Origin of the sequence: Amycolatopsis sp. lyj-84, from assembly GCF_046549075.1 — a bacterium.
Classification (GTDB): domain Bacteria; phylum Actinomycetota; class Actinomycetes; order Mycobacteriales; family Pseudonocardiaceae; genus Amycolatopsis.
In genome coordinates, this window is the sequence record NZ_JAJPWO010000026.1 from 1 (window position 1) to 57,390 (window position 57,390).

The following is a 57,390-nucleotide window of genomic DNA, read 5'->3' on the forward strand; positions in this document are numbered from 1 at the left end:
GTGTCGCGAAAGCCACTTTCGGGACGTCTGATGTCGCGAAAGTGGCTTTCGCGACGTCCCGGGAGGCTGGTGTGGCCTTCACGGTGGCGTTGTGGCTGGACCCAAGGTGAGCGAAGGCGTGACTCGCGTGATCGGAGCCGGATCTCGCGTGATCAGACCCCGAACTCCGTGATCGTCTCCCGATCACGTGAGATCCGGCCCCAATCACACGTGATCCGTCTCTGATCACACGGCCGGCACTTCCAGTCCTGGCCCCACCCCACGACCGACGCCAAAACGGCAAGAGCACGCCATGTTTGCCCTCGTCCTCGAAAGAACCGTCCTTACCACTCACGAGGCGTGTCCCGGGGCCGCGCGTAACGGCGGGCACCGGGCGGCCGACATCCGGTGGCGGCACCACGGAACCGCCCGCCCGACCGGAGGTAGGAGATTGCCCGAGATCCTCAAGGTCCGGGTTCCCGTGTCGGCCGGGTTGGACGTGGTGTTCCTGCACGGGCTGGACGGGGACGCGCGGAAGACGTGGGCGGGCGGGTCGCCGTCGTCGTTCTGGCCGGAGTGGCTCGCCGAGGATTTCGACCGCGTGGCGGTGTGGTCGGTGGGCTACGAGGCCTGGTCGTCGGGCTGGCGGGGCAAGGCGATGCCCATGCAGGACCGGGCGATCAACCTGATGGCGTCGCTGCAGAACCTCGGCATCGGCGAGCGGCCGTTGTGTTTCGTCACCCACAGCATGGGCGGCCTGCTGGCCAAGGAGATCCTGCTGCACGCGGCCGAGGGCCGGACCGGCTTCGCGGCGTTCGCGACGGCCGCGCGCGGGGTGGTCTTCCTGGGGACCCCGCACACCGGCTCGGGGCTGGCGGCGGTCGTCAAGGCGCTCGGACTGGTCTATCGGTCCACCGCGGCGGTGAAGGACCTCAAACGCAACGCCGCCCACCTGCGGCACCTCAACGACCGTTACCGCGATTGGGCCGACGAGTCCGGGATCCGGAACCTGGTGTTCTTCGAGGCGTATCCGACCAGAGGGGTCCGGGTGGTCGACGAGGGCTCGGCCAACCCCGGCCTGCCCCGGGTCCGCCCGATCCCCGTCGACGCCGACCACGTCGGCATCTGCAAACCGGCCGGCCGCGATTCCCTTGTGTACGGCCAGATTTCGAGATTCATCGACGGCATTCTCTCGGAGACCGATGTTCCGCCGCCCCGGCACGCGGCGTGGAAACTGCCCCTGAGCGGCAGGGTCTTCGTCGGGCGCGCGGCCGAGCTGGACAGGCTGGAGAAGACAGCGAAAGCCGCCGCCCGGGTCGCGGTGGTCGCGGTGCACGGGCTCGGCGGCGTCGGCAAGAGCAGCCTGGCCGCCAGGTTCGCCGAGCTGCGCTCGGCCGACTATTCGGCCGTCTGGTGGGTGACGGCGGACTCGGCTTCGGCGATCGACGACGGGTTGGCGGAGCTGGCCGTGGCGCTGTCCCCGGAGGCCGCGGGGCTGCCGTGGGAACAGCGGGCCGAACAGGCCGTCGGCTGGCTGGCCGGGCATACCGGCTGGCTGCTGATCCTCGACAACCTGACCGAGCTCGCGCACGCCGCCGGGCTGCTGGACCGGGTGCGGACCGGCACGATCCTCATCACCAGCAGACGGGGCACCGGCTGGCGGGACGTCGGCACCGTGTCACTGGACGTGCTGGAACCGGACGAGGCGGCCGAGTTGCTCGCCCGGACGGTCCGGGCGGAGTGGCCGGAGGCGGAGCTGGCGGGCGCCGGCGAACTCTGCGCCGAACTCGGCTGGCTGCCCTTGGCGGTGGAACAGGCCGGGGCGTACCTCGCCCAGAACCGGATGACGCCCGCCCGCTACCTCGGCCTGCTCGCCAGGTCCCCGGCCAAGATGTTCGCCTGGACCGCGGAGGCCGAGGACGCGGAGCGCGCCGTGGCCCGGGTCTGGCACGTCACCCTCGACCGGCTCGCGGACACCCCGCTCGCCGCGAAGTTGTTGCGACGGCTGGCCTGGCACGCTCCCGAACGCATCCCGCGATCGCTGCTGGAGGGCGACGGCGAGGAACCGGAGCTGTCGGAGGCTTTGGGGCGGCTGGCCGCCTACAGCATGATCACCCTCGACGCCGAGACGATCGGCGTCCACCGCCTCGTGCAGGCCGTGACCCGGACTCCCGACCCGGCCGACCCCTACCGCGGTCCCGAGGACATCGACCACGCCCGTGAGGCCACCGCCGTCGCGCTCGCCCATGCGCTCGACGTGGTGGATCCCCGGCTGCCCGAGGACTGGCCCGTCTTCCAAGCCGTGTTGCCGCACGGGCGGGCGCTGCTCGACCACACCGAGAGTGACACCGGCCCGCTTTGCCACCTCGCCAACAGCCTCAGCCTCTACGTCCTCGGTCAGGGCGACGCCGCGGCGGGCATCGCGTTCGCGGAACGGGCCGTCGGCGCCGGTGAACGCCTTTTCGGCTTCGACCATCCGATCACCCTGCGCGCCCGGAACACTTCGGCGTCCGCGTACCAGGCGGCCGGTGATCTGCGGCGCGCGACCTCGCTGCTCGAGACCGCGCTGGCGGACTGCGAGCGGGTGCTGGGGCCTGCACATCCGGACACGTTGAGCTGCCGGAACAACCTGGCGGCCGCCTGTCACGCCGCCGGTGACGTGAGGCGGGCGATCTCGCTGTTCGACGAAACGCTGGAAGGACGCGAGCGCGTGCTGGGAAAGGAGCACCCGGACACGCTGGTCTCCCGGAACAACCTGGCCATGGCGTACGAAATGGCGGGCGACGCCGAACGGGCGATCCCGCTCCACGAAGCCACGCTCGCGGATCGCGAGCGGGTGCTGGGCGCAGACCACCCGGAGACCTTGCTCTACCGGAACAATCTGGCCTATCTCCACTGGTCGATGGGTGACTCTAAGCGCGCGGTCACGTTGTTCGAGGCGACATTGGAAGATCGTGAACGGGTGCTGGGGCCGGACCATCCCAACACGCTGGTTTCGCGGGGCAATCTCGCGGGAGCGTGCGAGTCGGCGGGCGACCTCGCCCGCGCGGTCGAACTCCAGGAACGGACCCTGGCGGATCGCGAACGCGTGCTGGGTCCCGATCACCCCGACACCCTGAAATCTTGGAACAACCTGGCGGGCGCGTACGAATCCTCGGGTGACCTGACCAGGGCGATCGAACTGTACGAGCGCACGCTCGCCGCCAGGGAGCGGGTGTTCGGGCATGACCACCAGGACACGCTGAATTCACGGAACGATCTGGCCTACGCCCGCGGAGCCGCAGGGGATCTGCCACTCGCCATCCGGATGTTCGAAGAAGCGCGGTCGGACGCCGAGCGGGCGCTCGGTCCGGACCATCGCCTGACCAGAAGGATCCGGGAGAACCTCGAGACGGCGATCCGGCTGCGCGACCGGTCTTGACCGGCCGCCCTTCGGTTCCACTGTGAACACCGGCCCCACGATGCCCTTCCGGAATGCTGACATCGATGGCAATCCAAGAAAAGGGCGATACGAAGCCATTTGGCTCAAGCGTTTGTCTGGTCCAGTCCAGTTACGTCTACTAACGTAGAGGGATGGAGCTGGAACTGCGCCACTTGCGCATCATGTGCGCGATCGCCGAACTCGGGAGTATCACCAAGGCGGCGAACACGCTCGGAATGGCGCAGCCCGCTTTGACCGCCCAGTTGAAACGCATCGAACGGACCCTCGGCGGGAAGCTCTTCCTGCGCGATCACACGGGGACCCGGCCGACGGCACTCGGTCTCCTCGTCCTCGACCGGGCGAAGATGGTGCTCCCCGCCGTATCGTCCCTGCACGACGAGGCGGCGCGCCTCGCCCAGCACGCCGGTACCGGCGAGCCGGTGACCCTGCGGCTCGGTTCGGCGACGGGGCCGATGCTCGGCGCGCTCCTGCAGCGTCTCGGCACCACCCATCCCGACATCCACGTCGCCACCCATACGTCGTGGTCGTCCAACAAACTCGCGGACATGACCGCCGAGGGCGCGCTGGACTTCTCCTTCGTCGGCGTCTGCGGCGACGCCGCGCCGCCGCCGGAGCCCGGCGTCCGGTGGCGGACCCTCGCGCATCATCCGGTGTTCGTGCTGATGTCGGCGCGCGACGAGCGCGCGCAGCACGACGAGGTCGAACTCGGCGCGCTGGCGGACGAACGATGGTGCGCGACACCGGGGGACGGCTGTTTCGGCGACTGTTTCGCCTCCGCGTGCGCCCGGTCGGGGTTCACGCCGCGTTCGCTGTACGAGACCGATGTCCTGACCTGCATCGAAATGGTCGAATCGGGACACGCGGTGGTGTTGTGTCAGCCGCTTTTCCACGAGATCCCGGGCATCGTCGCCGTCCCGATCGCGGGGAATCCGCTGAGCTGGCGGAATCTCGTCGGCTGGTCGGAGCGAGGGGAGATGGGACCCTTCGCCGCGGAGATGATCGCCCTGTCCCGCGCGGTGTACGGCGAACTGATCGACCGGCGGCCGACCTACTCGAAGTACCTCGAGTTGAACCCGGGTTACGGTGTCGACTACACGGACGCAGGCGTGCGCTGACCTGCGTCGAGGTCGGCAATAGGTCCAGTCCACTGGGGTGGATATGACCTAAATGGTATGTACCTTTTGCATCAGGCGCCTCGTACGGTCGGGGACACGAGATCCCCCTTCCGGTACGTCTTGAGGAAGCGCCTGAAATGAACCGAAAGATCGTAGCGGCCGCCGCGGCGGCCATCACCGGCGCCGGCCTGGTCACGGCCGTCGCGCTGACACCGAGCGCGAGCGCCGGCCAGACCGTCCCGGCGGCCGACCAGGTCCAGTCGGAGATCGTCGCGGCCCTGTCGCGCGACCTGAAGATCAGCCCCGATCAGGCCAGGACCCGTCTCGCGGGTGAGCAGACGGCGGCACGCACCGAAAGCGCCCTCAAGACCCGGCTCGGCCCGTCCTACGCCGGATCGTGGCTGGACGCGGCGGGGACCACGCTGACCGTCGCCGTCACCGACGCGGCGCTGGAGGGCACCGTCCGTGCGGCGGGCGCGACCCCGAAGACCGTCACGCGGAGCGCCGCCCAGCTCGACGCCGCGAAGCTGTCCTTGGACACCAAGGGAACCAGCGCGCCGAAGAGCGTGCCCGGCTGGTACGTCGACGCCACCACCAACTCGATCGTCGTGCTGGCCAACGCCGGCACCGAGGCCACCGCGAAGTCGTGGGCGACCGCGTCCGGGGTGCGTGCCGACGCGGTGCGGGTCGAGACCAGCACCGAGAGCCCGGTCCCGCTGATCGACGTCATCGGCGGCAACGCCTACACGTTCGGCTCGGGCCGCTGCTCGATCGGTTTCTCGGTCGAGGGTGGCTTCGTGACCGCGGGGCACTGTGGCACCACCGGAACGCGCACCTCGAACCCGAGCGGGACCGTCGGGGGCTCCAGCTTCCCCGGCAACGACTACGCGTGGGTCCGAGTGGACGCGGGCAACACCCCGCGTGGGCTCGTGAACCGCTACCCGGGCACCGTGCCGGTGGCGGGTTCGCAGGAGGCCGCGATCGGCGCCTCGGTCTGCCGTTCCGGCTCCACGACGGGCTGGCACTGCGGCACGATCCAGCAGAAGAACGCCTCGGTGAACTACCCGCAGGGCACCGTTTCCGGCCTCACCCGGACCAACGCCTGCGCCGAACCGGGTGACTCCGGCGGCTCGTGGCTCGCGGGTGACCAGGCACAGGGCGTCACCTCCGGTGGCTCCGGCAACTGCAGCTCGGGCGGCACGTTCTACTTCCAGCCGATCTCGGAGATCCTGAGCGTGTACAGCCTGCGCCTGGTGACCTCGGGCTCGAACCCGCCGTCCAGCACCACCACGACGCCGACCGGCCCGACGACGTCGAACCCGCCCTCCGGCACCTGGGCGGCCGGCACCACCTACGCCGCGGGTGCGACGGTCACCTACAACGGTGCTTCGTACCGGGCGCTGCAGGGTCACACCGCTCAGGCCGGCTGGGAGCCGCCGAACGTCCCCGCCCTTTGGGCGCGCTCCTGACCGCCTAGCCGTCCGGGCCACACGCAGGGGTGCGCCCGGACCCGACCGCCCCCGACGTCGTCCGTGCGTCGGGGGCGGTCCCTGTTTCCGGCTCAATGCAGGACTTTCAGCCCCACCACACAGGCGACGATCCCCACGATCAGCAGAATTTTGGCCAGTGACGCGGTTTCCGCGCCCGACACCATGCCGTAGCCGACGGTGAGCGACGCTCCGATCCCGACCCAGACCGCGTAGGCGGTCCCGACGGGGAGATCCCTCATCGCGTAGGCGAGGCCGGCCATGCTCGCCACCAGTGTCACGCCGAAGATCACCGACGGTGTCAGCCGGGAGAATCCTTCGGACCTGCCGAGGGCGGTGGCCCACACGGCTTCCAGAACACCCGAAACGATCAGAACAAGCCAGGACATGACGCGCTCCCAGAGCGCCGTCTTGTCGCTGGCCGGGTACGGCACCCACTCGTCCGGGGACCTCGATCACGAGGTTCCTGAACCAGGATCGCACACCGCCGGTGTGGGCGCCCGCGGGTTTGACGAGGATCACCACGCGGACGCGCCACTGTGGACGGTCGGTCACTTCTCGGCGCCCGCCAGCACCTTGGGTGCCGACCAGGCGAGCAAACCCAGTTCCAGCAACGAAAATCCGATCAGCGCCCACGCGCTCGGCAGCCAGATCAGGGAGATCCCGACGAGGAGGATGGGCAGGACCAGTCCCGCGTAGGCGGCCAGGAACAAGGCAGCGAGGACTTCGCCGCGCATCGGCGGCTCGGCCAGTGCGGCGACGGTGGCCACGGAGGCGCGGAAGCCCAGCCCGACCCCGGCGCCCGCCGCGATCCCGCCCACGAGGAAGAGCCACAGCTGGGACGTCGTCACCGCGACCGGCAGCGCGACCAGCCCGGCCGTCATCAGGGCGAGGCCGAGCCGCAGCTGGGTCCGCCTCGCCAGACCGGCGAAGACCACCTGCGTCGCGGCGGCGGCGAGGAACACGGAGAACGACGCGAGACCGGCCAGCATCCGCGAACTCTCGTGCAAACCCTGTGCCAGCAACGTCGGCGTGAGCGCCATGAACAGTCCCGTGATCGCGAAGGCCGCGAACGCGCCGATCGCCGCGCCGAAGAAGGCGGGCCGCGCGCTCGACGGGAGTGAGACGCGCTGCGGCCGGTACGCGGGCAACTCCTCGGCGCGTTCCACCGTTTCCGGGACGAGCGCGACGGCGATGGCCGCGGCCAGCAGCAAGACCAGGAAGAACAGGAACGGCGTGGTGAGCGGCTCGGCCGAATAGCTCGCGAACACACCGCCGAACAGCGGTCCGAGAGCCAGCCCGCCCATGTTGACCACGGTCGCGATCAGCCCGGCACGCCCGTGGTCCTCGCTCGGACGGGCCACGGCGCGCAGTTCGGACAGATGCGCGGTGGCGGTCGCGGTCAGCGCGCCGATCCCCGCGCCGCCGACGAGCCTGGCCAGGATCAGCCCGGGGACGTCCGGCCAGGTCAGGAAGAGGGTCGCGGACAGGGCCTGGACCAGGGTCGCGGCGAGGATCACCCGCCGTCGTCCCAGCCAATCGCTGACATGCCCGGCGAGGTACAGGCTGCCCATCACGCCGACCGCGTACGCCGCGAACACGATGGTCACGACGTAGGTCGGGAAGCCGTCACGTTGCTGGTAGAGCACGTAGAGCGGGGTGGGAACGGTGGAGAAGGCCAGTGAGACGGCGTAAGCGGCCGCGATGACCCAGAAGCCGCGACCGTGGCTGATCCGCCGGAGCGCGGGACGGGGAAGGGTGACGGTGTTCAGCATGCCTCCACTGTGGATCCTCGGATCATCCAAGTCCAACGAACAATGCTGGTCACAGTTATTCAGAACTGCGATAATTGGCCCTCGTGGAGACCCGTCAGCTCGAATGCTTCGTCGCCGTCGCCGAGGAACTCAGTTTCACCCGCGCCGCTCGACGGCTGTTCGCGGTGCAGTCCACCGTGTCGGCCACGATCCAGGCACTCGAAGGCGAGCTCGGCGTCAAGCTGTTCGACCGGTCGACGAGGCGGGTCGAGCTGTCCCCGGCGGGCAAGGTCTTCCTGCCCGAGGCCAAGGCCGCGCTGGAAGCCGTCGACAGGGCGCGCGAGGTGGTCGCCGACGCCTCCGCCGGACTGCGCGGCAGCCTCCGCATCGGCACCTTGACCAGCGTCGGGGGCCTCGACCTGCCCGATCTGCTCGGCGCGTTCCACCGCCGGTACCCGCTGGTGGACCTGCACGTCACGGTGTCGATCACCGGATCGACCGGACTGGCCGAGGATCTGCGCCAAGGCAGGCTCGACGTCGCCCTGCTCGGCCTGCCCGAGTCCGATCTCGCCGGGCTCCGCACCAAGCCGCTCGGTTCGGCGCCGTTCGTGGTCGTGCTGCCCGACGGCCATCGGCTGGGGGACCGGCGGTCGCTGACCCTGGCGGACCTCACCGGCGAGTCGTTCGTGGACAACCCGCGCGGCTTCGGCAACCGGGTCGCCCTGGACCGCGCGTTCGAGGCGATCGGGGCCCCGCGGCGGGTCATCGTCGAAGTCGCCGATCTGCGTTTGGTGCCCGCCTACGTCGCGGCGGGGCTCGGCATCGCCGTGGTGCCCGATCTCCAACTGCTGACCGGGGTCCGGACGATCCCGCTCGACGCGCCCGGCCTGGTCTGGCCGCTGACCATCGCCACCAGGGGTGCGCGGTCGCCCGGTCCGGCGGCCCGCCTCCTGCTCGACCTGATCGACGGCGGCGGGTACTCCATCGCGGTGCCGGTCCGGACCTGAGCTCAGCCCGACAGCAGCGTGCGGGTGGTCCTGGCCACCAGGTCCACGGTGCGCGGCGGTGGCGCCTCGCCGCGGTCGAGATGTCTCCTCACCGCGGCGTAGGGGAGGTCCACGAGGGCCAGCATCAGTTCGTCGGTGCTCCGGCCGGTCTGCGCGCGCAGCCGTCGCACGACCTTGGTGATCGCCGTGTCGAGCCGGCTGTTGGCGTCTTCGGCGCGGGCGCTGTCTTCGGCGTCCCAGTCTTCGACGCCGAGCGCGCGGTTGCCCGCGTAGAGCAGTTTCCCCTCGGCGGGATGGGCGCGGCACCATCGTACGACCTGTGCCGCGGCCTCGACGGCGGCCTCCAGTACCGGTTCCTGTTCGAGTGCTTCGAGGTAGTCCCGCTGGAAACGGGTCACGGTGCGGAGCCAGACGGCCGCGAGCAGCGCGGAGCGCCCGGCGAAGCGGTGGTAGATCGACCCGCTCGGCGCCCCGACTTCGCGGGCGACGGCCGACATGGTCACCCCTGCCGCTCCTTCGGCGGCGAAGAGCCGTACGGCGGCGTCGAGGAAGTCGTCGGCGGTGTGCCGCGGTGGCCGTCCCATTTTCAGAGACTATCCTCTACTATGGTTCTAGGGGAAGGTCTCTAAAACAAGGAGGCACGATGCGAGTGTGGAACAGGCATTCCCGGATTGTCCCGGTGTCGTCGGAGCGGGTGGGCGCGCTGATCGACACGCTGTCCGCCGACGACGACCGGCTGTGGCCCGTCGACGCGTGGCCGCCGCTGCGGTTCGACCGGCCACTCGGCGCGGGAGCCGTGGGCGGGCACGGACCGGTGCGGTACTCCGTCGAGTCCTACGAACCGGGGAGGTCGGTGCGATTCCGGTTCACCGCGCCCCGAGGTTTCGACGGCTTCCACGAATTCACCCTGCGCGCGAGGGGGCCGGAAGAGACCGAACTCGAGCACCTCATGGTGCTGCGACTGCGGCATCCCGCCTGGTTCACCTACCCGCTGCTGTGGCGGCCGATGCACGACGCCCTGCTGGAGGACGGCCTGGACCGTGCCGAGCGTGAACTCACCGGCACGGTCCGCGCGCCCGCGCGATGGAGCCGTTACGTGCGGCTCTTGCGGAACCTGATCTCCGGCAACAGGTCCTTGCGCTTCAAGAAGAACAAGGTCCCGCCGATGAGCGCGACGGCGATCAGGTAACCCAGTGCCAGTGACACGGCGCCCCCGTTCGCCGGCGGGAGCAGGACCCCGAACACCGCGCTGATCCCGGCGAGGATCCAGCGGCCCCGGTCGGTCGTGAGGCTGACGGCGAGCAACGCGACCGTCCACAGGAGATACCACGGCTGCACGACCGGCCCGAGGACCAGCATCGCGGCGAAGGTCAGCCCGGCGCCGTAGAGCGGGTGCAGCTTTTCCCGGTAGGTGAGCCACAGCAGCCTGGCACCGACGGCGAGGCCGAGGATCGCACCGATGAGCGAGAACACCTTGATCGCGCCGTCGGTCAGGTCGGCGCCGAAGATCTTGCCCACCCCGCCGACGAGGAAACCGAGTTCGTTGGTGGGCGCCATCCAGCTGTGGACCTGACCGGAAACCCCGGAGAGGACGCGGACCCAGCCGAAACCGAGCCCGCTGCCGAGCGAGATCGCCGCGGTGACCGCGGCGAATCCGGCGGGCAGTCCGAGCGCGACGGCCACGCGTCCCGCGGGGGTCGCGCGGCGGAACAGGTCGACGCCGACGAACAGCAGGCCCGCGACGGCCACGATCTTGATGTTCGCGGCCGCGCTCACCGCGATCACCCCCGCCGCGATCAGCGCGGGCCGCGCCGCGCCGGTCTTCGCCGCGCCCATCAGGACGAGTTCCAGCCCGGCGACCATCAGCCCGACCATGAGCCCGTCGTTGTGCACGCCCGCCACGACGTGCCACAGCACCAGCGGGTTGAGCAGGGCCAGCCACAACGCGATCGACGGCGAAACCCCGGCCCGGCGCGCGAGGCGGGGGAGCGCCCACGCCATGAGCGCGATCCCCGCCAGCCCCAGCAGCCGGTGCAGCAGCAGTGTCGGGACGAAGTCGTCCCCGGCGAGGTGGGCGACCGAGCGCGCCAGCGCGACGAACGCCGGCCCGTACGGGGCGGGCGTGTCCCGCCAGTAGTGGCTGACCGCGAGCGTCACCGGTGAATCGGCGCCGAGCGCCTGGGCCGGTCCCACGAGATAGGTGTCGAACCCCTTGGCCGCGATGAGTCCCTGAGCCAGGTAGCTGTTGATGTCGCCGCTGAACAGCGGGCGCGCGACCAGCAGCGGCGCGCACCACGACACCGCGATCCAGTACAGCCGCCGCTCGGGGAGCCCGGCGGCGAGGCGTCCGATGCCCAGCCAGGACAGCACCAGGGTGGCCATCCCGGTCACTCCCAGCGCCACCACCAGCACCGAAGGCAGGCCGATGCCCGACGTGACCAGCACGAGCACGGCGATCCCGAGGAAACCCGCCCAGTGCAACGCCGAGATGTTCAGCCCGGTCTTCTCCGGCGCGGGCAAGACGTTTTGCATGCGGCCAAACTACTCCAAGTGCGAGATCCGGTTCCGCCGATCGTCGGTGAAACCGGCCGGGACGCTTCAGGACCGCGTCCGCCGGGTACCCCCGCGCTGGAGAGGCGGTGGTGGGCGTGAAGAAACGTTGGGTGCGCCTTGGGGCGTTTGCCCTGGTCGGGCTCCTGATCGTCGGTGCGGCACTGCAGTTCACCGGACTGCTGTCGAAGCTCGACCCGTTCGGAACGTCCACTGTGGACCGTTCGCAGCCCGCGGTGCTCCAGGCGGTCCGTGATCTGAGCCAGTACCACGCCGCCGTCGGCGACTACCAGGTCGTCGTCGACATCGAGAAGGACGTCAAGTGGGTCCCCGAGGCCATCGCCGGGGAACGGACCCTGTTCGTGGCCGCGGGCTCTGTCGACGCGTACGTCGATTTCGGGCCGCTGCTGGAGAATTCGCTCACCGTCTCCGAAGACCGGCAATCGGTCGAGGTCCGGCTGCCCGAAGCCCATCTGGCGAAACCCAACCTGGACAACGAGCGCAGCTACGTCTTCGGCCAGGAGCGCGGCCTGATCGACCGGCTCGGGGCGTTGGTGTCCGTGCCGGACCAGCAGCAGTTCCACGTCGCCGCGGAGAAACGGATCGCCGAGGCGGCGCAGCACTCCGGCCTGCTCGAACGCGCCAGGGCCAACACCAAGGCGATGCTGACCCAGCTGCTGCAGGCGCTGGGCTTCCGCGTGACCTTCCCGGCGGAACCGACCACCTGACCTCGTCCGGGAGATGCGCGAACGTGCTGTGCTGCCTTGGCGGCCTTGACCGCGCCCGCTCGTACTGGTGGGCTGGCGTAGTCGACTGGGAGGCGCGATGGCGACGAAGCCGAAGGACACCCTGACCTACACCGAACCGATCGCGACCGGCGAGGTCACGATCGACGCCGCGCCCGACCGGGTGTACCGGCTGGTCAGCGACCCGGTCGCGATGGCGGAGTGCACCGAGGAGCTGCGCAAGGCCCGCTGGATCCGCGGTGCGACCGGGGCCGCCGTCGGGAACTGGTTCGCCGGCAGCAACCGCAACGGCCGGCGGCGCTGGGTGACCCACGCCGAGATCGTCGAAGCCGAGCCGGGACGCCGGTTCGCCTACCGGGTGCGCACGCCGTTCCTGGTGCCGATTTCCCGCTGGGAGTTCGACATCGAGCCCGAGGGCGACGGCTGCCGGCTCACCGTGCGGAACTGGCTTCGGGTGCCGCCGTGGTTCGTCCCGATCGCCATCTTCATCACCGGCGAGCCCGACCGAGCCGGGACCAACCGCGCCAACATCGCGACCACCTTGGGGCGGGTGAAGGCGCGGGTCGAAGGCCGGGAATGGCAGCGGACGGGCTGACCTCGGCTTCCTCGCTCACCCGGTCTCGAAGTTCTGCATGCCCCGGTTCTCCAGTTTGCGCATCACCGGGCCGGACAGGAGACCGTGCACGAGGACCGACACCGCGATCGTGAGCGCCGTGACGCGCCAGAGCGAGTCGGCCATCGGGAAGTCGCCGTGGCCCAGCGCGTAGGACAGGTAGTAGAGACTGCCGATCCCGCGGATGCCGAAGAACGCGATCGCCGTCGCCGCCGGACGCGTGATGCCGCCGCGGAACAGGGCCAGCCCGCCGAACAGCGGGCGCACGATGACCACCGCGGCCACCGCCACCAGGACCTCGGCGACCTGAAGGTCCGCCAGGAGCCCGTCGCCCAGGATGAAGCCGAGGCCGAGCAGGGCCAGCGCGACGAAGAGCCGTTCGAGCTGATCGCCGAATTCGTGCAGCACGCCGTGGTAGTCATGCGAGCGTTCGCTGGCGCGGATCGTCGCGGCGGTGGCGAACACCGCGACGAAACCGATCCCGCCCAGCCACTCGCACAGCGCGAAGGGGAGGAACGCGATGGCCAGCACGACCAGCCCGTCGGAGTACTCGCCGAGGCGCAGCCGCTCGTGCCGCACCCGGAACATCAGCCAGGACAGCAACCGGCCGCAGACGAGACCGACCACCACGGCGATCGCGAGCGGGACGATCACCTCGGTCAGCAGCCATGGCACGGGAGAGGTGCTCACCGTTCCGGCCAGGACGACGGCCAGCAACACGAACGGCATCGCCAGACCGTCGTTCAGCCCGGCCTCCGAGGTCAGCGTGAACCGGATCTCGTTGTCCGAGCCTCGCCCGTCCTCGGTATGCGGCGCGGGCACCTGGACATCGCTCGCCAGCACCGGATCGGTCGGCGCCAGGACGGCTCCCAGCAGCAGGGCCGCGGCGGGGGACAGGGCGAGCGCCCACCAGCCGAGCAGGGCCACCGCGCCGATCGACAGCGGCAACGTGATCGCCAGCAGCCGCCAGGTCGAGCTCCACGATCGCCAGCCGATCAGCCGGTCCGACTTCAGCCCCGCGCCCACCAGCGACACCAGGACGCCGAGTTCGGTGATCACTTCGACGGCGCCCACGTGGGACCTCGGGTCGAGCACCCCTTCGCCATAGGGGTATCCGAAGGGGAGCAGTCCGAAGATCAGCCCGCCCACCAGCAGGATCAGCGGCATCGACAGCGCGCGTTCGTGCAGCAGGTTCGGCAGCACCGCGGCGCACAACGCCAGAACGCCGGCCCCGGCGAGCAGGATCTCCATGGTCGCGGAGTACCCGGCCCGCACCCCGCGCAACCGGAAGTGGCTCAACCGCCGACTTCGAGTCCTTTATGGACTGTCAGGCCGACGCCCGAGGCGAGCCGGTACGGGCGGGTGTCCACAATGGCTCCGAGCAGCCGCCGCAGCCGGGAGACCTCGGCGCGGACGGTCACGAGGTGTTCGGCGTCACCGTAGAGCGCCCGGCTGAGCGCTTCGGCCGAGAGCCCGGACGGGTCCGCCGCGTGAAGGTGCACCAGGATCTCCGCGTGCCGGGGTGTCACGGTGCGGACCCATCCGACGTCGCCCGACCGCATCCGCAGCATCGGCGCGTGGCCGAGTTCGAGATCCAGCCGGACCCGGCGAGCGGTGTCGGCGGGGCGCACGAGCCAGCCCTCGGCCAGGCGTTCGGGCAGACAGGCGCCGAGACCGGGGACGGCGAGGATCCGGCCCTCCTCGGGGGCGGCGATCCGCTCACCGGGGGCGATCCCGGCGGCGTGGGCCACCCAGCCGTCGTCGTCCACCAGCAGCGCCGGGCCGCCCACGCCCGCCACCACCGGTTCGGCGGTCTTCCTCAGTTTGTCCAAGCCTTGCTGGTGGTGGCGCCAGAGTTCGGATTCGGCGAGTCGCCGTCCGGTCTCCACCAGCGCCGCGATCGCCGGGTGCAGGGTCAGGGCGGGTCCGCTGACGTCGATCACGCCCAGCAGTTCGCCGGTGCGCGGGTCGTGCACCGGCGACGCGGTGCAGTACCAGGGATGCTGGCCCTGCTCGAAATGCTCCCCGGCCAGCAGTTCCACGGGTGCGGCCTCGGCGAGCGCGGTGCCGATCGCGTTGGTGCCGACCCTCGACTCGGTCCACTCGGCACCTTCGGTGAAGCCCAGGGTGTCGGCGCGGCGCTTGACGGCGGGGGAGCCCGCGCGCCAGAGGATGATCCCGTCGGCGTCGGTCACCACCAGGAGCATGTTCGCGGTGTCGGACGTCGCGCCGAGCACCTGTCCGAGGCTCTCGACGACGTGCCGCAACGGGGAGGCGCGGCGACGGCGGGCGACCTCGTCGAGCGGGACGGAGTCCCGGGCGTTCACCCCGTCGGCGGCGAGCCCCAGGCTCAGCGCACGCGACCACGAGCGCGACACCAGCGGCCGAGGCGGGACGCGCGGACGGCCGCCGCCGATCACGGCCTCGTGCATGCGGACCAGGTCGCGGGCGTGCATCGGCAGGTCGGCGCCGGGCGGGACCGAGCTGAACACGCCCACGGGCCACCTCCGCACCATCGCGTCGACCGATCAGCATAGGTCGGCCCGCCCGGATGCGCCAAGGAGTCGCGCTGCAACACGCTGCAACCCTTGTCGCCGTCCCCGCTCGCGGCGTGTGATCGGGGTAACAGCCGAACGCCGAGGGTTGGGAGTGGCCATGACACAGACGGTGGACCGGATCGAGGCGACGGGCTCGCCGCAGGCTCGGGTCGACGCCTGGCTGAGCCGGTTCGAGGCCGCTCTCGCGGCCCGCGACGTCGAAGCCGCCGCGGCGCTCTTCGCCGTCGACAGTTACTGGCGCGACCTGGTCGCCTTCACCTGGACGATAAAGACCGTCGAAGGCCGCGACGGCGTGGCGGGCCTGCTCGGCGCCTGTCTCGAAGGGATCGAACCGTCCGGGTTCCGCACCACCGAGACGCCGACCGAAGCCGACGGAGTGACCGAAGCGTGGTTGGAGTTCGAAACCGCGACCGGCCGCGCGAAGGGGCACTTGCGGCTGAAGGACGAAGGCGCTTGGACGTTGCTGACGAGCCTGCGTGAGCTCAAGGGGTTCGAGGAGCGGCGCAACGATCAGCGGCCGAAGGGGGTCGAGCACGGCGTCGTCCGCGGCCGGAAGTCGTGGGCGGAGAAGCGCGAGGAGGAGCAGACGCGGCTCGGCCACGACGAGCAGCCGTACGTCGTCGTCATCGGCGGTGGGCAGGGCGGGATCGCGCTAGGTGCCCGGCTGCGCCAGCTCGACGTGCCCGCGCTCGTCCTCGAACGCAACGAACGTCCCGGCGATTCGTGGCGGAAGCGCTACAAGAACCTCTGCCTGCACGACCCGGTCTGGTACGACCACCTGCCCTACCTGCCGTTCCCGGACAACTGGCCGGTGTTCGCGCCCAAGGACAAGATCGCCGACTGGCTGGAGATGTACACGCGGCTCATGGAGGTGCCGTACTGGACGAGTACCGAGGTGACCTCCGCCTCCTGGGACGAGGAAAAGCAGCAGTGGCTCGTGACCGTCGTGCGCGAGGGCGAGGAACTGGCGCTCACGCCGCGGCACGTCGTGTTCGCGACCGGGATGTCCGGCAAGCCGAATCTCCCGTCGTTCCAGGGAATGGAATCGTTCGAAGGCGATCAGCACCACTCGTCGGCGCATCCCGGCCCTGACTCCTACGCCGGCAAGAAGGCCGTCGTCGTCGGGTCCAACAACTCCGCGCACGACATCTGTGCCGCACTGTGGGAACACGGCGCCGACGTCACCATGGTGCAGCGGTCTTCGACGCATATCGTCAAGTCGGATTCCCTGATGGACCTGGGACTCGGTGACCTGTATTCGGAGCGGGCGGTACAGGCCGGGATCACCACCGACAAGGCGGACATGATCTTCGCGTCGATCCCGTACCGGATCATGCCGCAGTTCCAGATCCCGGTGTACGACGCGATCCGCGAGCGGGACAAGGACTTCTACGCGAGGCTGGAGGCGGCCGGGTTCCGGCACGACTGGGGCGACGACGGATCCGGCCTGTTCCTCAAGTACCTGCGGCGCGGCTCCGGCTACTACATCGACGTCGGCGCGTCGGAACTGGTGGCCGACGGGAAGATCAAGCTGGCACACGGCCAGGTCGACCATCTGACCCGCGACACGGTGGTGCTGTCCGACGGCACGGAACTGGCGGCGGACCTCGTCGTGTACGCCACCGGCTACGGCTCGATGAACGGCTGGGTCGCCGACCTGGTCGGGCAGGAGACCGCGGACCGCGTCGGCAAATGCTGGGGCCTCGGCTCGGACACGACGAAGGACCCCGGGCCGTGGGAGGGCGAGCAGCGCAACATGTGGAAGCCCACGCGGCAGGAGGGCCTGTGGTTCCACGGCGGGAACCTGCACCAGTCACGGCACTACTCCCTTTACCTAGCGCTGCAACTGAAGGCGCGCTACGAGGGGATCCCGACGCCGGTGTTCGGGCCGCCGGAGGTGCACCACAAGTCGTGAGGGCTCACGGCACGATCGAGTCGACGTAGCCGCCGTCGACACGGACGGCGGCTCCTGTCGTGGCCGAGGAGAGCGGGGAAGCCAGGTACACCACCAGGTTGGCGATCTCCTCGGGTTCGATGAGCCGCTGCAGCAGTGATTGCGGCCGGTGCAGGCGCATGAACTCGCGCTGTGCCTCGTCCCACGGCAGATCCTTGTCGACCAGTTCGTAGACGAAGTCCTCGACGCCGCCGGTGTGGGTCGGGCCCGCGATCACCGAGTTGACCGTGACGCCCGTCCCCGCCGCGGCCTTGGCGAAACCCCTGGAGACGCCGAGCAAAGCGGTCTTCGACACTCCATAGTGGATCATCTCGGCGGGGATGACGATCGCGGAATCGCTGGCGATGTACTGGATCCGTCCCCAGCCGCGGCTCGTCATCCCCGGCAGGTACGCCCGGGTCAGCCGCACCGCGGCGAGGACGTTGACCTCGAAGTACCGCCGCCACTCGTCGTCGGTGATGTCCAAAGGGGACTGTGTCCCGAAGATGCCGAGATTGTTGACCAGGACGTCGATGTCGGGCACCGCGTCCAGGACCTGGGCGGTGCCGTCGTCCGTCGACACGTCACCCGCCGCCGCGACGACGTCGGCGTCCGGGACCTCGGCGCGCAGGCGGTCGATCGCGGACGTGACACCGGCTTCGCCCCGGCCGTTGAGCGCGACCCGGGCACCGACCCTGGCCAGCCCCGTGGCGATGGCGAAACCGATGCCCTGCGTCGATCCGGTGACGAGGGCCGTCTTCCCGCTCAGGTCCAGTCGCATGGCCCCAGTCTGGCGCAGAAGATCACCGGGCGCAGGATCTCAGCATTGAGAGGACTAAACGCGGGCGGCCTTCGCGTAGCGGCGGGCCAAGGCGGCGAACGCCTCCTTCAGTTCAGCGGGCCCGACGACTTCGACGTCCGCGTCGAAGCGGCCGATGCTCGCCGCCAGTCCGGCCCACGACCAGGACCCCAGCACGAGGCGGCACCGATCCGGCCCGGCCTCCTCGACGACGCCGTCCCGGACGTAGTGGGCCACGGTCGTGGCGGGGAGGTCGAGGATCACCTCACCGCGGCAGGGCCACTCGCCCGAGTCCACTTCGGACGATCCCCGGAACCGGCTCGCGACGAAGGTGGCGACATCGGGGGAAGGCAATTCGCGTGGGGTGAACCGGGGCCCGGCCGGGGTGCGCGGGGTGATCCGGTCGGCCCGGAAGGTACGCCAGTCCTCGCGGTCGAGGTCCCAGGCGACGAGGTACCAGCGGCCGTGCCAGGTGACGAGATGGTGTGGTTCCGCCCGGCGCGGTAGCGCGGTTCCCTCGTAGTCGAACCGCAGGACTTCGCGCGCGTGGACGGCCGCGCCGAGGGCCAGCAGGACGTCGCCGTCGACCCGGGGCTCCGACCGGCTCGCGGGCGATTCGACGGCGGTGACCCGCAACGTGTCTATCCGGCGCCGAAGCCGCGACGGCATCACCTGCCGGACGGTGTGCAGCGCCCGCATCGCCGCCTCTTCGATCCCCGCGCCGCTCGTGGTGGCGATCTGGAGCGCGACCGCCAGCGCGACCGCCTGGTCGTCGTCGAACAGCAGCGGCGGCAGTTCGGACCCGGCGTCGAGCCGGTACCCGCCGTCGGGGCCCTTGACGGTCGCGATGGGGTAGCCGAGCTCGCGAAGCCTGTCGACGTCGCGCCGCACGGTGCGCGGGCTGATGTCCAGCCGCTCGGCCAGCAGCGCTCCCGGCCAGTCGCGGCGGGCCTGCAGCAACGAGAGCATCGAGAGCAGTCGCGCGGAGGTCTTCGGCATGTTTTCCATGATGCCTCAAGTAGAGGCCACTCACTGTCCTCTACTCCTGCGAGAGTCGGTCTCGTGCCAGAAAACGACAACCCGGAGGGCCTGATGACCGCCACCATCCTCGACGCCGAACGCGCCGACCTGCTCGGAGCCCTCGCCACCGTCCGCGCCACGCTGACCGCCACTGTCCAAGGACTCACGGACGAGCAGCTCGGAGCGACGCCGACGGTCAGCGCGCTGTGCCTCGGCGGCCTGATCAAGCACGTCGCCTCGGTCGAAGCCATGTGGCTGCGGTTCGTGGTCGGCGGCCCGGACGCGGTGCGGTACGACCTGCCCGAAGGCGTCACCTGGGCCGACCTCGGCGCCGGGACCGCCCGCGAGTTCCCGCAGTGGGCGATCGACCACCAGAACGAATTCAGGATGCTGCCCGGCGACACCCTCGAGGCGATCCTCAAGCAGTACGAGGAGGTGGCCGTGCGGACGAAGGAGGTCATCTCGTCGGTTCCCGACCTGTCCGCGACGCATCCGCTGCCGGAGGCGCCGTGGAACGCGCCGGGCGCGGTGCGCAGCGTGCGCGGGGTGCTGGCGCACCTCATCGCCGAGACCGCGCAGCACGCCGGCCACGCCGACATCCTGCGCGAGAGCATCGACGGCCAGAAGTCGACCTGACCCCCGCATCCTCGTGAGTGGTAAGGACGGTTCTGGTGGACCTGTATTTGCTTACCCACTGGATCCTGATGTCATCTCGGTGGCTTGTAGCGCTTGTTCTGGATGCCGATGTGGGCGAGTGGGGAGGATTTGAGACGTTCAACGTCCCAAATCCTCCCCGCTCGGCTGCCGTTCGCGAGGTTGTGGGGTGGCACGGTCTTGATCCTCCGTTGATCAAGCTCTGAGAACGGGACCCCCGCCTCGACGATGAAGGAATCGGGACGTTGAACGTCCCGATTCCTTCATCGTCAAACATCCTTCACACTCGAACGTGCCGCGGTGAGATTCCGGTGTCATCGAACTCCGAGACCTGAGCGACCCCCTCGACTACCGCACACCATCTTCGCCCTGGTCACGCGTAGGTAGGCAAATACCGGTCCGTTCTAACCGTCCTTACCACTCACGAGGTGCCACAGCTCGCTCACAGCTTCCTGCCGTAGGGTCCCCGCCCGGCGGCGGACCTGATCATGGTGGTGGTTGTGTGCGGGAGAGTGCGGCGGAGCGGCGGTTCCGCCCGGAGATCCAGGGATTACGGGCGCTCGCGTGCGTGCTGGTGGTCGTCTACCACGTGTGGCTCGGCCGGATCTCCGGCGGCGTCGACGCCTTCTTCCTGATCTCCGGGTTCCTCGTCACCGGCCAGCTCTACCGTGCGGCGGCGCGCGGGAAGATCGAGTACCGGCCGATGTGGGGCCGGATGATCAAGCGCCTGTTCCCGGCCGCGCTCACCGTGTTGCTGCTGGTCGTCGTGGCGAGCGCGGTGCTGCTGCCGCAGAACCGCTGGTTCCAGACGATCAAGGAGGTCGTCGCTTCCGCGCTGTATCTGGAGAACTGGCAGCTGGCGGCGGATTCCACCGACTACTTCGCGCAGCACAACTCGGCCAGCGTCGTCCAGCATTTCTGGTCGCTGTCGATCCAGGGCCAGTTCTACGTGGTCTGGCCGCTGCTGGTCGGCCTGGTCCTGCTGATCGCCAGGCGGGCGCGGCGCAACGTCCTGCCGCTGCTGCTCGCCGCCCTCGGCACCGTGTTCGCGGCCTCGCTGGCCTACTCGGTGTGGCTCACCGCGGTCGATCAGCCCTTGGCGTACTTCGATTCGCTGACCCGGGCCTGGGAGTTCGCGCTCGGTGGCCTGCTCGCGCTCGTGCTCGACAGGGTTTCGGTGCCCCGGAACGCGCGGGTCGTGTTCGGCTGGGCCGGGGTCGCCGGACTCGTCTCCTGCGGGCTCGTGCTCCAGGTCGGGACGGTCTTCCCCGGCTATCTCGCGCTGTGGCCGACGCTCTCGGCGGCGCTGGTGATCCTCGCGGGCGACACCGCGTTCAAGGGCGGCGCGGACCGCTTCCTCAGCAGCCGCCCGCTGAAGTATCTCGGCGATCTGAGTTACGCGCTCTACCTCTGGCACTGGCCAGTCCTGGTCTTCTATCTCGTTTCCCGCGACCAAGCCGAAGTCGGGCTCCGCGGCGGCGCGGTGATCATCGCGCTGGCGTTCGTCCTCGCCGTGCTGACCCATCATCTGGTCGAGCGGCCGCTGCGAGCGTCCGCGATCGGGGTCCGCACCCGCTGGGGCGCGTACCGGTTCGGCGTCGCGACGCTCGCGGCGGTCCTCGCCGCGACAGGGGCTTGGCAGTGGGTCAGCGTGCGGCAGGCGGAGAACTATTCGATCGCGGTCGACGATCCGGACCATCCCGGCGCGCTCGCGCACACCGACGGGTTCACCTACTGGGGTGCCGCCGACGCCGCGCTCGTCCCGTCCTTCGTCGCCGTGTCCGAAGACTGGGCGGGCATCGACCCGGCCCGCTGCGGATCGTCCCCGCGCAACGCCGACCTCGAGGTCTGCACGTCGCAGACGTCGGGCCATCCCACCCGCCGGATCGTGGTCACCGGCGACTCGCACGCCGGGCAGTTCCTCGGCGCGCTGCTGCCGATCGCCGGACAGCGGAACTGGGAAGTGACCTCGATCCTCCGCGGCGGTTGCCCGTTCTCCACCGATTCGGACGCGGTGCCCGGCGACCAGTCCTGCATGGACTGGAACACCGCCGTGGCCGACGAGATCCTCACGACCCGGCCCGACGTGGTGATGACGATCGGCACCAGGGACGTGCGAGTCGGTGTCGAGGAACGGGTTCCCGGCGGCTACATCGCCCAGTGGCGCAAGATCGACGAGGAGGGCATCCCGGTGCTGGCGGTGCGGGACAACCCGCGCTTCTCCCAGTCACCTTCGGCCTGCGTCGAGACCCGCGGCGCGGAGGCGTCCGAGTGCGCCACACCGCGCTACGACCTCTACGCGGCGGAGCCGCCCTACGAGTCACTGACGGACCTGCCGCCGAACGTGCGGTTCCTCGACTTCAGCGACTACTTCTGCACGGCCGAGGTCTGCCCGCCGGTGATCGGCAACGTGCTCGTCTACCTCGACGACAACCACGTCAGCGGTACCTACATGTCGACGATGTCGGCCATCGCGGAGAAGGCGATCACCGAGGCGCTGGGCTGGGCGGACGACCGAACGGAGGAGCTCGCACCGGGCGGGTGATCAAGACAACAAATCGCCGCAGAATTGCGTCAAACTGCACTAGGTAGATGGTCGGCCAAGATTCTGCGCAACGATTCGGCCTTATCCGCGCAGTGAAACGGCGGATATCGTCGAAGGTGTGAAGATCGCCGTCCACCAGGGCCCCTACGCCGAACTGCCGTCCGCCGTCGCCGCGTCGGGCGCCGACCTCGTGGTCGCCGCCGAAATGATCACCACCGGCTACCACATCGGCGCCCGTTCCCACGAGCTCGCCGAACCCGCCGACGGGCCGACAGCGGCCCGCATGTCCGCGCTGGCCAGGGAAACCGGTGCCGCGCTGGCCTACGGCTATCCCGAAGCCGACGGCGGTCACGTCTACAACAGCGTGCAGCTGATCGGCCCCGACGGACGCCGCCTGGCGAACTACCGCAAGACGCATCTGTTCGGCGACATCGACCGCTCCTGGTTCGAACCGGGCGCCGAGGCGGTCGTGCAGGCGGAGCTCGGTGGTCTCCGGATCGGCCTGCTGATCTGCTACGACGTCGAGTTCCCCGAACTGGTGCGGGCACACGCGCTGGCGGGGACCGACCTGCTCGTGGTGCCGACCGCGCTGATGAGCCCGTACGAACTGGTCGCCGACACCCTGGTGCCCGCCCGTGCCTACGAAAGCCAGTTGTTCGTCGCCTACGCGAACCGCTGTGACACCGAACAGGAACTGACCTACTGCGGCCGCTCCCGGGTCGTCGCCCCGACCGGCGAGGTCCTCGCCACGGCGGGCGCCGGTCCGGACCTGATCAGCGCCGAAGTCACCCGTGACGCGCTCGTCGCGTCGCGACTGGAGAACACCCACCTGGCCGACCGACGGCCCGATCTGTACCGAGGACTTTCCGCATGACCTCCGCCCTCCCGACCGCGATCCACCACGACGAGCCGGCGGGCCGTCCGATCACCATGTTCGGCCCGGACTTCCCGTTCGCCTACGACGATTTCCTCGCGCACCCCGCCGGACTCGGCTCTCTCCCGGCCGAGCGGCACGGCACCGAGGTGGCGGTGATCGGCGGCGGCCTTTCCGGCATCGTCGCCGCGTACGAACTGATGAAGCTCGGCTTGCGCCCGGTGGTCTACGAGATCGCCGAGATCGGCGGCCGCCTGCGCACGGTGAACTTCCCCGGCTGCCCGGACGACGTCGTCGCGGAGATGGGCGCGATGCGCTTCCCGCCCGCGTCCACCGCGCTCTTCCACTACATCGACAAGGTCGGCCTGGAAACGACGCCGTTCCCGAACCCGCTGGCGCCGGGAACGCCGAGCACCGTCGTCGACCTCAAGGGGGAGAGCCACTACGCGCGCACGCCGGACGAACTCCCCGCGGTCTTCGGCAAGGTCGCGGCCGCCTGGGACAGCACACTGGCCGAGCAGGCCGCGTTCGCCGAAATGCAGGCCGCGATCCGCGAGCGCGACACGAAGACGATCAAGCGGCTCTGGAACGAACTCGTGCCGCGCCTGGACGACCAGACGTTCTACGGCTTCCTCTGCCAGTCACCCGCGTTCGCCTCGTTCCGCGACCGCGAGATCTTCGGGCAGGTCGGCTTCGGCACCGGCGGCTGGGACACCGACTTCCCCAACTCCATCCTGGAGATCCTGCGGGTGGTCTACACCGGCGCCGACGACGAGCACCGCAGCATCTCCGGCGGGAGCAGGCAGCTTCCGTTGCGGCTCTGGGAACACGCGCCCGAGGACCTCGCCTTCTGGCCCGCGGGAACGAGTCTGAGCTCGCTGCACGGCGGCGGGCCGAACCCCGGTGTCGCCCGGCTGCACCGCACGGCGCCGAACAACATCACCGTGACCGACACCGAAGGCCGCGTCCGCACCTATCCGGCGGCGGTGTTCACCGCGCAGAGCTGGATGCTGCTGTCGAAGATCGAATGCGACGAGGCGCTGTTCCCGATCGACCACTGGACGGCGATCGAGCGCACGCACTACATGGAGTCCTCGAAGGTCTTCGTCCCGGTGGACCGGCCCTTCTGGCTGGACAAGGACCCGGAGACCGGCCGCGACACGATGAGCATGACGCTCACCGACCGCATGCCGCGCGGCACCTACCTGCTCGGCGACGACCCGGACGCGCCCGCGGTGATCTGCCTGTCCTACACCTGGGCCGACGACTCGCTGAAGTGGCTGCCGCTCTCGGTGTCCGAACGGGTCGAGGTGATGCTGCAGTCGCTGCGGGAGATCTACCCGGGCGTCGACGTCCGGCGGCACATCATCGGCGATCCGGTGACCGTGTCGTGGGAGGCCGAACCGCATTTCATGGGCGCGTTCAAGGCCAACCTGCCCGGCCACTACCGCTACCAGCACCGGCTGTTCACGCATTTCATGCAGGACCGGCTGGAGAAGCGTCATCGCGGTCTTTTCCTGGCGGGCGACGACGTTTCGTGGACGGCGGGCTGGGCGGAAGGCGCGGTCCAGACGGCCCTCAACGCGGTGTGGGGCGTCCTGCACCACTTCGGCGGCGAGACCGACCCGGCGAACCCGGGGCCGGGCGATGTCTACGACGACATCGCGCCCGTCGCACTGCCGGACTGAGCCCGGCGCTTCACCAGCCACGCCGTGCCGAGCGCGAGAAACATGCCGAGGACCGCGCCGAGGGTGTTCATCAGCCAGTCGTTGGTGTCGCAGGCACGGCCTATCGCGGGCACGAGTGCCTGCACGGCCTCGACCACCGCGGACAGCGCCGAGCCCGCCGCGAGCGTCGTCAGCGGCCGCCGGGACGCCAGCGCGGCGAAGTACACCGGAGGCAGGAACAGCGCGACGTTGGCCAGGAGTTCCACCGCGCCGAGCGTGGGCAGGAAGAACTGGACCGTGCACCCGGTCTCGTCGAGCGTGCGGCCGGCGGGCACCAGCGTCAGCGCGAAGACCGGCACCAGCGACACCCCGGTGAGGGCCCACAGGATCCGGCGCTTGCCCGCCAGCAGGTGACCGAGGACGGCGCAGACGAGCGCGACCAGGAGGATCGCCACCGGCACGAGGGCGGAGTGGTCGAGGAGGAAGTTCGTGATCATGGCGAGCCGATCCTACGAGCACGCCCGCTCAGGCGGTGAACGCGACCTCCGCCGCGGGCACCACGCGCAGCCGCCCGCCGGGGTGGATCGCCGTGGCCAGGATCAGGTTGTGCCGGGCGATGACCTGCTCGGCGGTCAGCCCCATGGTGGGATCGCCGTCGGCGGACGGCGCGTGGCCGTCGCCGACCAGCACGACGTCGAGACCGTGGCTCTGCGCGGACCGGGCGGTCGCGTCGACGCAGTAGTCGGTGGCCAGCCCGGTCAGCACCACGGTGTCGACGCCCCGTTCGACGAGCAGCCCCGCCAGCCCGGTGCGGTAGAAGGAATCCGTCGCCGTTTTGTCGACCACCACGTCGACCGGTTCGAGGCCGAGCAGCGGGCTGAGCCGGGTGCCCGGCGAATCGGGGTCGAAGTCCGTGCCGGAGGCGCCGATCTGCCGCAGGGCGATCACCGGAACGCCGTGGGCGCGGGCTTCGCGCGCCAGCGCGGCGATCCGGGACGCCAGTTCCTCGCCGCGCCAGACCAGGGGAACGAGCATTTCCTGCATGTCGACGATCAGCAGCGCGGCCCTCATGGACGTCAGCCTAGGGCAGCGGGCGATTCGGCCTCCGGGATGAGCAGGCGCGGCGCACCCGTGCCGTCGGCGGGGACGGCCCAGACGTCGGAGTGTCCTTGCGTGCGGGGGAGGGCGTAACCGACGGTGCGGTCGTCGAGCCAGGCGGGCTGGTCGTCGACGCTCCGGGTCTCGGCCAGCGGCGTCACGGTGCCGCTCGCGAGGTCGAGCACCGAGACCCGCCAGCCCTTGGCGGGATCGCCGTCGATGGCGGACTTGTAGGCGATCCGGGTCTCGTCGGGGGAGAGGGACGGGCATTCGACGTTGTCCCGCACCGTTCTGGCCGTGCGGGCCTTGGCGTCGCCTTCGACGAGGTAGCGGTGGGAGCCGGTGGACATGGTGGCGTAGAACCGGTCCGGCCGGCTGGTGAAGGTGACGCCCCAGAAGTTGACGTCGGCCGCCTTGTACGGCTCGCCGTCCACGGTCACGGCGAAGTCCTCGAGCGTCCCCTCGACGTCGCCGGTGGTGAGATCGAGGGTGCCGGCGCGGGTGGAGAACCGGCCGCCGTTGTAGGAATCGCCGGTGACGAACACCGTCCACGCGAGACGGCGCCCGTCGGCCGAGACACGGGCCCGGTTGGGCAGCCCGACCAGCGGGATCTCCTGCGTGACCGCGAGACGGCCGTCGAGGACGGCCAGTTGATAGGTGGTCAGCCCGGTCTCCGGGCGCAGGCAGATCCCGGTGCCGCCCGCCGCGTAGACCCGGCTGCAGCTGACGTCCGAGACCGCCCGCGCGCCGCCCGGATCGGCCGCGGCGACGCTGGACACGTGCCCGCGGTCGGCGTCGGCGGTGCTGCGGAACAGCAACCGAGATCCGTCGAGGGTGACGGCTCCGCTCGTGCCCGCCGACGCGGTGTCCTGGTTGCGCGCTCCCGCCACCCCGACGTAGATCACGGCGGCCGCAACCAGCGTGAGTGCTCCGGTGACGGCGATCAGGACGCGGGTACGGGTGTTCACGGTCGTGCCTTCCTTTCTCCGCCCGCGGGCGCGTCCACAGTGGACACGCCCGCGGGGTTCACCCGGTTACTGCCACACGCTCGTGATCGGCGACTTGTTCGCCGCGTTGGCGATGCCCGGCAGGCCGAACGCCGCCTCCATCGTGCGGAGGATCGAGTAGTGGTTGATGGATTCGCTGTAGCTGCCCGGCTTCACGTGGGCGCCGACGAAGGTGGTGAAGATCTGGTTCACCGACGTGCCGCTGTCCTCGTCGAAATTGACGATCAGGAGGCTGTTGTGCGTCTTCGCCCATTGGGCATAGGCGTCGAGGTTCTTCTTCAGCCATTTGTCGCCGGTGTCGACCGGGCAGTCGTGCATGTCGCTGCACAGATCCGGGGTCACGAACGCGATGTGCGGGAGCTTCGTGAAGTCGGTCGGGAACGAAGAAAACCGCTTGTTCGCCGACGCCGGGACGTTGCCGAAGCTGACCCAGCTGTTGTGCTTGCGGGCGTATTTGTCCTTCGTGCAGCCCGTGTAACCGTCGGACGGCATGCTTTCCGCGTACCCGACGAAGGTCTTGCCGATGCCGAAAAGCTGGGAGGCGATGTTCTCCTTGTTCCCCAGATCCTGGCATTTGTTGCTGTCGACCCCGTGGGTCGTCCCCGCGAACTGGGCGATGTAGTTCGGCTGGCTGGGGTGCGTGGTCCCGTACGCCTTGGTGAACTTGGCCCCCTGCGAGGCGAGCTTGTTGAAGTACGGGGCCTTGGAACTGCCGTTGATCTCCTTGTAGTCCTTGTTCTCGAACATCACGAGGACGATGTGGTCGAACGCGGGTACTTTCGCGGCCGCGGGCTGTATCGCGACGGCTTGGGTGTCCTCATGGGACACCACGAGCGCCGTGGCCAGCCCGGTCGCGGCCACGGCGGCGACCGCGATCCGTTTCCAGAACATGAAACCTCCTGGGAAAAGGTTGAAACTTTGACGACCAACCATCGGGTTCAGCGGCGCTCCGCAGGCGGTGACAGAGTCAGACATCGGATGTCTTAGCTGCATTTAAACGGCAGGGAAGTCTTCGGCCTACCAAGATCGCCTGACTGGAGTAACCGGCTGGTGGTGAACGCCCCAAAACCGGCATTTGCTGGCACGAAACCGTGTAAACCTCCCGGTCGGTCTTGCGTAGGAGGACGGGAACCGATGGACTTATCGCCACTCGCTGATTCAGCCGGTTGACAGTGGCGACGCCATTTCACCGGCTTCGTGGTGTACTCATCCGACCATTGGTTAAGGTGGTCGGCGTGAAGCCCTTTTCGCCGAGACCGGCCGGATACACGATCGAAGAACTTTCCGTGATCGTCGGCATGTCGGCGCGCAATATCCGGGCGCACCAGACGAGGGGTTTGCTGCCCCCGCCGGTCCGGCACGGCCGGTCCGCCTCCTACGGTCCGGTGCATCTGCGGCGCCTGCGGCGTATCACGATGCTGCAGAAACAGGGCTTCAACCTGGTGTCCATCGCCGCGATGCTCGGAACGACCACAGTGGACGGCGACGCCGGACGGCTGGACGCGGCGATGGCCGATCTCGCCCGTGACCAGCCCGCCGTCGCCCGGTGCCTGGAACGGCACGGCGTGCTCGGCCTGGACGAGGAGGGTGAGCCCGCCGTCGTGCGCCCGTCCGTTTCGCGCGCGGTGGCGGACCTCGCCGGGGCCGGTGTCCCGCCTGTCGCCGCCCTGCGCCTCCTCGGGCAGTTCATGGACCGGGTCGCCCCGCTGGCCGGCGAGCAGCTGGCCGCGCTGAAAGCTCAGACCGGGGGCGTCTCGGCCACTTCCCGGGCCTGTTTCGCCGAGCTTCTTGTAAGCGCTTTCAGGACGACGGTCGAGAACGCGGCCGAGGTCACTTTTCCAGACGGTGAGCCAGGGAAACGGCCGCCGAGGTAGCCGTCGCCGTCGCTGTCCCGAGGTCGGTGCCCTCGGCGAAACTGGACAGGATGACGACGACGTAGCGATCGCCCTCACCGACGAGCCCGGTCGTGTGCGCGTCCACGGCGCCCCGTCCGGACGCCCAGCCCTGCTTCACGGCCCACGGCCGGTCTTGGAAGCCGGTCGGGATGCCGAAGTGCTGGTCGAATCCGTCGGCGGCTTTCCGCGTGGCCTCTCGCAGCGGCTTGAGGATCACGTTCCGCTTGGCTTTCGGCAGTTCGAGGATGTGCCGGTACACCAGGGCGATGTCGTCCGCGGTGGACAGCGTGTCGCCCCAGCGGCCCGGGTCGGCGGGCGCGGAGGTGTTCTTCAGCCCGGCCGCGGCCGCCGTCCTGGTCACGATCGCGGGCCCGCCGTTCCTGGTCCAGAGGGTGTTGGCGACGGCGTCGTCGCTTTTCGCCAGCATCCGGTACAACTGGGCTTGGTCGCCTTTGCCCGGCTTGTGGGTGAGGACGTCCAGTGCGATGAACAACTTCACCACCGAAGCCGTGCGGAATCTCTCCGCTCCCTGGTCGTCGACCACCTGCTTGCCCGAGGTGCGGTCGAAGACCACGGTGGCGGTCCGCTTTTCCGGCGCCGGCCTGCTCGCCGCGTTGGCCTGGAAAATGACGTAACCGAGGATTCCGGTGAGGACCAGGAAAGCGGTCAGGACCGTCACGCGAAGGCGGAGCCGCCGGTTCGCGCCGGGAACGGCTATCGGCCTGGTTCGTTCGTCGTCGAACATGACGACGATGTTCAGAGGCGATCATCGTTGTCCCGTCTCGTTCTTGTCATGAACGTGTAACAGCGGCCGGCTGCACGGAAACCGTTCCGGCGCTTCGGAAACCGGGCCGGACCTGGTGCCGGGGATACCGGCCGATCGGCCGATGTGGACCGGCTTTCCGGTCGATGCGGATCAGGAACGCTGCACGATGACCTGATCGACCAGGGTGCCGTCGGCGCTGATCGCGCGAACGTCCATTTTGGGCGGCGTGGTGCCCGTGCCCGCGATGACGTCGACCGCGACCAGGCTGTACCCGCGGAACCGGACGCGGGACCAGGTGACCTTCTTGGTGCGGTCCTGGCCGTCCTTCTCCGAGTACTTCATCGGGACGGGGGCGTCGTTGGGGGTCTCGTGGCCGAGGTAGGTGTCGGGGGCCGGGAACTCGGAGACGCTGCCGCCACCGCCACCCGCGGTGATGTAGGTCGTCCCGTCCTTGACCGGGTTCGTGGTCCCGCGCGACGGCACCTTCTTGACGGACTTGCCGGCGCGGATCGGATCGGTGCGCTCGTAGATGTGGTTGTGCCCGTTGAGCACCAGGTCCACTTGGTACTTGTCGAAAAGCGGCCCCCAGTCCTTCTGCGCGCCGAGTTCGGCGCCGTTGGAATGGCAGGTGGAGTACGTGCACTGGTGGCAGTAGACGACGATGAAGTCGATCGTGGGGTCGGCGCGGAAGGCGGCCAGCGTCTTACCGAGCCACTTGAGCTGCTTTCCCTTGGTGTAGTCCAGGTTCGACGGGCTGTTGTAGCAGACGTCGTTGCCGTCCAGGCTGATCAGGCCGACGTTCTGGTAGCGCCACGAGTAGATGCAGGTGGACCCGTCCCAGGCGTTGTCCGGCATGGTGAAACGCGCGCGGACACCGCCGTAGCCGTCCGCGGAGTACCAGCCCTCCATCTCGTGGTTGCCGAGCGCCATCATCCACGGGATCCCCGCCGTGACGGGTTCGTTCTGCACGAAGAAGGAGTCCCACAGGCGCGCGTCGTACTGGTCTTCCTCCGGGTGCCCGCCCTCGCCCTCGAGGGCGTAGCTCAGGTCGCCCATGGCGAGGTGGAAGGCGGGATCGAGGCCCGCGATCAGGCTGCTGGTCGCGACGGCGTTGTAGCCGACACCCTGGTCGCCGAACGCGGTGAACGAGAACGTCCCGTCGCCGCCCGGTGCCGGGGCGGTGCGGAAACTCGCCATCTCGCCCAGCCTGGCGGCGGGGTCGTAACCCTCGTGGCCGACGACGTAGTAGTACGTGGTGTTGGGCAGGAGCCGGTCGATCCGGGCGTGGAGGTAGTACTGGGTGATCGCCTTCGGGCTGTTCGGCGGCACTTCCTCGACCGGATGCTGCCAGGACATCTGGCTGGTCAGCGCCCGGACTTCGGCCGGGATGGGCGGGCTGAAGTCGCCGGGGACCGTGCCGATCCGGACGAACGGCGCGGTGACCGCCGCCGGTACCTGCCAGGAGACCACGACCTGCTGGGAAGGGTCGGTCCCGTAGGCGATGTGCCGTCCGAACGGCCGCAGCGCCGAACCCGCGACCTTGTCGGCGTTGAGCAGCACGGTCGGGCCGGGTGAGGCGATGGCGGTGCCGGACTGCAGGACGCCGCCGAAGGTGAGCGCCGCGCCGCTCACCGCGCCCACCCGGAACAGGGTCCGCCGCGAGTACCGGTTGACGAAGTTGTCGTGCTTCTCGGCCAAGCTGAGCCGACGATAGGCTTGAGACCTGCTGTTTCGGGGAGTCTCAGACATGAAATCGAAGTTAAGAAGGCTTCTTAACTAAGTCAAGAGGTGGGGGCGGGCTGCACGGAACCGTGCAAGTGGCAGGCGGGTTTATGGGTGGTTAGGGCGGTTCTGACCGTCTTGTCGGCGCCGCGGCCCAAAGGCTGTGTCGAGGGTGGCGGTCGCGCTCAGCGCTTGAGTCACCGGCCGCAAGTAGTCCTCTAGATGCGGTCGGTCGGTTGTGAGCGGGCGAGAAACCCCGACCGACGCGTTCCGGCGCTGCCCTGTCCACCTGAAGTACGTGATGGCCCCCTTGCTTGCGCCTAGCGCAGTGAAGGGGTCCTTCCTGTACTTGGGGAAGGGGGCCCTTCACGCGCGGCCGCTGTGGCTGTTGGTGCGGGTGGGGCGAAAGTGGCGGTCGTGGCGATCACGAAGGTAGTGAAGGCCTCCATCACTACTCTCAAGGTAGGCAAGGAGTCCTTCACGGACCGCGCCGCCCACGTCCCCGCGCTCACACCAGTTCGGACGAGACGACCGAGCCCAGCTCTCGCAGTCGCTCCAGCAGCGGTTCGACCTCGTCCGCCGCGATCAGGACGGCGCAGGTCATGCTGCTTTCCCGGACCCCGTCGCGCACGTCGACCGATAGTTCGTGGACGAGGCAGCCGAGCGCGTCGACCAGGCCGGGGATCTGGTCGACGCCGCCGACGAAGTAGGTGGCGATCCGGCGGCGGACCATCAGGGACGAACGAGGGGCGAAAGTGGTGAGCGACATCGTGGTCTCCAAAGGCGGGAAACGAGCAGGCCATGGAGGGCCAGGTCCCGGGAGATGCCCCGTGTCGAGGGGTCGCCGGAATGCGCGCCGGCGACCTGGTTCAGCCGGCGCGCTTGACTACGAGTCGGGTAAAGCGGAGTCGAGTCCAGCGCTGCACGGCGCCAGGCTAGCACGACCTACTGGCGAGTCACGAGAGCCTCAGCCGGGGACCCTGTTCGCGGATGTGGGCGGCCGAGCCGCAGTCGAGGTCGAGTTGCCGTCGCCGTTCGGCGGCGAAGGCGCGGCCGAGACCGGTGCGGTCCGAAGTGGACAGTGTGCGCCGGAGTTCGTTCAGCAACCCGCGTTCCTCCGCGCGGATATGCGCGTCGACCGAATTCTCCAGTGACGCCAACGCCTTTTCGAAGTCGTCCGGTTCCAGTACCGCCAGCAGTTCGGCGGCGAGCGCGCTCTCCGTCGCGTCAGGACGGACGATCCGTTCCGTAGCGGTGACGTGGGCGACCAGTTCCGCCGACAGTTCCGCGATCAGTGCCGGACGGTCGGCCTCGTCGTTGCGGAGGTCCCGGAACAGCTGCTCGATCCGGCGGTGATCGGCCAGCATGACCTCGACCAGGTCGGAGCCCGGGGGCGCGGCCGTCGGTCCCGGGCGCATCCAGCCGAACGTCAGTTCCACGGCCTGCCGCCAATGCGCGTACTCGCTGTCGCGGCGGGCGGGGTTCATCGACGGCAGCCATTGCCCGGCGCGATGCCAGTTCCGGCGCAGGCCCTCCAGGTCCGGCCAGTAGCCGACCGCCAGCCCGGCCGCGTACGCCGCGCCCAGCGACACCGTCTCGGCGACCATCGGGCGGACCACCGGCACGTCGAGGACGTCGGCGACGAACTGCATCAGCAGGTTGTCCGCGGTCATCCCACCGTCCACTTTGAGCGTCGACAGCGCGAGCCCGGAATCGGCGTTCATAGCGTCGACGACCTCGCGCGTCTGCCAGCCGGTGGCCTCCAGCACGGCCCTCGCCAGGTGCCCCTTGGTGATGTACGACGTCAGCCCGGCGATCACGCCGCGCGCCTCGCTGTGCCAGTGCGGCGCGAACAGCCCCGAGAACGCGGGCACGATGTAGCAGCCGCCGTTGTCCTCCACCGTCCGGGCCAGCGTCTCGATCTCGGGCGCGCTGCCGATCAGTTCGAGGCCGTCGCGGAACCACTGCACGAGCGACCCGGTGACCGCGATCGAGCCCTCCAGCGCGTACACGGCGGGTTCGTCGCCGATCTTGAACCCGACGGTGGTCAGCATGCCGTGGGTCGAGAGCACCGGCGTCGGGCCGGTGTTGAGCAGCAGGAAGCTCCCCGTCCCGTACGTGCACTTCGCCTCGCCGGGCGCGAAGCAGGTCTGGCCGAACAGTGCCGCCTGCTGATCGCCGAGCGCCGCCGCGATCCGGATCCCCGGCACCACCCGCGACGTCGTCCCGTACACCTCGGCCGACGGCCGGATCTCCGGCAGCATCGCGCGCGGGACGTCGAAGAACTCCAGCAGCTCGTCGTCCCACGAGAGGGTCCGCAGGTTCATCAGCATGGTGCGCGAGGCGTTGGTGACGTCGGTGATGTGGACGCCGCCCTCGGGGCCGCCGGTGAGGTTCCAGATCAGCCAGCTCTCGACCGTCCCGAACAGGACGTCGCCGCGCTCGGCGCGTTCCCGCAGGCCAGGCGTCCTTTCGAGCATCCACCGGATACGGGGCGCGGAGAAGTACGTGGCCAGCGGCAGCCCGCACAGCTGACGGACTCGGTCGGCGCCCGGTTCGCGGGCGAGGTGTTCGAGCATGGCGTCGGTGCGGGTGTCCTGCCAGACGATCGCGCGGCCGACCGGGTTGCCGGTGTGGCGGTCCCACAGCACGGTGGTCTCGCGCTGGTTCGCGATGCCGAGCCCGGCCACTTGCCCGGCTTCCACGCCGGCGTCGGCCAGCGCCTGCGGCACGATCCGGGCGACGTTGCGCCAGATCTCCGTCGCGTCGTGTTCGACCCAGCCCGGCCGGGGGAAGTGCTGCTGGTGCTCGCGCTGCGCGACCGACACCAGCCTGCCGCGCGCGTCGAACAGGATGCACCGCGTCGAGGTGGTGCCCTGGTCGATCGACATCACATAGCGCTGGACCACGCGAGCACCTCCATCACCATCGGGACGCGCCGAGATCGCGGGAGACCGCCCGTGCCGCGTCGCGCACGTGGCCGAGCAGCCGGGGGATCGGGCTGCCGTCGGCTTCACAGATCCGTTCCGCCGCGCCGGACACTCCGATCGCGCCGACCACGATGCCGCCGTGGCCGCGGATCGGCGCCGCTATCCCGGCCTCGCCGGTGATCATCTCGCCGTTCTCGCTCGCCCAGCCCGCTTCGCGCACCTTGCCGCAGGCGCGTTTGATCGCGGTCTGGGTGACCAGGGTCCGGCGGGTGTAGGCCTCCGGGCCGCCGGTGCGCAACGATGCCACGAGACCGGTGTCGTAGGCCAGAAGTACTTTCCCGAGCGCCGTCGCGTGCAACGGCAGAAGCGTGCCGACGTCGAGCGTCTGCAGGCTGTCGTCGGGCCGGAACACGTGGTGCACCACCAGGACGCGGCCCTCCAGCGGGGCGCCGATCCGGACTGCCTCGCCGCTGCGCGCGGCCAGCGCGTCGGCCCAGTTGATCGCGCGCGACCGGAGTTCGTTGACGTCGAGGTAGCTCGTGCCGAGGTGCAGCAGTGCCGCGCCCAGTTGGTATTTCCCGGTGTCGCGGTCTTGTTCGACAAAGCCGACCCCTTGCAGCGTGCGCAGGATCCCGTGCGCCGTTCCCTTGGCGAGTTCGAGGGAATCGGCGATCTCGCCGACCCCGAGACGGCCGGAACCGCGCGCCAGCAACCGCAGGATCGCGGCGGCGCGCTCGATGGACTGGATCGGACCGGGCACGGCCCAACCGTAGCCCGACCGGCCCTGATTCGACAATGTCGAACATCGTCTCCGGACGTTCGACAATGCCGACCGGTGTCCGTTGACCCGGCGTTTCCGCGAACTTAACTTCGGCCTCAGCAGGGCAACGGTGTCCTTTGTGGAGGAAGCAATGGTGCGAAACCTCAAGGCTCGCGGACTCGCGGGCGAACTGGCGGCGGAGTTCGTCGGGACGATGATCCTCATCCTGTTCGGCTGCGGGGTGGTGGCTCAAGTCGTCGCCGCGGGCATCGGGGATCACGACAGCATCGCGTGGGCGTGGGGAATCGGTGTCACGCTAGGTATCTACGTGGCTTCACGGATCAGCGGCGCGCATCTGAACCCCGCGATCACCGTGGCGCTCGCGGTGTTCAAGGGCTTCTCCTGGCGCAAGGTCGCGCCGTACGCCCTCGCGCAGACCGCCGGCGCGTTCGTCGCGGCACTGCTGGTGCGCTGGAACTACACCGAAGTGCTCAACGCGGCCGATCCCGGCCTGACGATCAAGACCCAGGGTGTCTTCTCCACCCTTCCGGGTAACGGAACCCTTCCGGTGGGTGACTGGGGCGCGTTCCGCGACCAGATCATCGGCACCGCCATTCTCGCCTTGGTGATCTTCGCCATCACCGACCTCCGCAACACCGCGCCCGCCGCGAACCTCGCCCCGGTCGTCGTCGGTTTCCTCGTGGTCGCGATCGGCATGGCCTGGGGCACCAACGCCGGGTACGCGATCAACCCCGCCCGCGACTTCGGCCCGCGGCTGATGTCCTGGCTCACCGGCTACGACACCGCGTTCACCGACCAGTACGGCTATCCGTACTGGTGGATCCCGATCGTGGCCCCGATCATCGGCGCGGTCATCGGTGGCGCGATCTACAAGTTCTTCATCGAGCGCTACCTGCCCGCCGATCCGGCGCCGGAATCGTTGCCCGCCAAGGATCTCAAGACCGCCGCCTAAGCATCCGAAGGAGAGAATCCATGCCTGACCACATCGGCGCCGTCGACCAGGGCACCACCAGCACGCGGTTCATGATCTTCGATCACGGTGGCAACGAGATCGCCCGTCACCAGCTGGAGCACGAGCAGATCCTGCCGAAGCCGGGCTGGGTCGAACACGATCCGACCGAGATCTGGGAGCGGACCCGCTCGGTGATCGCCACCGCGCTCAACAAGGCGAACCTCACCGCGGCCGACCTCGCCTCGCTCGGCATCACGAACCAGCGTGAGACCACCGTCGTGTGGAACCGCCGCACCGGGCGCCCGTACTGCAACGCCATCGTGTGGCAGGACACCCGCACCGACCGGATCGCCTCGGCGCTGGAACGCGCGGGCAAGGGCGACGTCATCCGCCGCAAGGCCGGTCTGCCGCCCGCCACGTACTTCTCCGGCGGCAAGCTGCAGTGGATCCTGGAGAACGTCGACGGCGTCCGCGAAGACGCGGAGAAGGGCGACGCGCTCTTCGGCACCACCGACTCCTGGCTGATCTGGAACCTCACCGGGGGATCCGACGGCGGTGTGCACGTGACCGATCCGACCAACGCGTCGCGCACGATGCTGATGGACCTCGAAACGCTGGAGTGGGACGACGAACTGCTGTCGTTCTTCGACATTCCGAAGCAGATGTTGCCGTCCATCCGGCCGTCGTCGAACAACGGCGGCTTCGGCACCACCCGCGCGGACGGCCCGCTCGGCGGCGAGGTCGCCATCACCGGTGTGCTCGGCGACCAGCAGGCGGCGACCGTCGGCCAGGTGTGCTTCCGGCCCGGCGAGGCCAAGAACACCTATGGCACCGGCAACTTCCTGTTGCTCAACACCGGCCACGAGGTCGTCCGCTCGAAGCACGGGCTGCTCACGACACTGGCCTACCAGTTCGGCGACGAGAAGCCGGTGTACGCGCTGGAAGGCTCCATCGCCGTCACCGGGTCCGCCGTGCAGTGGCTGCGCGACCAGCTGGGCATCATCAGCGGAGCTTCGCAGAGCGAGAGCCTCGCCCGTCAGGTCGAAGACAACGGCGGCGTCTACTTCGTCCCCGCGTTCTCCGGGCTTTTCGCGCCGTACTGGCGTTCCGACGCGCGCGGCGCGATCGTCGGCCTCACCCGGGCCACCACCAACGCGCATCTGGCGCGGGCGACGCTCGAAGCGATCTGCTACCAGACCCGCGACGTCGTCGAGGCCATGCAGAACGATTCCGGCGTCACGCTCGATGTGTTGCGGGTGGACGGTGGTGTGACCGCGAACGAACTCTGCATGCAGTTGCAGGCCGACATCCTCGGCGTGCCGGTGTCGAAGCCGGTCGTCGCCGAGACCACCGCGCTCGGGGCCGCCTACGCGGCGGGCCTGGCCGTCGGGTTCTGGAAGTCGACCGACGAGCTGGAACAGAACTGGAACGAGGACAAGCGCTGGACCCCGTCGTGGACCGACGAGCAGCGCACCGAGGGCTACGCGGGCTGGCAGAAGGCCGTCGGCCGCACGCTCGACTGGGTCGAGGTCGAGTGAGCCCGATGAACAGGAGGAACACCGTGAAATCCGTACCGCTTTCGCCGGTCTACCGTGCCGAGACGCTGCGCAAGCTGGCTCGCGAAGAGGTCGACGTGCTGGTCGTCGGCGGGGGAGTGACCGGTGCCGGCGTCGCGCTCGACGCGGCGTCACGCGGGCTCTCCGTCGCCCTCGTCGAGGCTCGTGACTTCGCCGCCGGGACGTCCAGCCGGTCCAGCAAGCTGATCCACGGCGGGCTGCGCTACCTGGAGAACCTGGACTTCAAGCTGGTCCGTGAGGCGCTGAAGGAGCGAAGCCTGCTGCTGCAGACGCTGGCGCCGCATCTGGTCCGGCCGGTGAAGTTCCTGGTGCCGCTCAAGCACCGCGTCTGGGAACGCGGCTACATCGGCGCCGGTGTCACGCTCTACGACACCCTCGGCGGGGCTCGCGCGCTGCCGCGTCACCGGCACCTGTCCAAACGCGGCGCGGGCAAGGTCGCGCCCGGGCTGGCCGAAGACGCCCTGATCGGCGCGATCCAGTACTACGACGCCCAGGTCGACGACGCCCGGCACACGATGACCATCGCGCGGACCGCGGCCGAGCAGGGCGCCTCAGTCCTCACCCGGGCCCGGGTGACGTCGTTGATCCGTGACGGCGAACGCGTCGTCGGCGCCAAGGTCGTCGACCGCGAGAGCGGCGCGGAGATCGAGGTCCGGGCGAAGACGGTCGTCGCGGCCACCGGTGTGTGGAGCGACGACATGGCGGAGGCGGCGGGCATCCCCGCGCCGTTCACCGTGCGCGCGTCGAAGGGCATCCACCTGGTGGTGCCGCGCGAGAAGATCGATCTGGACACCGGGCTGATCCTGCGCACGGAGAAGAGCGTCCTGTTCGTCATCCCGTGGGGACGGCACTGGATCGTCGGCACCACCGACACCGAATGGGATCTCGACCGCGAGCATCCGGCGGCCAGTCAGGCGGACGTCGATTACGTGCTCGGCCACCTCAACGCCGTCCTGCGCACGCCGCTCACCGCGGACGACATCGAGGGTGTGTACGCCGGGCTCCGACCGCTGCTGGCCGCGAAGGCGACCTCGACGACGAAGCTGTCGCGCGAGCACGCGGTGGCGCATCCCGTGCCGGGCCTGGTGATCGTGGCGGGCGGCAAGTACACGACGTACCGGGTGATGGCCTCGGACGCCGTCGACGTCGCGGTGGAGGACCTCGGCCGCCCGGCGCCGTCGTCGTGGACCGAACGGCTTCCGATCGTCGGCGCGGCGGGCTACCACGAACTGTGGGGTGCGCGGCATTCGCTCGCTCAGCGCGCCGGCCTGCCGCTCGACCGGGTCGAGCACCTGCTCCAGCGCTACGGCACCGCGATCGAGGACATCCTGGAGTCGATCTCGGAGCGCCCCGAACTGGGCGAGCCGATCCCGGGGACGGCGGAGTACCTCAAGGCCGAGGTGGTCTACGCCGTCTCGCACGAGGGCGCGCTGCACCTGGAGGACGTCCTGACGCGCCGCACCCGGATCTCGATCGAGGAGCGGGACCGCGGTGTGACCGCGGCGCCGGTGGTGGCCGCGCTGATGGCGCCGCTGCTGGGCTGGGACTCGCACCGGCAGGAGCGCGAGGTCGCCAACTACCTCGCCCGGGTCGAAGCGGAACGTTCCGCCCAGGCCCAGCCGGACGACGAAGCGGCGAACGCGAGCCGCCTCGCCGCCCCGGCGCTGATGTCCAGCTGAGTGAAGGGGCCTTTCACCGCATGCGATGCGGTGAAGGGCCCTTTCGTCGCATCGCATGCGGGCATGGTCCCCTTCAGCTCCGCTACTTGATCCAGTCGAGGTACCGGGTCGCGGCGATGCGGGCGCCGTCCTTGGTGGTGAGGACGTCACCCTTGACGGCGGAGAACATGCCCGCCGTCTCGTCCACGGTCACCGAACGGTCGTCTCCCTTGGCGGACAAGGTGATCCGGCCCAGTTCGTCCAGCGGGTAGACGTCCGGCCCGCCGACGTCGAGGGTGCCGTTCAACGGCTTTCCCGCCGAGACCTCGGAAACGGCGGTGGCGACGTCGGCCGCCGCGATCGGCTGGATCGGCGTGCTGGGCAGCCGGACGGTCGTGTCGTCGGACGTCCAGGACAGGACGGCGCCGACGAATTCCATGAACTGGGTGGCGCGGACGATCGAGTACGGGACACCGCTGTTCTTGAGGATGTCCTCCTGCAGCGTCTTGGCCTGGTAGTAGTCGAGCTCGGGGACCTGGTCGACGCCGACGATCGACAGGATCACGAAGTGCCCGGTGCCCGCCTTCTTCGCCGCGGCCACGAGGTTGTCCATCGAGGTCCGGAAGAACGCGGGGGAGGCCTCGTCGAAGGTCGGGGAGTTCGAGAGGTTGACGACCACGTCGGCGCCGTCGAGCGCGGTGTCCAGACCCTGGCCGGTGAGGAGGTCGACCCCGGTGGACGGCGAATGCGGCACCGCCTCGTGCCCGGCCTCGTTCAGGTTCCGCACGACCTGCGAGCCGATCAGCCCGGTCCCGCCGATGATCGCGAATTTCATGACCCAGTGCCCTTCGTCGGTGGATGTCCGCTAACCCGGACAACTCATGTCCGAGATAATACTCAGACACATTGTGTCCGAGTCAAGAGGCGGGTTAGAGTCATCCGGGTGAAGATGTCCGGTGGGGTCGAGTGGGCGCTGCACTGCTGCGTCGTGCTGACCTCGGTCGACGAACCCGCGCCCGCCGCGCGCCTGGCGCAGCTTCACGACGTCTCCCCGAGCTACCTCGCGAAGCAGCTCCAAGCGCTTTCCCGGGCCGACCTCATCCGGTCGGTGCAGGGGAAGGCCGGCGGTTACGTCCTCACCCGGCCGCCTTCGGAGATCACGGTGCTGGACGTCGTCGAGGCCATCGAAGGACCCGGTCCGGCCTTCATCTGCACCGAGATCCGGCAGCGCGGCCCGATGGCGACACCGCCCGAAGCGTGCACGGCGCCGTGCGCCATCAGCCGCGCGATGGCCAACGCCGAAGTCCAGTGGCGCGCGGCGCTGCGCGAGGTCACCATCGCGAATCTGGCCGACGACGTCAGGGGCGACTACGGTCCGGGCGCGCTCGCGGGGATCGGTGCCTGGTTCAAGGCCGCTGACGCCTAGCTGAAGGGGACTTTCCCCGCATGCGATGCGGGGAAAGCGCCCTTCGCCGCGTGAGACGCGGGCATGGTCCCCTTCAGCTCCTGGTCCGCATCAGCGCGGTGGCCGCCATGGTCGCGATCACCAGAACCGCCGCGAGCGAGAAGGCCTGCGCGGGGGAGTGCCCGCGCAAGTAGACGGTGCCGAACACCGCGACACCCAGCGTCGCGCCCATTTGCTGCACCGCGTTCAGCAGCCCGGCCGCGGAACCTGTCTCTTGTGGACGGACGCCCGCCAAAGCCGTGGTGAAGAACGGCACCGTGAACAGTCCCAGCCCGAGCCCGCCGATCCCGAGCGCGGGAAGCAGCGGTCCCGCCATCGCCAGCAGGGTTCCGGCGAGCAGCAGCGTCAGCCCGGCGAAGGCGACACGCAGTCCGTAGCGGGGCGCGAGCCATTTGCCCGCCATCCACGACGACACCGCGAGGCCGCCAGACCACGGCAGCAGCGTCAAGCCGGACTCCAGCACTCCGCGGCCCTCGTCGAGTTGCTGATGCAGGACCACCACGAGCATCGACCCGTTCATCACCGCGAAGAACAGCGTCGACGCCGCCAGCGCCGCGGGGAAGCCGCGACGGGCGAACAAACTCGGCTCGACCAAAGGATGCCGCCGGTTCCGCTGGTGGAATCCGAACAGCACGAGCACGCCGGCGCCGCCGGCGAAAAGGCCCCAGTTCCACGTATCGATCAGGGGCAGCACCAGCAGTCCGACGCCGAGCGAGACGAGCACGGTGCCCGGGACGTCCAGCCGGACCGGCCGTTCGGCGCGGTCTTCCGGCAGCAGCCGTCCGGCCACCAGGATCGCGATCGAGATCGGCACGTTCACCAGGAACGCCGCCCGCCAGGACACCAGATCCGTCAGCAGGGCGCCGAGCAGTGGCCCGCTCACCGCGGACAAGCCGACCACCGGCCCGTTCCAGCCGAGCGCCGCGGCCAGCGCGGGGCCGGTGAACAGGACCTTGATCAATCCGATGGTCTGGGGGATCACCAGGGCCGCCGCCATTCCCTGCGCCGCTCGCGCGCCGATCAGCACGCCGGTGCCCGGCGCGAACGCGCAGCACAGCGACGCGAGGGCGAACACGGCGACACCGGACAGGAACACGCGGCGGCGGCCCAGCAGGTCGCCGAGCCTGCCGCCGGTGATCAGGAGAACCGCGAACGGAAGTGTGTAGGCGGCGCCGAACCAGGGGATGGCGGACGGGGGTCCGCCCAGGCCGGCGTGGATCGCCGGACCGGCGACCTGGGTGATCGTCGCGTCGAGCACGTTCATCGCTTCGGCCGCGAGCAGGATGGCGAGCGGGGCCGGACCGGTCTTCGTCACTTGCATGGCCGAGATCGTGCGGCGAGGATGAATCCTGTTCCAGGAAACCGGCCTCGGATGGGCGAAATTTTCCATGCTCGACGACATCGACCGCGCTTTGATCCATGCGCTGCATCTCGACGCCCGTGCGCCGTTCAGCCGGATCGGCGCGGTGCTCGGCGTTTCGACACAGACCGTCGCCCGTCGCTATCAGCGGCTTCGCGCCGAAGCGGGGTTGCGAGTGGTGGGCCTGCCCGATCCCGACCGGGCGGGGCTGACGCAGTGGCTCGTGCGGCTCACCGCGCAGCCCGCCACCGCGCGGACACTCGCCCGCTCGCTGGCCAAACGGCCGGACACGTCCTGGGTGAAACTCACCTCGGGCGGCACCGAGATCGTGACGATCGCGCATACGCCGAGGCATTCGCCGAGCGCGATGCTGCTGCACGACATCCCGCGTACCGCGAGCGTCACGGCGGTGTCCGCGCATTTCATCCTGCACACCTACCTCGGTGGCCCGACCGCGTGGCACGGGCGGGTCACCGCGCTGACCGGGGAGCAGCAGGACGCGTTACGACTGCCGGAACCCGTCGCGGACGACGTCCCGCCGACCGCGGCGGACCACGCGCTGATCGCCGCCCTCCGGCACGACGGCCGGGCGAGCATCGCGGATCTCGCCACCGCGGCCGGTCTTGCGCCGGCGACCGCGACACGACGCCTGTCCGACCTTCGCGCGCGGGGCGCGCTCTTCTTCGACGTCGAGATCAGCGCGGCCCTGTACGGCGTGACCACGCAGGCGTTCCTGTGGATGGCCGTCGCGCCGGCGGACCTCGACGAGGTGGCGACGACGCTGGCCACCCACGAGGAGCTGGCTGTCGTCGTCGCCACGACCGGGCCGACCAATCTGGCCGCGCAGGCGCTCTGCCCGGACCCCGCCGCGTTGCATCGCTACCTCACGCACCGCCTCGGTGCGCTGCGCGCGATCCACACGGTGCACACCGCGCCGGTGCTGGAAATCGTGAAGGCGGTCGGACCGCTCACCGGCTGAACCGGTCCGCATACTCCTTGACCCACTGGGCGAACGTCCGGGCCGGTCGTCCGAGCACTCGCTCGACCGTGTCGTCCACGGTCCTTGCCTCCACCGGCGGATCGCTGTGCCAGCCGATGACGTATTCGGCGTCCTGCGGGGAAACGCCGTCGGCCAGCAGCCGGTCGATCGCCTGCTGCCGCGTGATCCGCTCCAGTGCGAGGTCACGGCCGAGGGCGGTGCCGAGGATCGCGATCCGTTCGCGGGTCGTCAGCGCTTCCGGGCCGGTCAGGTTGTAGACCTTGCCCGAGTGCCCGTCTTCCACGAGCGCGGTGGCGGCGACGGCGCCGATGTCCGCTTCGTGCACCACCGCGCTGGGAAGGTCGAACGGCTCGCGGATCACGCCGTCGGCGCGGACGGAGTCGACCCAGGTCAGCGCGTTGGACATGAACTCCTGCGGCTCCAGTCGCGTCCACTCCGCGCCGGACTCGGCCATGGCCTGTTCCGTCGGCCCGGCGTAACCGCCCCACACGATGGTCATCCGCCGCACCCCCGCGGACACGGCGCGCTCGACCAGATCGGCGCCGACGTCGGCGAGACCGGCCGTCACCGTGATGTGCAGCCGCGTGACCCCGTCGAAGTCGAGCGTTTCCGGCGCGGTGTGCGTGCCTTCCACCAGCTCGACCCCCGCCGGAAGCCGGGCCGTGGCGGGATTCCTGGTCAGTGCCCGGACGCGTTCCCGCGCCGGACGAGCTCGGCCACCACGTGGCGGCCGGTGTTCCCGGTGGCCCCTGTCACCAAGACGGTCATCGTCGCTCCCTTCGTTTCCCGTGAAGGTAAAAGCTCGAGTAATGTGGAGGTCAAGCGGACCGATCAGGAATCGAGAAGCGTCCGCACCGGGGTCGTCCCTAGCGTCGTCCGCACAGGAAAACGACACCGGGAGGTTTCCATGAGCAAGCGCATCCGGACGTTCCACCGCTGGACGTCCCTCGTCTTCGTCGCCACCGTCATCGTCTGCTTCGTCGTCGTCGCGCAGGGGGACCCGGCCGAATGGGTGCTCTACACGCCGCTCCCGCCGCTCTTCCTGCTGATGTTCAGTGGCCTCTACCTGTTCGCGCTGCCGTACACCGCCAAGCGGCGTAACCGGCGGCAGGTGGCGGGGTGACGGACAGGGTCTTAGTTCACGGCAAAAATTAACTTTCGTCGTACCCGCCCGAAACCCTTGACGTGCTCGCCGGGTCCGGTGAGGATCGGCCGGTCCCTCCTCCCGCAGAATGGACCAGACCATGGCAAGACGTTCTCGTGCGCGCCGAAGTCCGCTCATCGCCTTGATGAGCCTCACCCTGCTCGGCGGGGCCGTGGTGGCCGCGCCGTCCGCGGGTGCGGCCGAACAGCCCGTGATCGGGAAACCCGCGCTCGACCGGGACGGCTGTGCCCGGATCGAGAAGAGCCTGCCCACCCTCGCCGACTGGCCGAAGGTCGAGAGCCGGTTCAAGGGCAAGACCGGTGACGAGGCGCGGATCGCCCAGATCCTCGGGGGAATGACCCTCGAGGAGAAGGTCGGGCAGATGGCGCAGCCCGAGATCGCCGCCATCACCCCCGACGAGGTTCGCCAGTACTCCATCGGCTCGGTCCTCAACGGCGGCGGTTCGTGGCCGAACCAGGACAAGCACGCTTCGCAGCAGGACTGGCTGAAGCTCGCCGACTCCTACTGGGACGCCGCCAAGACCAGCCGGACGAAGATCCCGGTGATCTGGGGCATCGACGCCGTGCACGGCAACAACAACGTGTACGGGGCCACCGTCTTCCCGCACAACATCGGTCTCGGCGCGGCGCACGACCCGTGCCTGGTGCGCGACGTCTCCGCGGCGACGGCCCGGCAGATCCGCGCCACCGGTCAGGACTGGGCCTTCGCGCCGACGCTGGCCGTCGTGCAGGACGACCGCTGGGGCCGCACCTACGAAGGGTTCTCCGAGGACCCGCGGATCACCCGGGCTTACGGCTACGAGGCGATCAACGGTCTCCAGGACGGCTCGACCAAGCGCATCGGCTACAACGGCGTGATCGGCACCGCCAAGCACTTCATCGGTGACGGCGGCACCCTCAAGGGGCAGGACCAGGGCGTCACCCCGGCGTCCGAAGCCGAGATGATCAACGTCCACGGCCAGGGCTACTACGGCGCGCTCGCGGCGGGCTCGCAGACCGTGATGGTGTCGTTCAACAGCTGGACCAACGCCGAACTCGGGATCGACGAGGGCAAGCTGCACGGCAGCGACAAGGCGCTGAACCAGATCCTCAAGGGCAAGATGGGCTTCGACGGTCTCGTCGTGTCCGACTGGAACGGCATCGGCCAGGTTCCGGGCTGCACCAACGCCTCGTGCCCGCAGGCGATCAACGCCGGCATCGACGTCGTGATGGTCCCGCACGACTGGAAGGCGTTCATCACCAACACCGTCGCGCAGGTCAACGGCGGTCTGATCCCGGTCTCGCGGATCGACGACGCGGTGACCCGCATCCTGCGCGTGAAGCTGCGCTCCGGGCTGTACGAGTCGCAGAAGCCGTCGGATCGCTCCTACGCCAACTCCGACGACGCGCTCAAGGAGACCTGGCTGGCGCGTGACGCGGCGCGCTCGTCGCAGACGCTGCTGAAGAACAACGGCAACGTGCTGCCGCTGAAGCCGAAGTCCAAGGTCCTGGTGGTCGGCAAGAGCGCGGACAGCATCCAGAACCAGACCGGCGGCTGGACGCTGAGCTGGCAGGGGACCGGCAACACCAACGCCGACTTCCCGAACGCCACGTCGATCCTGGCCGGGCTCAAGCAGCAGCTCGGCGACGTCAACGTCACCTTCGACGAGAAGGGCGACGCCGACCCGAAGGGCTACGACGCCGTCATCGCCGTCATCGGGGAGACCCCGTACGCGGAAGGCGTCGGCGACCTGACCCGCAAGACCCTCGAAGCCTCGAAGCTGTACCCCGAGGACCTGGCGGTGCTGGACAAGGTCAGCGGTAAGGGCGCACCTGTCGTCACCGTCTACGTCGGTGGCCGTCCGCTGTACATGAACAAGGAGATCAACCGCTCCGACGCGTTCGTCGCGGCCTGGCTGCCCGGCACCGAAGGCGGCGGCGTCGCCGACGTCCTCGTCAAGGGCGGGTTCAAGGGCACCCTGCCGTACTCGTGGCCGAAGAGCGCTTGCCAGACGCCGCTGAACCCGGCGTCGCCCGCGTACGACCCGTTGTTCAAACTCGGCTATGGCCTCAAGACCGGCCAGCGCGTCACCGTCGGGCAGCTGGACGAGACCGTCGGCCCGGTGGCCTGTGGGTCGACCGGTGGCGGCGGCACCGCGACCGAGGACCTCGAGGTGTTCAACCGCACGGATGTCGCGCCGTACAAGGGTTTCATCGGCTCCGCGCAGAACTGGGGCGGTACCGAGATCGGCCCGGACGGCGCCGCTTCGCACGCCGAGATCGACGTCGTCCAGTCCGACGTGAACGTCCAGCAGGACGGGCTCAAGTCGACCTGGACCGGGACCGGCCCTGCCCAGCTCTACTTCCAGAACCCGGCCGGTACCAACGATCTGCGCGGATATCTCAACGCGGACGCGGCGCTGGAGTTCGACACGATCGTGCACCAGGCACCGGCCAACCGGACGGTGATCAGCATGCACTGCGTCTACCCGTGCTTCTCGGAGGTGAACGCGACCAAGCTCTTCACCGATCTGGCGGGTGCGCCGAAGTCGACGGTGAAGATCCCGGTGTCGTGCTTCGCCACCGGGCTGGACCTGGAGAACGTCAACACGCCGTTCCTGGTGTACACCGACGGCAAGTTCTCGGCTTCGTTCGCGAACGTGCGGTGGGTGCCGAAGGGGGCTCAAGATCCCGACGCGAGACCTTGCTCGAGTCTGAACTGACCCCCTCGCGCGTGCTATGAAAGGCCCGTTACTTGCAAATTTTGCAAGTAACGGGCCTTTCATAGCACCGGTGACCCCCTCACGAAGGCCGGTTCATGTCCGGGATCTCGATGTGCACCGGCCTGCCTTCCGAGAGCCACAGCCGGATGTACCGCCGGATCGCCTCGTCCAGCACCCAGGCGACCGGCGGTACCAGCGGCAGCGGGATGAGCTTTTCGTGGAACGCCACCAGCGCCGGGAACGCGGTACCGATCAGCGGGTCCCAGATCCGCTCCCGCGGGATGCCGTTCCACTCGGAGACCCGGTCACCGACGATGTGGCGGGCCAGCGCGTTGACCATCGGCCGGTCGGTGCCGCCCGGGCTGGTCTGCTCGGCGAGCATGTCCAGGAGGATGTCGGTGAGTTCGACGCCCTCGCGGGTCGGTCCCATCGCCGGGTCCAGCACCTGCGTGGACTGCGAGTAGGCGGCGTCCCAGGTCGACGGCAGGTACTCGTCGCTGATCCCGAGCATGTGCCCGGTCACCTGCCAGATGTGCAGGTACGCGGCCGAATGGGCGGGGGAGACCCGGACGCGCCAGTCGGTCAGCTTGCGCATCGTGTAGGTCGGCAGCGTGTGCCAGGTGACCAGCATGTCGTTCTGGCTGATCGGGATTCCCTGCTGCCAGTGCGGTGATCGCGGCAGCAGATGCCGGACGGCGGCGTGCACCAGACGGGTCTTCACCGCCGAGACGATCATCTGGCCGTCGGGCCGGTAGGCGTTGAGCGAACCGACGTCGTAGCCGAGTTTGGCCGTCTTCGCGACGCGGTCCTTCATGTCCGCGCCGCCCTTGGAGTAGTAGACCGCCCTGGCCTCGTTCGGGATGGCGGTGCTCAGCATCCCGCCGCCGAGCCCGTTCAGCAGGTTGACGAAGCGCCCGCTGACCTTCATGAAATCCGCCGCCTTGTCCAATGTGGACTGATCGGCCCACGACGGGAGCCGTCGCGAGTACTCGACGAACTCCCGCAGGTCCGGTGGGAGCCCGGACGGCGTCGGCTGGTCGTTCCTGGTCCAGGTCCGCAGCGCGCGGTTGACCTCCGCGACCTGCCCCCGGTCGAGGACCGCGGCGACCACCGGATCGGCTTCGGCGTCCCACACCCATTTCGGATCGGTGCCCGCCCCCGCGCCGGCCACCGAACCGCTCGGACTCCACGCCCGGGCGGGCTGGGCCATCCCCATGGCCCCCAGCAGGGTCGCTCCGCCACTGACGATCAGCATCTTGCGTCGATTGAGTTCGGTCATGCGCCAGTACTCCTCCTTGAGTCCCGGACCTGCGGATTGATACTGTGATACAAGTAGTGCAACCGCGTATCTCAAGGAGAGCACAATCGTCGCGAAGACACCAGACCCGGATTCTCTGCTGGAGCGCGCGCTCACCGACGCGCTCGAACGCGCCGAGGAGGGCGACGCGATCGCGCTCCGGCTGCTCGACGCCGCCTACGAGCAGTTCTGCCGGATGGGGATCCGGCGGTCCACCATGGAGGACGTCGCGCGCCGGGCCGGTGTCTCGCGGATCACCGCCTACCGCCGGTTCGCCACCAAGGACGCCCTGGTCGAACAGGTCGTGCGGCGCGAGTTCCGGCGCTACTTCGACCAGTTCCTGCTCGATATCCAGCAGGCCGAAACCGCCGCGGACCGGGTGGTGCTCGGCTTCGCCAGCGCGCTGCGGGCGATCCGGCACAACCCGCTGATCGGCGGGCTGATGGCCGTCGAGCCCGACGTGCTCGTCCCGTCGATGGTCAGCGACGGCGGCAACACCCTGGCGACGGTCCAGCGGTTCGTCGCGGGGCAGCTCCGCCGCGAGCAGCAGGCGGGCAACGTCTCGGAAGACGTCGACGTCGAACTCGTCGCCGAACTGATGACCCGGGTCTCCGCGTCGTTCCTGGTCACCCCCAGTCAGGTCATCGATCTCGACGACGACGAGCAGGTCCGTGAGGTGGCTAGGCGGTTCCTGGTCCCGATGCTGCGGCCGCGACAAGGCCGTTGATCAGCAGTTCCAGTGCCCGGACAAAGTCCCGCTCGGGATCGGCGGACCTCAACGCGGGTATCGCGCGGCTGAAGTGCGGCAGGACTTCGGGGTCGACTCGCCGGAGATAGAGATCCGCCTGTTCCCGTTCGGATTCGCCGCGGCGCGGCATGGTGAAGCCGACGGTCGTCAGCAGCAGGGAGCCGAAGATGAGACTGTTCAGCGCGCCCAAGGTCTGGCGGACGCCGTCGTCTTCGAAGCCGGCTTCGTAGAGGGCGCCGACGAGATCGTCGAGCGGTTGCAAGGCCCGCAGTGATTTCGGGTTGGCCTCGTCGGTGGCCAGCGCCATCGGCACGACCGGATGCCGGGCGAGCGCGCGGTAGATGTTGAGCGCGGTGACCCGCACCCGTTCCGGCCACGGCGAATCCGGGTCCGCGCGCTCGATGCCGCTGTAGACGCGTTCCGCGATGCCGTCGAGGATGTCGGTCTTGTTCTGCACGTGGTTGTACAGCGCCATCGCTTCGACGCCGAGCGTCTTGGCGAGCTTCCGCATCGACAGCCCCTTGAGGCCCTCTTCGGCGGCCAGGGCGAGCGCCGCGTCCAGGATCTTCTCCCGGTTCAACGGTTCTCTCCGCGTCATCTCGCGCCCTTCGCTTGACAGGTTTACGGTGTATCTATCATATTTACAGCGTAAATGTACGCTGTAAATACGGGGGTGTCGTGAACGACGTGATCATCGTGGGCGGGGGACCGGTCGGTCTGTTGCTGGCAGGAGAGCTCCGGCTGGCCGGAGCCGATCCGCTCGTCCTGGAGTCGGCCGACGGGGCCGTCCGCCGGAACCGGAGTTTCGGGCTGCGGGGGATCAACGGCCGCACCTCGCAGTCCTTGCGGCTGCGTGGCCTGACCGAGGCGTTCTCGAAGGCGCAAGGCGAGATGTCCGGGCTTGCGCGGCAGCTGAACGGAAGTCGCTCCAGGGGGCACTTCGCCGGGTTGCCGCTCGTCGAGGACGAGGTCCAGCCTGGTGCGGCCGGCGGATTCATTCTCAAACAGCATGTGCTGGAAAAGGTTCTCGCCGAGTGGGCGGCCGGGCTCGGCGTCCGGATCCACGCGGGCCGCGAAGTGGTCGACGTCGTCCAGGAGGACGACGCGGTCCGTGCCGTGCTCGCCGACGGCCGGTCCGAACGGGCCGCCTACCTGGTGGGGTGCGACGGCGGCCGCAGCGTCGTGCGCAAGCGGGCCGGGATCGCGTTCCCCGGCACGGACCCGACGATGACCGGGCGCATCGCCTCGGCCGACCTCGCCGATCCCGGCGCGGTGAAGTCGTCCATGCACGGTCCCGGCGGGATGGTGAACCTGTCGCTGGTCCCGGGGGAGATCGCCACCATGGAGTTCGACGGCGGGCCGGACGACCGGGACGCGCCGCTGACAGCCGAGGAGATGCAGGCGAGCATCGGCCGCGTCAGCGGAATCGACGTGACGGTGACCAGGCTGGACGGGGGAATCCGCTTCAGCGACAACACGCGCCAGGCGGCCACCTATCGGCAGGGGCGCGTGCTCCTGGCGGGCGACGCTGCCCACGTGCATTCACCGATCGGCGGCCAGGGGTTGAACCTCGGTCTTCAGGACGCGATGAACCTCGGCTGGAAACTGGGCCTGGTGGTGCGGGGCGGGGCGCCGGAGTCCTTATTGGACACCTATACCGCGGAACGGCACCCGGTCGGGGAACGGGTCCTGCGCAACACCCGCGCGCAGGTCGCGCTGATGCGGCCCGGACCGCAGGTCGCCGCGCTCCGGGAGGTGATGGAGGAGACGCTGGGGATCCCGGCGGCCAAACGGTACTTCATCGCGATGGGGAACGGGACCGACATCGACTACGCGCCGGACTCCGTCCATCCGCTCGTGGGCCGGTTCGCTCCGGTGCCGCTGGTGTCCGAGGACGGTCACGCGCTTCTGGCGGAGGACGCAGGTTCGGTCTTCCTCGTGAGGCCGGACGGCTACGTCGCCTGGGCCGCGCCCGTCGGCGAAACGGCCGGGTTGGACGAGGCACTCGCACTCGTCACGGCGCACGTGTATAAAGTGAAACGAGTGTTCAAAATGTAACGACTGTTCAAGTTATGGAGTGTGCCGTGGCAGGCCAGTACAGAGAGCTGTTCTCCGCGAAGGGCTCGCTCGCCTTCTCCGCCGCGGGGCTGCTCGCCAGGATCCCGGTCCCCATGATGGGGATCGGGATCATCACCATGCTGGCGCGGACGCGCGGCGACTACGGCCTCGCCGGACTGGTCTCGGCGGCGTTCACGTTGTCCATGGCACTGCTCGGCCCGCAGGTCTCGCGGCTGGTGGATCGCCGGGGGCAGGGCCGGATCCTGATGCCGGTGACGGGGATCAGCGTGCTGGCGATCGGCGCGCTCCTGCTCTGCGCCCGGTTCGGGGCGCCGGACTGGACGCTGTTCGTGTGCGCGATCCTCGGCGGATTCATGCCCAGCATGGCTGCGATGGTCCGGGCCCGCTGGTCGGCGCTCTACCGCGGCTCGCCCCGGTTGCACACGGCGTTCGCGCTGGAATCGGTGGTCGACGAACTGACGTTCGTCATCGGGCCCGCGCTGTCGGTGGCGTTGTGCACCATCGTCTTCCCCGAAGCGGGACCGTTGCTCGCCGTGGTGCTCCTCGCCGCCGGGGTGCTGCTGTTCGTCTCGCGGCGAGAGACGGAACCACGCGTCCTGCCGCCGAGCGGAGCGGCGGGAAGTTCGGCGATCCGGCTGGGCGCGGTGCGGGTGCTGGTGCTGACGCTCGTGGCGGGCGGTGTCATCGTCGGCGCGGTCGACGTCGTCAGTGTGGCGTTCGCGGGTGCCGTCGGGTCGCCGTCGGCGGCGGGCGTCGTCGTCTCGGTCTACGCGGTGGGCTCCGCGATCTCCGGACTGGCCTTCGGGACGCTCAAACTGACCATCGCCCCGCCCCGGTTGCTCCTGATCGGCACCGCTGGCACGGCGGCGAGTGCGGTGCCGTTGCTGGCGGTGGACGGCATCATCGGCCTGTGCGCGGTGGTCTTCGTCGCCGGTTTGTTCTTCTCTCCCACGATGATCGTCGTCATGGGGATGATCGAGAAGATCGTCCCGGCGGAGAAACTGACCGAGGGGATGACGTGGGCGATCACCGGTCTCAGCATCGGCGTCGCCCTGGGCGCCGCGGTGTCGGGAGAGGCCGTCGACCGCTTCGGCCCGGGTGGCGGATTCGCCGTCGCGGTGGTCGCCGGTGGCTTGATCATCCTGATCGCCCTGCTCTCGTATCCTCTGCTGACCAGGAAGACCACGACGCGTGAGGAGGCGGCATGCTGAACGAGCCGATCGCCGACGGCCGCCTCGCCAAAGGTGAGCAACGCAAACGGGAACTGATCGAGGCCACCCTGCGCGTCGTCGCGAGGGACGGGGTTTCGGGAGTCAGTCACCGCACGGTCGCCCGGGAGGCGGGGCTGCCCGCGACGGCGGCCGCGTACCACTTCCAGGGGATCGAAGACCTGCTGACCGCCGCGCTCACCCAGTGCATGGACGAAGACGCCGAGCGGATGCGTGCCCTCGCCGCGGAACCCGGCGGAGACGCCCTGCCGAAATTCGCGGCCCTGCTGGCCCGCGTGGCCGCGGAACCCGGGCACCTGCTGGCGGAGTACGAGCTGTACCTGCTCGCCGCGCGGGAGCCGAGACTCCGCGAGTCGACCGATCGCTGGATGTCGGCCCTGGCGGACTTCGCGCGCCGTCACACCGACGATCCGGTGCGGGTCGAGATGCTGGTCGGTCTGGTGGACGGGTTGCTGCTGCAAGGATTGCTGCGCGACGAACCACCGGCTGCGGACCGGTTCGAGGCCATCCTGCGGACCGCACTGACCTCGTGAGTGGTAAGGACGGTTAGAACCGTCCTTACCACTCACGAGGTCCGGTCAGGCGGTCGCGGGCGGCGACCAGGTCAGCCGTGGGTCCGTCTGGATGAAACTGCCCAGCAGCTGGTCGATCCGCGTCAGCACGTCGAGGTCCAGGACCACGCCTGACGCCTTCGCGTTCTCGGTCACCTGTGCCGCGGTGCTCGCCCCGGTCACCACCGAGGCGACGGTGTTGTGCTGCAACGTCCACGCGAGCGCCAGCTGGGCCATGGTCAGCCCGGCGTCGTCGGCGACGCCGCGCAGCATGCCGACGCGTTCGAGGAGGTCCGGGAAGAGCAGCGGCCGGGCCTCGCCCACCCTCGCGCCCCGGGAGTCCGGCGGGATCTCGCCCGGCCGGTACTTGCCGGTCAGCACGCCCTGCGCGAGGGCCACCGACGCGAACTGGCCGATCCCGGCGCGTTCGCACACCGGCATCACCTGGGCCTCGGCGACCCGCCAGAGCATCGAGTAGTGCGGCTGGTTGGCGATGAGCGGGACGCCGTGCCGGTCGGCGATCGGCCGCGCCTCCAGCAGTTGTTCCGCCGTCCATTCCGCGGTACCGGCGTAGAGGATCTTCCCTTGCCGCACCAGATCCGACAGCGCGAGGAACGTCTCCTCCAACGGCGTGCGGTAGTCGAACCGCAGCAACTGGTAGACGTCGATGTAGTCGGTGCGCAGGCGCCGCAGCGATCCGTGCAGCGACGTGGTCAGGTGCTTGCGGCTGAGGCCGGCGTCGTTGAGGCCCGGGCCTTCGGGCCAGAACACGCCGGTGCACAGGACGAGATCGTCACGGCGCGCGGCGCTCAGCGCGGCGGCGAGGTTCTCTTCGGCGGCGCCGCCGTCCCAGGCCGCGGCGGTGTGGAAGGTCGTGATGCCCGCGTCGAGCGCGGCTTGGACGCATTCGGCGCCGTCGGGGTGCGTGAGCCAGTTGCCGTACGAGATCTCGCTGACGGACAGTCCGCTCGCGCCGAGCCTGCGGTGGTCCATGCTCACCTCTTCCGCGCGCCGGTTTCGAGGATGGTGCGGTCGATCCAGGCGTCGAGACCCGCCGCCTTGCGCGCGTAGGTCTCCCGTACCGATTCGTGCGGCAGGATCAGGAACTCCTCCGAGGCCAGGCCGTGGATGACGGATTCCGCGACGTCCTCCGGTTCCAGCAGTGGTGCCGCGGCGGCGATCGCGAGTGCGGCGGGGTGCCCGGCGGCGATCCCCGGTTCCAGCAACGCGGTCCGCACGCCGAGCGGGCACAGCGCGCTGACCTGCACCCCGCGCGGCCGGTAGGTGATGGCCAGCCATTCGGCGAGTCCGACGGCCGCGTGTTTGGTCACCGAGTAGGGCGCGTCGCCGGGGGTGCCGAGCAGGCCCGCGCCCGAGGCCGTGATCAGCAGATATCCCTGGCCCCGGCTCAACATCGCGGGAAGCGCGACCTGTGCGGCGTGCACATGCTGCATGACGTTGATGGCCCACGATCGCGACCATTGCTCGTCGGCGGCGTGCACGCCCGTCCCGAACGCGGCACCCGCGTTGGAGCAGAACAGGTCCACCGGGCCGAACTCCGTCCTCGCCTCGGTCACCAGCATCTTCAAGTCCTCTTTGGACGACGCGTCGGCGTGGCGCGCGATGGCGGCACCGCCGGCGGCCGTGATCCCGGCGACGACCTTCTCCGCCGCGTCGAGGTCGAGGTCGGAGACCACCACTCCGGCGGCGCCCTCGGCGGCGAACCGCCGGGCCATGGCGGCGCCGATTCCGTGTGCCGCGCCGGTCAGCACGACGACTCGTCCTGTCACTTCCACATGCGCTCCATGGTTATCGATACTGCTTTCGATGACAATTCTTCTGTTTTGTTACGCCGGTGAGCGACGCTTTGCCGAAATCTGGAATGCGAGTGATAAAAGTGCAGGTCAGCGGCCTGTTCTGACGGTGTCGACATATTTGTTTCCGGCGCCGGACTTTAGCACGCGTTCCCTTGTTTTTCGAGTTTTCACGCGGGAGTATTGCGCTCTCTGCGGCAAGTAGGTTATTTCTTGGGAATCCCGCTGAAGATCGCCGAACCCGGCGAGGTTCGACCAGCCCAGCCGAACAGGAGGTCCGCCGGTGAGTCATGCGACGGCGCGCACGCGGGTACTCGGCGTCAACCCGCTCGGACGTCCGGATCCGGGGCTGGCGGCCGCCGTCGCCAGGGGAGGCGGTCTCGGCGTCCTGGATCTCGCGCGCACCGGGTCCATAGTGGACAGAGGATTCCCGTTCGGGGTGCGGATCCCGGCGGGCCGCCACGTGCGGTACGAAGAGGTGCGCGAAAGCGGCGCGGGGCTCGTCCTGCTGGCCGAAGGGGCAGTTTGGCAGGGCAGGGGCGACGTCCCCGTGCTGGCCGAGGTGACCGGCGTCGAGCAGGCCGTCCGGATGCTCGGCGCCGGCGCCTCTGGTCTGGTCGCGAAGGGCGCCGAGGCAGGCGGGTCGGATCTCACCACGTTCGTCCTCCTGCAGCGGTTGCTGGAGCGGTTCGGCGAGGACGCCCCCGTGTGGGCGTACGGCGGCATCGGGCCGCGCACGGCGGTGGCCGCGATCGCCGGGGGCGCGGCGGGCGTGGTGCTCGACGGCCTCGGCCTGTTCCCGGAGGCCGACGTCCCAGCGGCCGCACGGAACGAACTCGCCAGGGCCGACGACGGGCTCACGGCGTTGCTCGCGAATCGCTTCGAGGACGCTGAAAGCGCTGTCCGGACGATCGTCCGTTCGCTCGCCACCCCGCCGTCGGCGAGCCCCATGGAGCAAGGCGCGCGACTGTGCCGCACGCTGGGCACCGGCTTGCCGGTCGTGCAGGGACCGATGACGCGGGTGAGCGACCAGCCCGGTTTCGCGGCCGCCGTCGCCGGGCACGACGGGTTCCCGTTCGTCGCGGTGGCCACCGCGAACGGCGCCAAGACCGCCGAACTGCTCGGCCGCACCGCCGAAGCGCTCGGCGGACGACCTTGGGGCGCGGGCATCCTCGGCTTCGTCCCGGAGAACTTGCGCGCCGAACAGCTCACGGCGGTCCGGGCCGCGCACCCGCGGTGCGTACTGATCGCGGGCGGGAAACCCGCGCAGGCCAAGGCTTTGGAAGCCGACGGGATCGCGACCTTCCTCCACGTGCCGTCACCGATCCTCCTGCGGCAGTTCCTCGACGCCGGGATCCGCCGGTTCGTCTTCGAGGGCGCCGAATGCGGTGGGCACGTCGGCCCGCGGTCGAGTTTCGTGCTGTGGGAGCAGCAGTTGGACGTCCTGCGCGAACACGGTGCCAAGGACGTCGAGGTGCTGTTCGCGGGCGGGATCCACGACGCCCGGTCCGCCGCGATGGTCGCCGCGATGGCGGAACCCCTCACGGGAATCGGTGTCCTGATGGGCACCGCGTACCTGTTCACCGAGGAAGCCGTGACTCACGGCGCGATCACCGAGGTGTTCCAGGACCGGGTGCTCGACGCCCGGTCCACGGTCACGCTGGAGACCGCGCCCGGCCATCTCACCCGGTGCCTGCCCAGTCCGTACACCGATGAGTTCGCCGCGCTGAAGGCCGGGCTCCGCGCGGACGGGATCCCGCCGCAGGAGAGCTGGCAACGGCTGGAGGAGCTGAACACCGGGCGGCTGCGGATCGCGAGCAAGGGGATCCGGCGGGAAGGCGAAGCTCTCGTCGAGGTCGACACCCTCGGCCAGCTCGCCGAGGGGATGTACATGGCCGGGCAGGTGACGGTCCTGCGAGAGCGGCGCACCGACATCGCCGCCCTGCACCGTGAAGTCACCGTCGGCGCGGCGGAACTGCTCTCCGCTCGCACCCCGCCCGAGGAGTCCGTTGTGGACGGTGACGTCGCCATCGTCGGCATGGCGTGTGTGTTCCCCGGAGCCCCCGACCTTCCCTCCTTCTGGTCCAACATCCTGCGCGGCGCGGACGCCGTCACCGAGGTGCCGGATCAGCGCTGGGACACCAAGGTCTACGCGGATCAGTCGACGTCCAAATGGGGCGGCTTCCTGCCACCGGTGGACTTCGACCCGCTCGCGTACGGCATCCCGCCGAAGTCGATGGGCAGTATCGACCCGGCCCAGCTGGTTTCTTTGCAGACTGCCCGGCGTGCCCTTGAGGACGCGGGCTACGGCGACGGCGGTTTCGACCGCGAGCGCACCAGCGTCATCTTCGGCGCCGAAGCCGGGGGAGACCTGGCCAACGCCGGTGTCCTGCGCGCGCTGTTGCCCAGCTATCTCGAAGACGTCCCGGAAGAACTGCTCGCGCAGCTGCCGGAACTGACCGAAGACTCGTTCCCCGGCACCCTCGCCAACGTCATCTCCGGCCGGATCGCCAACCGGCTCGACCTCGGCGGCACCAACTACACCGTGGACGCCGCGTGCGGTTCCTCGCTGGCCGCGCTGGACCTCGCGGTGAAGGAACTGCGGGCGGGCACCAGCTCGATGGTCCTGTGCGGCGCTGTCGACCTGCACAACGGCGTCAACGACTACCTCATGTTCACCTCCGCGGGCGCGCTGTCGCCGACCGGCCGGTGCCGCCCGTTCGACTCGGCGGCGGACGGGATCGCGCTCGGCGAGGGCGTCGCCTGTCTCGTCCTCAAACGGCGGGCCGACGCCGAACGCGACGGCGACCGGGTCTACGCCGTGGTCAAGGGTGTCGGCGCCGCCAGTGACG

At 69.4% G+C, this 57,390-nt stretch carries 49 protein-coding genes and 1 riboswitch (1 of these 50 only partly in view); of the genes, 25 read left to right on the forward strand and 24 right to left on the reverse strand.

What is annotated here, in order from left to right; genetic code table 11:
- Positions 1-430: 430 nt before the first annotated feature.
- The 3 genes from fxsT (at position 431) to ACLJRM_RS43050 (ending at position 6,005) form a co-directional block, all read left to right on the forward strand.
- Positions 431-3,400 (forward strand): FxSxx-COOH system tetratricopeptide repeat protein, encoded by a 2,970-nt coding sequence (fxsT, locus tag ACLJRM_RS43040; RefSeq protein ID WP_410666315.1) that lies wholly within the window; start codon positions 431-433, stop codon positions 3,398-3,400.
- Positions 3,401-3,552: 152 nt separating this feature from the next.
- Positions 3,553-4,536, forward strand: a complete 984-nt coding sequence (locus tag ACLJRM_RS43045; protein ID WP_101608613.1) for a LysR family transcriptional regulator — start codon at positions 3,553-3,555, stop codon at positions 4,534-4,536.
- A gap of 137 nt (positions 4,537-4,673) precedes the next feature.
- Positions 4,674-6,005, forward strand: a complete 1,332-nt coding sequence (locus ACLJRM_RS43050) for a carbohydrate-binding protein (protein ID WP_410666316.1) — start codon at positions 4,674-4,676, stop codon at positions 6,003-6,005.
- Between the two features lie 92 nt (positions 6,006-6,097).
- Here the strand turns inward: ACLJRM_RS43050 and ACLJRM_RS43055 are convergent, their stop codons facing one another.
- On the reverse strand, positions 6,098-6,412 hold the full coding sequence (locus ACLJRM_RS43055; protein ID WP_101613271.1) for a DMT family transporter: 315 nt from the start codon (positions 6,410-6,412) through the stop codon (positions 6,098-6,100).
- Positions 6,413-6,423: 11 nt separating this feature from the next.
- Positions 6,424-6,491, reverse strand: a riboswitch (guanidine-III (ykkC-III) riboswitch).
- An 83-nt stretch (positions 6,492-6,574) separates the two neighbouring features.
- Complete coding sequence (locus ACLJRM_RS43060) at positions 6,575-7,798, reverse strand: MFS transporter (protein WP_410666317.1); 1,224 nt, start codon at positions 7,796-7,798, stop codon at positions 6,575-6,577.
- An 83-nt stretch (positions 7,799-7,881) separates the two neighbouring features.
- Between ACLJRM_RS43060 and ACLJRM_RS43065 the strand changes: the two genes are divergently transcribed.
- Positions 7,882-8,784, forward strand: coding sequence for a LysR family transcriptional regulator (locus tag ACLJRM_RS43065; protein ID WP_410605193.1), 903 nt, complete (start codon positions 7,882-7,884; stop codon positions 8,782-8,784).
- A 2-nt stretch (positions 8,785-8,786) separates the two neighbouring features.
- Here ACLJRM_RS43065 and ACLJRM_RS43070 read toward each other — a convergent pair whose 3' ends face one another.
- Positions 8,787-9,368 carry a TetR/AcrR family transcriptional regulator gene (locus tag ACLJRM_RS43070; RefSeq protein ID WP_410666318.1) on the reverse strand — a complete coding sequence of 194 codons (582 nt, stop codon included), beginning with the start codon at positions 9,366-9,368 and terminating at the stop codon, positions 8,787-8,789.
- Between the two features lie 59 nt (positions 9,369-9,427).
- Between ACLJRM_RS43070 and ACLJRM_RS43075 the strand changes: the two genes are divergently transcribed.
- Entirely contained in the window at positions 9,428-9,973 is a 546-nt protein-coding gene (locus tag ACLJRM_RS43075; protein ID WP_410666319.1) for an SRPBCC family protein, read from the forward strand.
- Here the strand turns inward: ACLJRM_RS43075 and mptB are convergent.
- Complete coding sequence (gene mptB, locus ACLJRM_RS43080; RefSeq protein WP_101608607.1) at positions 9,877-11,316, reverse strand: polyprenol phosphomannose-dependent alpha 1,6 mannosyltransferase MptB; 1,440 nt, start codon at positions 11,314-11,316, stop codon at positions 9,877-9,879. The genes ACLJRM_RS43075 and mptB overlap by 97 nt on opposite strands.
- A gap of 110 nt (positions 11,317-11,426) precedes the next feature.
- On the opposite strand from mptB, the gene ACLJRM_RS43085 reads away from it, so the two are divergent.
- Positions 11,427-12,062, forward strand: coding sequence for a DUF4230 domain-containing protein (locus tag ACLJRM_RS43085; RefSeq protein WP_410666343.1), 636 nt, complete (start codon positions 11,427-11,429; stop codon positions 12,060-12,062).
- Positions 12,063-12,159: 97 nt separating this feature from the next.
- Positions 12,160-12,675 carry an SRPBCC family protein gene (locus tag ACLJRM_RS43090; RefSeq protein WP_410666320.1) on the forward strand — a complete coding sequence of 172 codons (516 nt, stop codon included), beginning with the start codon at positions 12,160-12,162 and terminating at the stop codon, positions 12,673-12,675.
- A 15-nt stretch (positions 12,676-12,690) separates the two neighbouring features.
- Here the strand turns inward: ACLJRM_RS43090 and ACLJRM_RS43095 are convergent, their stop codons facing one another.
- Together ACLJRM_RS43095 and ACLJRM_RS43100 are read right to left on the reverse strand one after the other, a co-directional pair.
- Positions 12,691-13,992 carry a cation:proton antiporter gene (locus tag ACLJRM_RS43095; RefSeq protein WP_410605188.1) on the reverse strand — a complete coding sequence of 434 codons (1,302 nt, stop codon included), beginning with the start codon at positions 13,990-13,992 and terminating at the stop codon, positions 12,691-12,693.
- Positions 13,989-15,191: a GAF domain-containing protein gene (locus ACLJRM_RS43100; RefSeq protein ID WP_410666321.1), complete on the reverse strand. Its 1,203-nt coding sequence runs from the start codon at positions 15,189-15,191 to the stop codon at positions 13,989-13,991. The genes ACLJRM_RS43095 and ACLJRM_RS43100 overlap by 4 nt, the downstream gene beginning before the upstream one ends.
- A 157-nt stretch (positions 15,192-15,348) precedes the next feature.
- Here ACLJRM_RS43100 and ACLJRM_RS43105 point away from each other — a divergent pair, with 157 nt between their 5' ends.
- Positions 15,349-17,166, forward strand: coding sequence for a flavin-containing monooxygenase (locus tag ACLJRM_RS43105; protein ID WP_410666322.1), 1,818 nt, complete (start codon positions 15,349-15,351; stop codon positions 17,164-17,166).
- Positions 17,167-17,170: 4 nt separating this feature from the next.
- Here ACLJRM_RS43105 and ACLJRM_RS43110 read toward each other — a convergent pair whose 3' ends face one another.
- Positions 17,171-17,965, reverse strand: coding sequence for an SDR family NAD(P)-dependent oxidoreductase (locus ACLJRM_RS43110; protein WP_410666323.1), 795 nt, complete (start codon positions 17,963-17,965; stop codon positions 17,171-17,173).
- 54 nt (positions 17,966-18,019) lie between these two features.
- Complete coding sequence (locus ACLJRM_RS43115) at positions 18,020-18,982, reverse strand: helix-turn-helix transcriptional regulator (protein WP_101613268.1); 963 nt, start codon at positions 18,980-18,982, stop codon at positions 18,020-18,022.
- Between the two features lie 93 nt (positions 18,983-19,075).
- Here ACLJRM_RS43115 and ACLJRM_RS43120 point away from each other — a divergent pair, with 93 nt between their 5' ends.
- From ACLJRM_RS43120 to ACLJRM_RS43135, 4 genes are all read left to right on the forward strand, one after another.
- Positions 19,076-19,639, forward strand: coding sequence for a DinB family protein (locus ACLJRM_RS43120; protein ID WP_410666344.1), 564 nt, complete (start codon positions 19,076-19,078; stop codon positions 19,637-19,639).
- 520 nt (positions 19,640-20,159) lie between these two features.
- Positions 20,160-22,202 carry an acyltransferase family protein gene (locus ACLJRM_RS43125; RefSeq protein ID WP_101608601.1) on the forward strand — a complete coding sequence of 681 codons (2,043 nt, stop codon included), beginning with the start codon at positions 20,160-20,162 and terminating at the stop codon, positions 22,200-22,202.
- 118 nt (positions 22,203-22,320) lie between these two features.
- Positions 22,321-23,076, forward strand: a complete 756-nt coding sequence (locus tag ACLJRM_RS43130; RefSeq protein WP_410666324.1) for a carbon-nitrogen hydrolase family protein — start codon at positions 22,321-22,323, stop codon at positions 23,074-23,076.
- Entirely contained in the window at positions 23,073-24,764 is a 1,692-nt protein-coding gene (locus ACLJRM_RS43135) for a flavin monoamine oxidase family protein (protein WP_410666325.1), read from the forward strand. The genes ACLJRM_RS43130 and ACLJRM_RS43135 overlap by 4 nt, the downstream gene beginning before the upstream one ends.
- Here ACLJRM_RS43135 and ACLJRM_RS43140 read toward each other — a convergent pair.
- The 4 genes from ACLJRM_RS43140 to ACLJRM_RS43155 form a co-directional block, all read right to left on the reverse strand.
- Positions 24,728-25,240, reverse strand: coding sequence for a VanZ family protein (locus ACLJRM_RS43140; RefSeq protein WP_410666326.1), 513 nt, complete (start codon positions 25,238-25,240; stop codon positions 24,728-24,730). The two genes, ACLJRM_RS43135 and ACLJRM_RS43140, sit on opposite strands and share 37 nt — an antisense overlap.
- 28 nt (positions 25,241-25,268) lie before the next feature.
- Positions 25,269-25,814: a cysteine hydrolase family protein gene (locus ACLJRM_RS43145; protein WP_101608597.1), complete on the reverse strand. Its 546-nt coding sequence runs from the start codon at positions 25,812-25,814 to the stop codon at positions 25,269-25,271.
- A gap of 5 nt (positions 25,815-25,819) precedes the next feature.
- Positions 25,820-26,809, reverse strand: a complete 990-nt coding sequence (locus tag ACLJRM_RS43150) for a TolB family protein (RefSeq protein WP_410666327.1) — start codon at positions 26,807-26,809, stop codon at positions 25,820-25,822.
- A gap of 66 nt (positions 26,810-26,875) precedes the next feature.
- A complete protein-coding gene (locus ACLJRM_RS43155) occupies positions 26,876-27,739 on the reverse strand; it encodes an alkaline phosphatase family protein (protein ID WP_101608595.1) in 864 nt (287 codons plus the stop codon).
- A gap of 344 nt (positions 27,740-28,083) precedes the next feature.
- Between ACLJRM_RS43155 and ACLJRM_RS43160 the strand changes: the two genes are divergently transcribed.
- The gene (locus ACLJRM_RS43160; RefSeq protein WP_410666328.1) at positions 28,084-28,722 is read left to right on the forward strand and encodes a MerR family transcriptional regulator; all 639 of its coding nucleotides are present in this window, start codon (positions 28,084-28,086) and stop codon (positions 28,720-28,722) included.
- On the opposite strand, the gene ACLJRM_RS43165 is transcribed toward ACLJRM_RS43160, so the two are convergent.
- The 5 genes from ACLJRM_RS43165 to ACLJRM_RS43185 form a co-directional block, all read right to left on the reverse strand.
- Positions 28,679-29,488 carry a serine hydrolase gene (locus ACLJRM_RS43165; RefSeq protein WP_101608594.1) on the reverse strand — a complete coding sequence of 270 codons (810 nt, stop codon included), beginning with the start codon at positions 29,486-29,488 and terminating at the stop codon, positions 28,679-28,681. The two genes, ACLJRM_RS43160 and ACLJRM_RS43165, sit on opposite strands and share 44 nt — an antisense overlap.
- Before the next feature lie 171 nt (positions 29,489-29,659).
- The gene (locus tag ACLJRM_RS43170; RefSeq protein ID WP_410666329.1) at positions 29,660-31,207 is read right to left on the reverse strand and encodes a purple acid phosphatase family protein; all 1,548 of its coding nucleotides are present in this window, start codon (positions 31,205-31,207) and stop codon (positions 29,660-29,662) included.
- A 532-nt stretch (positions 31,208-31,739) separates the two neighbouring features.
- The gene (locus ACLJRM_RS43175; RefSeq protein ID WP_410605173.1) at positions 31,740-32,000 is read right to left on the reverse strand and encodes a hypothetical protein; all 261 of its coding nucleotides are present in this window, start codon (positions 31,998-32,000) and stop codon (positions 31,740-31,742) included.
- 187 nt (positions 32,001-32,187) lie between these two features.
- Positions 32,188-34,140: a glycerol kinase GlpK gene (gene glpK, locus ACLJRM_RS43180; protein WP_410666330.1), complete on the reverse strand. Its 1,953-nt coding sequence runs from the start codon at positions 34,138-34,140 to the stop codon at positions 32,188-32,190.
- Positions 34,141-34,153: 13 nt separating this feature from the next.
- A complete protein-coding gene (locus ACLJRM_RS43185) occupies positions 34,154-34,921 on the reverse strand; it encodes an IclR family transcriptional regulator (RefSeq protein WP_016335197.1) in 768 nt (255 codons plus the stop codon).
- 151 nt (positions 34,922-35,072) lie between these two features.
- On the opposite strand from ACLJRM_RS43185, the gene ACLJRM_RS43190 reads away from it, so the two are divergent.
- Genes ACLJRM_RS43190 through glpD form a run of 3 tightly spaced genes read left to right on the forward strand, consistent with a single transcriptional unit; the run spans position 35,073 to position 39,150 of the window.
- Positions 35,073-35,894, forward strand: coding sequence for an MIP/aquaporin family protein (locus tag ACLJRM_RS43190; RefSeq protein ID WP_101608590.1), 822 nt, complete (start codon positions 35,073-35,075; stop codon positions 35,892-35,894).
- A gap of 20 nt (positions 35,895-35,914) precedes the next feature.
- Positions 35,915-37,432 (forward strand): glycerol kinase GlpK, encoded by a 1,518-nt coding sequence (glpK, locus tag ACLJRM_RS43195; RefSeq protein WP_410605171.1) that lies wholly within the window; start codon positions 35,915-35,917, stop codon positions 37,430-37,432.
- Positions 37,433-37,437: 5 nt separating this feature from the next.
- Positions 37,438-39,150, forward strand: a complete 1,713-nt coding sequence (glpD, locus tag ACLJRM_RS43200; RefSeq protein WP_410666331.1) for a glycerol-3-phosphate dehydrogenase — start codon at positions 37,438-37,440, stop codon at positions 39,148-39,150.
- 82 nt (positions 39,151-39,232) lie between these two features.
- On the opposite strand, the gene ACLJRM_RS43205 is transcribed toward glpD, so the two are convergent.
- On the reverse strand, positions 39,233-39,964 hold the full coding sequence (locus ACLJRM_RS43205; RefSeq protein ID WP_101608588.1) for an SDR family oxidoreductase: 732 nt from the start codon (positions 39,962-39,964) through the stop codon (positions 39,233-39,235).
- Between the two features lie 108 nt (positions 39,965-40,072).
- Between ACLJRM_RS43205 and ACLJRM_RS43210 the strand changes: the two genes are divergently transcribed.
- On the forward strand, positions 40,073-40,555 hold the full coding sequence (locus ACLJRM_RS43210; protein ID WP_410666332.1) for an RrF2 family transcriptional regulator: 483 nt from the start codon (positions 40,073-40,075) through the stop codon (positions 40,553-40,555).
- A gap of 73 nt (positions 40,556-40,628) precedes the next feature.
- On the opposite strand, the gene ACLJRM_RS43215 is transcribed toward ACLJRM_RS43210, so the two are convergent.
- Positions 40,629-41,915 carry an MFS transporter gene (locus tag ACLJRM_RS43215; RefSeq protein WP_410666333.1) on the reverse strand — a complete coding sequence of 429 codons (1,287 nt, stop codon included), beginning with the start codon at positions 41,913-41,915 and terminating at the stop codon, positions 40,629-40,631.
- Between the two features lie 67 nt (positions 41,916-41,982).
- Here ACLJRM_RS43215 and ACLJRM_RS43220 point away from each other — a divergent pair, with 67 nt between their 5' ends.
- A complete protein-coding gene (locus tag ACLJRM_RS43220) occupies positions 41,983-42,933 on the forward strand; it encodes an Lrp/AsnC family transcriptional regulator (protein WP_410666334.1) in 951 nt (316 codons plus the stop codon).
- On the opposite strand, the gene ACLJRM_RS43225 is transcribed toward ACLJRM_RS43220, so the two are convergent.
- Complete coding sequence (locus ACLJRM_RS43225; protein WP_410666335.1) at positions 42,923-43,588, reverse strand: hydroxylase; 666 nt, start codon at positions 43,586-43,588, stop codon at positions 42,923-42,925. The two genes, ACLJRM_RS43220 and ACLJRM_RS43225, sit on opposite strands and share 11 nt — an antisense overlap.
- A gap of 273 nt (positions 43,589-43,861) precedes the next feature.
- On the opposite strand from ACLJRM_RS43225, the gene ACLJRM_RS43230 reads away from it, so the two are divergent.
- Together ACLJRM_RS43230 and ACLJRM_RS43235 are read left to right on the forward strand one after the other, a co-directional pair.
- Positions 43,862-44,077 (forward strand): hypothetical protein, encoded by a 216-nt coding sequence (locus tag ACLJRM_RS43230; RefSeq protein WP_101608584.1) that lies wholly within the window; start codon positions 43,862-43,864, stop codon positions 44,075-44,077.
- Between the two features lie 166 nt (positions 44,078-44,243).
- Positions 44,244-46,820 carry a glycoside hydrolase family 3 protein gene (locus tag ACLJRM_RS43235; RefSeq protein ID WP_410666345.1) on the forward strand — a complete coding sequence of 859 codons (2,577 nt, stop codon included), beginning with the start codon at positions 44,244-44,246 and terminating at the stop codon, positions 46,818-46,820.
- Positions 46,821-46,899: 79 nt separating this feature from the next.
- Here ACLJRM_RS43235 and ACLJRM_RS43240 read toward each other — a convergent pair whose 3' ends face one another.
- Entirely contained in the window at positions 46,900-48,099 is a 1,200-nt protein-coding gene (locus ACLJRM_RS43240) for an oxygenase MpaB family protein (protein ID WP_410666336.1), read from the reverse strand.
- Positions 48,100-48,268: 169 nt separating this feature from the next.
- Here ACLJRM_RS43240 and ACLJRM_RS43245 point away from each other — a divergent pair, with 169 nt between their 5' ends.
- On the forward strand, positions 48,269-48,844 hold the full coding sequence (locus ACLJRM_RS43245) for a TetR/AcrR family transcriptional regulator (RefSeq protein WP_410666346.1): 576 nt from the start codon (positions 48,269-48,271) through the stop codon (positions 48,842-48,844).
- Here the strand turns inward: ACLJRM_RS43245 and ACLJRM_RS43250 are convergent.
- On the reverse strand, positions 48,798-49,463 hold the full coding sequence (locus ACLJRM_RS43250) for a TetR/AcrR family transcriptional regulator C-terminal domain-containing protein (RefSeq protein ID WP_410666337.1): 666 nt from the start codon (positions 49,461-49,463) through the stop codon (positions 48,798-48,800). The genes ACLJRM_RS43245 and ACLJRM_RS43250 overlap by 47 nt on opposite strands.
- Before the next feature lie 80 nt (positions 49,464-49,543).
- On the opposite strand from ACLJRM_RS43250, the gene ACLJRM_RS43255 reads away from it, so the two are divergent.
- The 3 genes from ACLJRM_RS43255 to ACLJRM_RS43265 are packed head-to-tail and all read left to right on the forward strand — an operon-like array spanning position 49,544 to position 52,706.
- Complete coding sequence (locus ACLJRM_RS43255; RefSeq protein WP_410666338.1) at positions 49,544-50,923, forward strand: FAD-dependent monooxygenase; 1,380 nt, start codon at positions 49,544-49,546, stop codon at positions 50,921-50,923.
- Between the two features lie 26 nt (positions 50,924-50,949).
- A complete protein-coding gene (locus ACLJRM_RS43260) occupies positions 50,950-52,155 on the forward strand; it encodes an MFS transporter (RefSeq protein WP_410666339.1) in 1,206 nt (401 codons plus the stop codon).
- Positions 52,149-52,706, forward strand: coding sequence for a TetR/AcrR family transcriptional regulator (locus tag ACLJRM_RS43265; protein WP_410666340.1), 558 nt, complete (start codon positions 52,149-52,151; stop codon positions 52,704-52,706). Before ACLJRM_RS43260 ends, ACLJRM_RS43265 begins: the two co-directional genes overlap by 7 nt.
- Before the next feature lie 45 nt (positions 52,707-52,751).
- On the opposite strand, the gene ACLJRM_RS43270 is transcribed toward ACLJRM_RS43265, so the two are convergent.
- Positions 52,752-53,717, reverse strand: coding sequence for an aldo/keto reductase (locus ACLJRM_RS43270; protein ID WP_410666341.1), 966 nt, complete (start codon positions 53,715-53,717; stop codon positions 52,752-52,754).
- 2 nt (positions 53,718-53,719) lie between these two features.
- The gene (locus ACLJRM_RS43275; RefSeq protein WP_101608577.1) at positions 53,720-54,520 is read right to left on the reverse strand and encodes an SDR family oxidoreductase; all 801 of its coding nucleotides are present in this window, start codon (positions 54,518-54,520) and stop codon (positions 53,720-53,722) included.
- A 301-nt stretch (positions 54,521-54,821) separates the two neighbouring features.
- On the opposite strand from ACLJRM_RS43275, the gene ACLJRM_RS43280 reads away from it, so the two are divergent.
- On the forward strand, positions 54,822-57,390 hold the beginning of the coding sequence (locus ACLJRM_RS43280; protein WP_410666342.1) for an SDR family NAD(P)-dependent oxidoreductase. 3,755 nt of this gene lie beyond the right edge of the window; the window shows 2,569 of its 6,324 coding nt (coding positions 1-2,569); it begins with the start codon at positions 54,822-54,824; the stop codon falls past the right edge of the window.

Excerpts from the sequence above, each read along its gene's own strand:
- ACLJRM_RS43045 (WP_101608613.1), top strand. The coding sequence starts at position 3,553 with ATGGAGCTGGAACTGCGCCACTTGCGCATCATGTGCGCGATCGCCGAA.
- ACLJRM_RS43050 (WP_410666316.1), top strand. The coding sequence starts at position 4,674 with ATGAACCGAAAGATCGTAGCGGCCGCCGCGGCGGCCATCACCGGCGCC.
- ACLJRM_RS43055 (WP_101613271.1), bottom strand. The coding sequence starts at position 6,412 with ATGTCCTGGCTTGTTCTGATCGTTTCGGGTGTTCTGGAAGCCGTGTGG.
- ACLJRM_RS43060 (WP_410666317.1), bottom strand. The coding sequence starts at position 7,798 with ATGCTGAACACCGTCACCCTTCCCCGTCCCGCGCTCCGGCGGATCAGC.
- ACLJRM_RS43070 (WP_410666318.1), bottom strand. The coding sequence starts at position 9,368 with ATGGGACGGCCACCGCGGCACACCGCCGACGACTTCCTCGACGCCGCC.
- ACLJRM_RS43075 (WP_410666319.1), top strand. The coding sequence starts at position 9,428 with ATGCGAGTGTGGAACAGGCATTCCCGGATTGTCCCGGTGTCGTCGGAG.
- mptB (WP_101608607.1), bottom strand. The coding sequence starts at position 11,316 with ATGCAAAACGTCTTGCCCGCGCCGGAGAAGACCGGGCTGAACATCTCG.
- ACLJRM_RS43090 (WP_410666320.1), top strand. The coding sequence starts at position 12,160 with ATGGCGACGAAGCCGAAGGACACCCTGACCTACACCGAACCGATCGCG.
- ACLJRM_RS43105 (WP_410666322.1), top strand. The coding sequence starts at position 15,349 with ATGACACAGACGGTGGACCGGATCGAGGCGACGGGCTCGCCGCAGGCT.
- ACLJRM_RS43110 (WP_410666323.1), bottom strand. The coding sequence starts at position 17,965 with ATGCGACTGGACCTGAGCGGGAAGACGGCCCTCGTCACCGGATCGACG.
- ACLJRM_RS43115 (WP_101613268.1), bottom strand. The coding sequence starts at position 18,982 with ATGCCGAAGACCTCCGCGCGACTGCTCTCGATGCTCTCGTTGCTGCAG.
- ACLJRM_RS43120 (WP_410666344.1), top strand. The coding sequence starts at position 19,076 with ATGACCGCCACCATCCTCGACGCCGAACGCGCCGACCTGCTCGGAGCC.
- ACLJRM_RS43135 (WP_410666325.1), top strand. The coding sequence starts at position 23,073 with ATGACCTCCGCCCTCCCGACCGCGATCCACCACGACGAGCCGGCGGGC.
- ACLJRM_RS43140 (WP_410666326.1), bottom strand. The coding sequence starts at position 25,240 with ATGATCACGAACTTCCTCCTCGACCACTCCGCCCTCGTGCCGGTGGCG.
- ACLJRM_RS43145 (WP_101608597.1), bottom strand. The coding sequence starts at position 25,814 with ATGAGGGCCGCGCTGCTGATCGTCGACATGCAGGAAATGCTCGTTCCC.
- ACLJRM_RS43155 (WP_101608595.1), bottom strand. The coding sequence starts at position 27,739 with ATGTTCTGGAAACGGATCGCGGTCGCCGCCGTGGCCGCGACCGGGCTG.
- ACLJRM_RS43165 (WP_101608594.1), bottom strand. The coding sequence starts at position 29,488 with ATGTTCGACGACGAACGAACCAGGCCGATAGCCGTTCCCGGCGCGAAC.
- ACLJRM_RS43175 (WP_410605173.1), bottom strand. The coding sequence starts at position 32,000 with ATGTCGCTCACCACTTTCGCCCCTCGTTCGTCCCTGATGGTCCGCCGC.
- ACLJRM_RS43190 (WP_101608590.1), top strand. The coding sequence starts at position 35,073 with ATGGTGCGAAACCTCAAGGCTCGCGGACTCGCGGGCGAACTGGCGGCG.
- glpK (WP_410605171.1), top strand. The coding sequence starts at position 35,915 with ATGCCTGACCACATCGGCGCCGTCGACCAGGGCACCACCAGCACGCGG.
- glpD (WP_410666331.1), top strand. The coding sequence starts at position 37,438 with ATGAACAGGAGGAACACCGTGAAATCCGTACCGCTTTCGCCGGTCTAC.
- ACLJRM_RS43205 (WP_101608588.1), bottom strand. The coding sequence starts at position 39,964 with ATGAAATTCGCGATCATCGGCGGGACCGGGCTGATCGGCTCGCAGGTC.
- ACLJRM_RS43215 (WP_410666333.1), bottom strand. The coding sequence starts at position 41,915 with ATGCAAGTGACGAAGACCGGTCCGGCCCCGCTCGCCATCCTGCTCGCG.
- ACLJRM_RS43220 (WP_410666334.1), top strand. The coding sequence starts at position 41,983 with ATGCTCGACGACATCGACCGCGCTTTGATCCATGCGCTGCATCTCGAC.
- ACLJRM_RS43230 (WP_101608584.1), top strand. The coding sequence starts at position 43,862 with ATGAGCAAGCGCATCCGGACGTTCCACCGCTGGACGTCCCTCGTCTTC.
- ACLJRM_RS43235 (WP_410666345.1), top strand. The coding sequence starts at position 44,244 with ATGAGCCTCACCCTGCTCGGCGGGGCCGTGGTGGCCGCGCCGTCCGCG.
- ACLJRM_RS43240 (WP_410666336.1), bottom strand. The coding sequence starts at position 48,099 with ATGACCGAACTCAATCGACGCAAGATGCTGATCGTCAGTGGCGGAGCG.
- ACLJRM_RS43250 (WP_410666337.1), bottom strand. The coding sequence starts at position 49,463 with ATGACGCGGAGAGAACCGTTGAACCGGGAGAAGATCCTGGACGCGGCG.
- ACLJRM_RS43265 (WP_410666340.1), top strand. The coding sequence starts at position 52,149 with ATGCTGAACGAGCCGATCGCCGACGGCCGCCTCGCCAAAGGTGAGCAA.
- ACLJRM_RS43270 (WP_410666341.1), bottom strand. The coding sequence starts at position 53,717 with ATGGACCACCGCAGGCTCGGCGCGAGCGGACTGTCCGTCAGCGAGATC.